Here is a 52,481-nt window from a genome sequence, read left to right as displayed (position 1 = left end):
AACCCCTCGGCCCACAACCCGGCACCAACTTCAGCTGGGAAGACGGCAACGGCATCCAGAAAGGCTGGGCCGGCCGCTGGCGACCATGACACGCCCGAAGCCATACACACATTTCTGCCGCTAACCCGAAACGACGATGGCGCCGGTCCGAAGACCAGCGCCATCCATCACTTTGTAGCGGGGACAGGATTTGAACCTGTGACCTCTGGGTTATGAGCCCAGCGAGCTACCGAGCTGCTCCACCCCGCGTCGGTGAGAACTACATTACAGGGTGACGAACGAAAGGCAAAATCGAGCGGGTTGGGGCGCTCGAGGCCGGCTCAGACCCACCGCGAGTCACGCCGCCCCACCCAAGGGCCGCTGGGACTCCCGGAAGCCGGAGTCCGGGTGGCTCGCGACCCACCGTAGAGTCGTCCACGCCGCCCGTCTGGACGAATGGCATTGTTGGTGGGGAGTACTCACACCCCGTCGAGGAGAGGTCAGGGCAATGCGCTGGTTCGAGCACGCCATCTGGTGGCAGGTCTACCCGCTGGGTTTCACCGGGGCGCCGGTACGCCCGTCGAGCGAGGACGAACGCGCCCTGACCCACCGGCTGGGTCACCTGCACAACTGGCTGGACTACGCCCAGCGCCTGGGCACCAATGGCCTGCTGCTGGGGCCGGTCTTCACCTCGTCGACACACGGCTACGACACCACCGACCACTTCACGATCGACCCGCGGCTGGGTGACGACGCCGACTTCGACAAGCTCATCGACGCCTGTCGGGAGCGCGGGATCGTCGTGCTGCTCGACGGCGTGTTCAACCACGTCGGGGACCAGCACCCCCTCTACCTGGCCGCACTGGAGAAGGGCCCGGACAGCGACGAGGCGAAGCTCTTCCGGATCGACTGGAGCCAGCAGCCACCCCGCGCCGCCGTCTTCGAGGGCCACGGTTCGCTGGTCGCGCTCAATCACGACGAACCGGCCACCGCGGATCTGGTCGCCGACGTGATGAAGCACTGGCTGCGCAAGGGCATCCACGGCTGGCGGCTGGATGCCGCCTACGCCATCAAGCCGGAATTCTGGCAGGGCGTGCTGGACCGGGTGCGCCCCGAGTTCGCCGAGGCCTGGTTCGTCGGCGAGATGATCCACGGCGACTACGCCGACTACGTGCGCCGCTCAGGCCTGGACTCCATCACGCAGTACGAGTTGTGGAAGGCCACCTGGAGCTCGCTGAAGGACACCAACCTGTTCGAGCTGGACTGGACGCTGCAGCGCCACAACGGCTGGCTCGACGGCGGTCTGGTGCCTCAGACCTTCGTCGGCAACCACGACGTCACCCGGATCGCCACCCTGGTGGGCCACGAGCGGGTGGCCGCGGCGCTGGCGGTGCTGTTCACCATCGGGGGCATCCCCAGCCTCTACTACGGCGACGAGCAGGGCTTCACCGGCACCAAGTTCGAGCGCCTTGGCGGCGACGACGAGGTCCGCCCCACCTTCCCGGAGAACCCGGACCTGCTCTCCCCCTTGGGAGAACCGATCTTCCGCCTGCACCAGGACCTGATTGGCCTGCGCCGACGCAATCCGTGGCTGGTGCACGCCCGCACCGAGAAGCTGGAGCTGCGCAACGAGTTCTACCGCTATGCCGTCCACGGACCCGCCGGGGAACGGCTGGAGGTCGCCCTGGACCTGGCTGGCAACGGCATCCGGATCCAGGACGGCAACGGCGAGCCACTGCTGGTCAGTCCAGGTAGCTGAGACCAGACCAGTCCTCGCTGCGTCGCCACAGTTCCGCCGCCAGCTCCGGGTCCAGCGCCACGCGTGAGGGCTTGACCTTGGTGGCAGGGCCTCGCAGTTCGCCCGGCCCGTCGGGGCCGTAGTAGTCACCGGCCTGCACCGTCGGATCCGTCGCTGCACGCAGGGCCGGTTCGGCGCCGCGAGCCACGCCCTGGCCCACCAACCGGTCCACCAGGGCACGCAGACCCCGCTTGCCCCCGGGATTGGTGGCGCTCTGACCCGGATGGGCCGCGACGGACAATGTCTGGTGACCGTGGGCGGCAAGTCGTCGGGCCAGCTCCTGGCTGAACAGCAGGTTCGCCAGCTTGCTGCGGCCATAGGCGCGCATGGCCTTGTAGTCCACGCCGGAACGAACGTCGTCGAAGGACAGTCCGGGCATCTTGTGACCATTGCTGGCCATCGTCACCACCCGGCTGTGTGGGGTCTCGACGAGCAGGGGCAGCAGGCGCCCGGTCAGGGCGAAGTGCCCCAGGTGGTTGATACCGAAGTGACGTTCGAAGCCCTGCTCCGTGGTGGCGTAGGGCAGCATCATCACGCCAGCGTTGTTGACCAGCAGGTTGATGGGCCTCCCCTGCGCCACGAGCCGCGCACCGCAGGCCCCGACGGAGTCGAGGTCTGCCAGGTCCACGAACTCGACGTCGACCCACGCATGGGGATGCTGCGTCGCGAGGCTGGCTCGGGCTGCTCGTGCCCGCTCGGGCTGGTTGCCGAGCATCGTCACGGCGCAGCCGTGGGACACCAGCTGCGTCGCGATCTCGAGGCCGAGGCCGTGGTCGGCGCCGGTGACGACGGCATGGCGTCCGGCCATGGATGGGATCTGCGATGGCGCCCACTCGCTTTTTTCGGTCATGTGCATGATAATAGCAGGGTCGCTTGTCCAAGGAGGATGGATGCCCAAGATCGTGGACCATGAGGAACGTCGTCGCGTGCTGGCGCACGCCGTCGTCGAGGTGGCAGACCAGCGCGGGCTGGACAATGCCAGCCTGCGCACGGTGGCGCAGCACGTCGGGATGTCGATGGGCACCGTGCAGCACTACTTCGCCGACCGCGAGGCCATGTTGGACTTCGTCCTGGACTACGTCCAGCAACAGCGCACCGTCCGCATCGAACGCGCGGTCCAGGCCCTTGCCACCCCCACCCCGGCCGCCATCCTCGACGCCTTGGTCGACGAGATCCTCACCACCGACGAGACCAATCAGGTCTTCGAGCGGGTCAACGCGATGTTCCTCGACCGAGCGCGACGACACCCCGCCACCGCCGAACGGCTCGGCCAAGGCCGGGCCGAGGTGGTGCGCCTGTTCACCGGGCTGCTGGAGGGCCGCGGCCTGCGCGAGGGCGTCGACGCCGCCCACGCCGCGGAGGTGCTGTGGGCCCTGCTCGAGAGCCTCCCCACCGCCATCACCCTGGGCCAGCACACCAGCCTGAGCGCACGCGCCGTCGTGCACACCTACCTGCGCAGCATCACGAATGAGAGCCCCCGATGACACCCGAACCACCCGCCACGCAGGCCCCGGCGCGCACCCGGATCCACGGACTCGACGCCGTGCGCGGCGGCGCCCTCCTGCTGGGCATCGTGATCCACTCCCTGATGCCCTACGTGACGGGCATGCCCTGGCTGGTGCCCGACAGCCAACAGGCCGTATGGCCGTTCACCATCATCTCCGGCATCCACTTCTTCCGGATGACGCTCTTCCTGCTGATGGCCGGCTACTTCGGCCACATGATGCGCGAACGCCGCGGAAATTGGGGCTACCTGAAGGACCGTCTCAAGCGGATCACCCTGCCCCTGTTCGTCTTCTGGCCCGTCGCCGTCCTGCCCCTGGGCCTGTTGGCCGCCTGGCACGCCCAACGCGCCGGGCTGCCGCTGGAGCGTCCCGACGTGAGCGGCGCCAGCAAGTTCGACCTGGGCCACCTGTGGTTCCTGTGGGTGCTGACCCAGTGCATCCTGCTGGTGTTGGCCATCCGGTGGGTCGTCACCCGCGTCTCGCCGCGCGCCACTGCGGCCACTTCCCGGCACCTGGCCCGCTGGCTGGGTGCCCCCGGCGGCGTCCTGCTGGCGGCGCTCCCCTACGCGATCACCACCAACCTGCAGCGCGACCTGTCCGGGATCGTCGCCCCCACCACGCTGCTGCCGGGACCCGTCGCCCTGGTCGCCTACCTCGGCGCGGTCGGCGTCGGATGGGTGCTGTCGTGTGACCCGGACTCCCTGCCCCGGCTGGCACGACTGGCCTGGTGGCACACCGGGCTGGCGGTGGTCACCATGACCGGCGCGCTGATGGGCACCCACGTGCTGCCCGTCGACCCTGACCTTCCGGAGTGGGTGGCGCTCACGCTGATGGCGCTGGCCGGTTGGAGCAGCTGCTACGCACTGTTGGGGCTTGCCGTGCGGCACCTCACCACCGAGCGTCCGTGGGTGCGCTACCTGGCCGACGCCTCCTACTGGATGTACCTGATGCACCTGGTGCTGCTGACCTTCTTCCAGGTGCTGCTGGCGCCGCTCGGCTGGCCGATCCTGCTCAAGGTTGGGCTGAACATTGGTGCCACCACAGTGATCCTGCTGGTCAGCTACCAGCTGTTCGTCCGTTCGACGGCGCTGGGTGGCTGGCTCAACGGCCGACGAGCCCGGCCTGGTACCCCACCAGCGCGGCCTGCACCCGGTTCTGGACGCCCAGCTCGTCGAACAGGCCACGCAGGTACTGCTTGACGGTTCCCTCGCTCAGGTGGAGGGCGCGCGCAATCTCGGCATTGCTGGCGCCGGTGGCCAGCTGCGCCAACAGGTCCCGCTGCCGAGGGCTGAGTTGCTGTGCTCGCTGGGCGGCCTTGCGACGTTCCTGCAGTTCGCGCAGCCGGCCACCGGAGATCAGCCATGCTGCGACGCGCGGGGAGAAGACCGCACCACCATCGGCCAGGGCATGCACCTGGCGGATCAGGTCCTGGGGTGGGTCGGACTTCAGCAGGAAACCCTGGGCACCGGCATCGATGGCCTCCTCGAGAAGGTCCTCCTGCCGGAAGGTGGTCAGCATCGCCACGGGTGCCCGGTTGTGGATGCGGCCGAGCTCCCGCAGGGTCACCATGCCGTCCATCCCGGGCATCCGGATGTCGAGCAGCACCACGTCGACGGCATGGGCGGTGAGCTCGCGCACCAGGCTGCCCCCGTCGCCGCACGAGACGACGACCTCGAGCGACGGATCGTGACGCAGCAGGACAGCGATCCCCTCGCGCACCATGGCATCGTCGTCGGCCAGGGCGATGCGAATGCTCACCGCACCCCCACCTCGACCGGAACCTGGCGGGGCAGGATCAGCTCCAGCACGAACAGCTCATCCTCGGTGACCTCCAGACGACCACCCGCCATCTCCACCCGTTGGCGCGTGCGCCGAAGACCTGTCCCCGCGCCGGGCCTGCCTCCCGCGGTGATCCGGTTCGAGATGTGCAGGCCGAACTGCTCCGCTTCTTGTCGCACGACCACCCGCACCGGTTCTCCCGGAGCGTGTCGGCCGGCATTGGCCAGGGCCTCGGCCAGCACCCCGGCCACCAGGGCCCGCTGGCCGGGGCCGGCCTCCTCCAGCTGGTTGCCCTCCCAGTCCACCTGTGTCCCCGCGACCCGGGCGGACTGGAGCACCTGCTCGATCGCCAGGGGCGGCCGGGACTCGTCGGGCTCGAGCAGGGTGACCAGGTCTCCCACGCTGTCGAGGATGGCGGCGAGGTCCGAGCGCACCCGGGAGACCTCGTCGGCGGTCTGCTCGTCGTCGAGTCGCATCCCCAGGGCGCCCAGGCGCAGGACGGCGTGGTTGAGCCGGTGGCCAATGCCGTCATGCAGCTCTTCGGCCAGCCTGACCCGCTGGTCCACCAACGCCTCCCTGATCTGGGCGGATCGTCGCTCCTGCTCCACACGCAACAGTTCCTGGGCGCGCCGTCCCTCCTCGCGTTGGTAGTGCAGCGCAGCGCGCCACCCGACCACGGACGCCCCGACCATCAGCAAGGCTGCCGCCACGAGTGTCGAGTTAATGGCACCCGCCGCGTGCTGCGGATAGGCCAGCGCCCCGAGCCCTGCCGCGACCGGGAGCCCCGCGACGGCCGCCGCCACGGTCCCACGGCGCCACCGTCGATGCTCGGTGGCCAGGACGAGCACCGCCAGCGCCACCGGGACCGCGAACCACCACAGCGAGCCCCGGCCAACGGCCATGGCGCTCGCGCAGCCCAGGGCAGTCCCAGCGAGCGAAGCGCGCACCATTCCCATGTCCATGACGACGATGCTAGGCAGCATCCCGGCCCTGGCACCCCTCACTTTGGTGAAGTCTTGCCCGACCCTTCGGCAATGACGTGTGCGACGCCGGCATCCGTAGCGTCGCGACCATGACACGACGCACCTCCTGCGGCCTCTTGGTCCTGCTCCTCCTGGCCCTTCCCCTCGGTCTGTGGTCGGCCCTGCCACACGACCAGGGCCAGCTCCCCACCACCGTCGAGCAGTACCTCGAGGCAACGACATCCTCGGGCGTGCCGGGCGTCTCCGTGACCGTCCTCCAGGACGGGAAGGTCCTGCACCAGGCCTCCAGCGGATCCCTGGCTCCGGGGACCATGGTCCCCGTGGCCTCCTTGACCAAGGCCTTCACCGCCACCGCGGTGCTCCAACTGGCAGAGCGTGGCAGGTTGCGGCTTGACGACCCGGTGCGCCAACACCTGCCCGGGTTCGAGCTCGACGACCCGCGTTCCGGGAGCATCACCATCCGTCAGGTGCTCAACCAGTCCAGCGGGTTGACCGATGCCACGCTGGGCTTCAACCAGTACTCGGCAGCCCCTGCAACGCCGCGCAAGGCCGTCGAACTGCTCGCCCAGAGTCGTCTGGCCTACCCACCCGGCACGTCGTGGGACTACTGCAATGTGAACTACTGGATCGCCGAGGTCCTGGTGGAGGAGGTGACGGGTACCCCCTTGCCCGAACACCTGCAGCGCGAGGTCCTCGAACCACTGGGCATGCACTCCACCGTCCTGTTGGACCACACGGGAGAAGTGCCCGAGACCGGTACACCGACGGCCCGGAACCACTCCTACCTGTTCGGGCGAGCCGTCCCGACCAGGACTCCACGGACCTTCGCCGGCGGGGCCGGTGGGCTGTGGACCACCCAGCAGGACTTGGCGCGGTGGGCCCTGTTCCAGCAGGGGCACGGCCCGGGAGTGGGACGGGTCCTCACTCGCGGCTCCCTGCGCGAGATGCACCGCCGCCAGAGCCCCCTGCACCAGTACTCGGTGGGCTACGCGCTGGGCTGGTGGCACGGGGAACCGGCCGACGGCGGTGTGGTACGCACCTCGCACAGTGGGACCGGAGCGGGACACAGCGCCTACATCGGCCTGTTCCCCGATGACGTCGCCATCACCGTCGTGGTCAATGCCACCGGCCCGAGGGCCGACGACATCGCCAACGACCTGTATGCGATCCACCGCGGCCAGCCCCGGCCGCCGCTGGGCGCGCCGTCGCCCGTGGTGGACAGCTGCATCGCCGCAGTCGCTGTCCTGGCCTGCACGGGATGCGTTGTGGCCATCCGTCGACGACTCAGGGGTGAGGTCCCACGCCAGTGGCGTGGGCATGCGGTGGCGTTGCTGTGCCTCACCACCTTCCTCCTCGTGGTGCTCACGCCCTCCCTGGGCACCAGGCTCGTTGGCCGGCAGTCCAACTGGCCCCTGCTGGCGACAATGGCGCCCGTCCCGGTGCTCGGCGCCTGGTTGACCGCACTCCCCTGTCTGGGAGTGGCCGTGTCGCACCTGCTGCGGGCAGCGGCTGGCCAGACGCGTTCAACCAACGGGCGTCGCGTTCCCGTTCACCGTGACTGAGGTCCCCGAGGGGACGGTCACCGTGTAGCTGCCTTCACACATGCCGACATAGCCCTTGCTGCAGGGTGAGCCGAGCTCCAGCTCCGCCCCGGACAGGGACCAAGCGGGGGTGGTGGCGTCCTTGCCGACGGACGTGGTCGTAACGCTGACCGAGACCTTGCCTTGCGGCCCGGAGACGACCTGCACCGGCATGTTCGCATTGGGGTTGTTCACCTGCAGGCTCCTGGCAGGGAAGTCGAAGGTGGTCTGCTCGGTGTGCTCGGTGCTGGAACAGCCGGTGAGCAGCCCTGTACCCAGCACGAGAAGGGTCAGGGCGAGGATGGGCTTTCGGATGACGGACATGGTCTACTCCTTGGTGATGAGGTCGTGAACGGGTGAGTTCGAGGTAGCGGCCCGGACTGCGACCCAGGTGGTGGCGCAGGCGAGGGCCGAGACGAGCAGCGCCATGCCTGCCAGAAGTGTCCAGGGGATGGCGATGACAGGGCTGCCGAAGGATCGCGCGCTGGATGTCCAGAGCCCGACGAGGGCGAGGACCGAGACGCCGCCGCCGAGGAACATGCCGATGGTGATGGTGGTCAGGGTTTCGAGGATGGTGGCGGCCGTGACCTGTGAGCGGGTCAGGCCCGTGAGCCGGTCGACGGCGAACTCGCTACGGCGTTGCACGGTGGCGATGGCGAGCGTGCTCAGCAGGCTGATCAGGGCGTAGAGCGATCCCACTCCCACCAGGGCGGTCATGACTGCCCGGTTCTCGCCGTCCTTGGTGGCGTCGTGTTCTGCCAGACGGTCGGAGTGCGCGCTGACGGCGCCCAGGCCCAGGGCTGAGATTGCCTTGCTGACCTGGGTTACGGGGACACCCTCTTCCACTGTGACAAGCACCGTGGAGGGAGCTTTCGCCAGCAGATCATCGGGAACGATGGCGAGCGGGATGTAGGCGGAATCGGTGGCCGCCAGCCCTTCCCCGGTGCGCGCGGCGACGGTGAGTTGCTGCCGGACCCCAGCCAAGCTGACCGCGACGGTGCCGCCGCCCGGTGCAGACGACGAGTTCTCGACCCCCGGACCGATGACGATGCTGCGCTCGTCAAAGGCGGCAAGGTCTCCTTGGACGGGACGGTATGGGTGCATGTGGGCAAAGCGCTCCGGGTCCAGCGCCCACACCGGCCCGGTCAGTTGTCTGCTCCCCTTGCCCTGACCAAGGGTGATGGAGGCCGGGACCTGCACCTGGACGTCCGCGGTGCCGACACCGTCCACTGCCGCGATGCGCCGGGAAGGGTCGCCGTGGGTCTCCACCAGCAGGTCTGCGCGCGTGGTGGTGACCAGTTCCCTGTTGCCGGTGGCGGTCTGGGTGTCGAGCAGGCCCTGGAGGCCCGCGACGAGACTGACCAGCACGATCAGTGGAGCCGCGATCTGCGCGGTGCGCCGGGCATCATCGCGCACCGTGGCGACGGCCAGCTGGCTGACCGGCCCTCTTGCGAACTTCTGGACGAGGACGGCCGTGGCGGGGACGAGCACCGGGGCGAACTGGCTCGCGGTGATGCTTCCGGTGACCACGATTCCCAGCCCCATGACCAGGGGGCCGAGGAAGCCACCCATGGCGAGCGACGCCGCCAACTGGGCAGCGGTGGCGATGGCAGCCAGCACGCCCCACACCCAGCGTGACCGGGACAGGAGCCTGGCCTCCTCGCCCCGTCCACCAAGGCCGTCCAGGGGCGTCACCTTCGTGGCGCGCCTGCTGGCCGCAGCCGCACCTCCGACAGCCACCCCGACGCCGACCAGTGCGTCGAACACGAGGTGGAGCGGCTGCCACCCTACGACCACATCGGCGGGCATGACCCCCATCCGAACGTAAAGTCCACGCTGGACCATCGCGAGCACCAGTCCCAGCACGGCGCCGATCAGGGTGCCCGCAAGACCCAGGATGACGGCCTCACCGAGCAGCATGCGCCGCAGCTGGCCGCGCTTGACCCCGACGAGCCGGAGCAGGGCGAGCTCTCGACGCCGCTGTGTCACGGCAAAGTCGATGGTGGAGCGCACGACGAAGACGGTGAGGAAGATCCCCAGCATGCTGGCTATCCCGTTGAGGGTGTTCGTGCCGTTGAGCCGGGTGAGGTAGGCGGCGCGCTCGGCCGCACCAAGATCTGCTGGTGGGCGGGCCGAGGCGATCGTGGTCGCGATAGCCAGGCCCGAATGGACCAGGCCGACGCCCAGTGCGATGACGCACAAGGTGCCGACCAACAGGTGCCACCGATCCCGCAGCACGCGCCACATCAGGTGCGTCATGCCACACTCTCCATCGCGGCAAGCTGGGTCGCGATCACGCTGGCATCGCCACCGGCGCGTTCGGAGACGACCAGGCCATCGCGCATGAAGACCACCCGATCGGCACGGGCTGCGGCCGACGGGTCGTGGGTGACCATCAGCACCGTCTGCCTGCGCTCGTCCACCAGCGTCCGCAGCAGGTCTAGGACGACGGCGGCCGAGACGCTGTCCAGGGCTCCGGTGGGTTCGTCGGCGAACAGCACCGCGGGCCGGGTCACCACCGCCCGGGCGATTGCGACACGCTGTTGCTGTCCGCCGGACAGTTCCCGAGGACGGTGCCTGGCCCGGTCGCCCAGACCCAGTTCCACCAAGGCCCGACCGGCTGCCGGGACATCACGTCCACCGGCCAAGGCCAACGGCAGGGCAACGTTCTGCTCGGCGGTCAATGCCTGCACCAGGTTGAAGCCCTGGAAGATGAAGCCGATGGTGGTGCGACGCAGCTCCGTGAGCTGGTTGTCCGTCAGGCCGGAGAGGTCTCTGCCGGCCAGCATCACCTGTCCGCTGGTGGGCGAGTCCAGGCCCGCCGCGCAGTTGAGCAGGGTCGACTTTCCTGACCCGGAGGGGCCCATGACGGCCGTCCACGAGCCAGCCATGCAGTCGATCGACACGTCCCGCAGGGCGTGGACGGGGTTGGCGGGCTTGCCGTAGGTGCGGCTCACGCCACGCAGGCTCAGGACGACGTCCGTAGGTGTCTGGTTCATGGCATCCAGTCCACTCGCTGGAACCCTGCCCGATCACTGGAGCCAGACACCCAGTTGTCGGTATGGCCAGCCATACCGACAACGCCTCAGGACCCGCCTAGCATGACGGACATGCGATCCCCCGGCGGGCACCATGCCCCACCCACGCGACGGGCCCTCGCTGACCTGGGCGCTGGAGCCCTTGCCTCGGTCCTCGCCTGGACTGGCTGTGGGTTGGGGCTGCTCCCCCTGGTGCTGGGCTTGAGCACCTTGGCACACGGGAAGGCGGCGGCTGGGGTGCTGCAGAGCACCCTCGGCATGGCCCTCTTCGGGGCGGTTGCCCTCCTCGTCGCCCGCCCACTGGCGACGGTGACCTTGCGCCGAACTGGACGCGCGCCATTGTTCACCGGCTGGTTGGACGCACGATCCCTGGCCTGGCTGGGAACCACCCTGACGATCCGTTCGTCCCTGTCCGCCGCAGTGATCATGACCGTGATCGGCTCGATCGTGGGCATGCTGTCCCCGGTCATCGTGGTCGGCGGGGACCGCGTCGACATCGGTCCCTGGCGCATCACGACCCTGCCGACCGCCGTCATCGCGGCATCCCTGGGGCTGGCCACCATCCTGCTCCTGACCCGTCTGGCACCGGCACTGGTCACAGCCGACAGCCGGCTGGTGGACGTCATCCTGGTGGGTGACCGGGACCGGCTGGAGGCTGAGCTCCAGCAGACCACCACGTCGCGCGCCCGTCTGGTCAACGGCTTCGACCTGGAACGGCGTCGCATCGAACGCGACCTGCACGACGGCATCCAACCCGAACTGCTCGGGATCTCAATGACACTCGGCATCGTGTTGGCAACCATGCATGACGACGATCCCGCCCGCCCTCTCGTCGCCACGGCGCAACAGCAGTCCCTCGACACCTTGGACCACCTGCGCCGCTTCGTCCGCGGCATCCACCCGCAGGTGCTCGATGACCACGGTCTGGCCGCAGCACTGGCAGAACTGGCAACAACCCTGCCCATCACCGTCCGCGTCGATGACCAGCTCCCCGGGCGTCTGGATGACGGCACCGAAACGGCCCTCTACTACGCCATCGCCGAACTGCTCACCAATGCCGCCAAGCACGCGCGGGCACACGAGTGCGTCGTCACCCTCCGCACCTGTGCGACGTCAGCCGCCACCACCGAGGAGCCATGGGTGGAGGCAACCGTCGTGGACGACGGGCAGGGCGGCGCGGACCCCCGAGGACGCGGCCTCACCGGAGTCCGCGACCGCATCGACGCACTCGGCGGCCGCGTGGACATCCACTCGCCCGCAGGCGGGCCCACGCGTGCCTCCATCACCATCCGGCCGGACGCTGCCCCGACCACTGTGATGCCATGACAAGTCTCCGTCGCATCATCCTGGCCGAGGACAACGCCCTGTTGAGGGAAGGGCTCAAGGCCGTCCTCTCGACCGGCGGGTGGCAGGTGATCCACGCCGTCGACAGCGCCGACGACATCGCTCCTGCCGTCGACGAGCACCTCCCGGACATGCTCATCACCGATGTGCGCATGCCACCACACCGCGGTGCTGACGGTCTCCGCGCGGCGGCCGCCGTACGCCAGGCCCATCCTCGCCTCCCAGTGCTGGTCCTCAGCCAGTACGTCGAACGCTCCTACGTCTCCCAACTGGTGGATGCCAGTTCACGAGCCGGGTTCGGCTACCTGCTCAAGGACCGCGTCGCCCACGTCCATGACTTCCTAGACTGCCTCGCCCGCGTCCACGCAGGCGGCAGCGCCATCGACCCCCTGGTCGTCTCCCAGCTCATCCAGCACGCCTCCAACCCCTTGGCCCGCCTCACCCCACGTGAACTGGACGTGCTAGCCCTCATCGCCGAGGGCCTGTCGAACCAGGCCATTGCCAGCCGACTGTTCGTCTCCGAACCCGCAGTCGTCAAGCACGTCGGCAACATCCTGACCAAGCTCGACCTACCGCCAGACGGGGCACAGAACCGCCGCGTCATGGCCGTGCTGGCCTACCTGGACCACGGCTCCTGAAATCCCGGCGAATCCCCGTCGGGGTCAGGGTGCTTCCTCAGCCATCTCCGCCAACCACTGCTCGACCCGGCGGGTGGATTCATCGTCGCTCAGATCCTCGACGCGGGTCATGACCGACCAGCGGACACCAAAGGGGTCCCGGATGCTGCCAAAGCGATCCCCCGACACGAAGGTGGAGACGGGTTCCCGCAGGGTCGCGCCGGCGGCCAGCGCGGCCTCGACCACCTCATCGACATTGGGCACGTACAGGCCGATCGAGAACTGGGAATCCTCGTCGTCGGGGTCGACGGCGCGCAGCCGATAGGCCTCCATCGCACTGCCCAACTGCAACCGCCCGGACGGGAACTCCATCTCCGCATGGACGATCTGGCCGTCCATGCTCGACGAGCTGATCAGCCGGGCGCCGAAGACGCTGGTGTAGAAGTCAATGGCCCCTTGCGGCTCCTGCAGCGCAACGAAGGGGGCCAGCGACGAGAAGCCACGCGGGCGGCCATTGCTGGTGTGCGGACCGTCGGCGGGCAGGACGTGATCATTGGTCATGACGGCCACGCTAGGCAGCAGCCGCACCCGCCGACTTGTAGATTCCTGCCATGACCGACGGTCTGGCACCCAACAGCCGAGGGACGCTGTTTCCGGCACGCCTGCCCACCGGATTCTGGCGGCTTCCGGCCTCGCCCGAGGTCAGCGAGCTGGTCTCCTGGTGGTGGATCAGCCAGTGGGCACTGACCGACGGAGAGGAATCCCATCAGGAACTCCTCGCCTTTCCCGCCAGCAATCTGGTTCTGGAAGACAGCCAGGTGCGGTTCTGGGGCCCCACCACCCGCCGTTCCACCAAGGTGCTGCGCGGCCATGGCTGGGCGCTCGGCGCCCTGCTGCGCCCGGCCGCAGTTCGCGGTTTCGTCCCCGATCCCGCGTCGCTGCGTGACGACTCGATGCCGGTGGACATGCCCGCGCTCCACACGGCCGTGGCCACCCACGCCGCCTGCGATCTGCGCGACGCGGTCGGCGACGTCGAACCCTGGCTGGTAGACCGGGTCGGGCCGATTGGAGACGAAGCCCGGCTGGCCAATCGGATGGCAGAGCTTGCCAACAACGATCCGAACATCTCCAGCGTGAGCGAGCTCGCCAGCGCCCTGGGCATCTCCGAGCGTTCGGTGCACCGCCTGGCCGCCAGCCATGTGGGCCTCTCCCCGTACAGCATCATTCGGCGACGCCGTCTTCAGGAGGCCGTCGCCGCCGCGCGCGAAGACCCGCAGGAAGCTCTGGCCAGCATTGCCGCGCGCTTCGGCTTCGTCGACCAGGCACACCTTGCCAGAGAGGCGCGCAAACTCCTGGGCTACCCCTTGCAGACCTACCGTCGGGAGCTGACAGAACATCGACAGTGACCCGAACGCCCAGACGCTTCGCCCCATCGTGGACGCAGCCTCTGCCCGTCACCTGATCGCCACCGACGAGACACTGCGCGCTACGAGGCGCCGCTGATCCTCCTGGCCTCGGCCCAGGCGGACAGGGCCAGGGTTGCGGGGCGACGGTCCTGACTGCGGCAGACGATCGCGACGGTGACGGCGGGGGCATCCGGGATGCGGTGGTACTGGATGCCGGGGTGTGGTGCCAGCTCCGCGGCCAAGGCGGGCACCACTCCAATGCCCCGGTCCGCCGCCACATAGGCCTGCCACTCGTCGAAGTTCGAACAACTGGCAGCCACCCGTGCTGGCGGCGTCCACAAGGAGGCCTGGGTGGTGCCCGTCGCCCGGTTGACCACCAGCGGTTGGGAGCCGAGCGCAGCCCAGGATGCCCCGATGGCCGCCTGATGGGCCGAATCATGGGCGATGGCCAGCATGCGCGCCTCGGTGGCGATCGGCGTGGCCACCAGACCCTCCCGCGACGAGGGTTCGCGCAGTACACAGCCATGCAGTCTGCCCGCCAGGACGTCGCTCACCGGTTGCTCCGTGCGCTGCAACCGCAAGCGAAAGCCCGGATCACCGCGCCTCAGGTCCTCGTCGAGTTCCCCCGGCAACCAGCTGGGCAGCAACCAGCTGAAACCCAGCATCGCCACCCCGTCGGAGCTGTCCAGACACCGGATGGCAGCGTCGAAGGCTGCCACCGCGGCCTGTGCCTCCGGCAACAGGCGACGTCCGGCCGCCGTCAGCGTCAGGCCGGCGCTGCCACGGCTGGCCAGCTCGACACCCACGATGCGTTCAAGCTGGGCCAAGGTGCGCGACAGCGCTGGCTGCCCGATCCCCAGGTGCCTGGCTGCCGCACTGATGGAGCCAGACTCCACGATCTCGACCAGGGCCCTCAGGTGCCGGATCTCTGCGTCCATGGTTTGAGGATAGAGCGGCCATGCCTGTGCGGCATGGGCCATGCCGTGATCTGGTCTACCGCAGTCAGTGGCCCGGTGCGTAGCGTCATGTTCAGCTCACCATCGCCCGCGGGAGGATCACCGTGTTCCAGCTGTCAGACCTCAAACGCCCCGTCATCGTCGCCCCGATGGCTGGGGGTGCCTCGACACCCGAACTGGTGTCGGCCGCTGCCGCAGCCGGGGGGATGGGCTTCCTGGCGGCGGGTTACAAGAGCGTCGACGCGCTCACGGACCAGATCTCCACGGTCCGTTCGCTGGGCGCCGACCCCTTCGGCGTGAACCTGTTCGTCCCGGATCCGCGGCCGGCCGACCTTGAGGCCGCCCGTCGCTACCGCCACCAGCTCGCGCCGTTGGCGGAGCACTACGGCATCGAGCTGCCCGAGCCGCGTCAGGACGACGACGGCTGGTCCCGGAAGGTGGAGGCGCTGCTGGATCTGGCGGTCCCCGCGGTCTCCTTCACCTTTGGTTGCCCGGACGCCGAGGTTGTGCGACGCTTCCGCGAGCGCGGCACCACCACCATCGCCACGGTCACCAACGCCGACGAGGCGACCCAGGCTGAGGGCGTCGGCGTTGATGTGCTCGCCCTGCAGGGCCCGGATGCCGGAGGACACCGTGCCACCTTCGACGCCCGGCAGGACCCGTCGGGGCAGCCCCTCACCGAGCTGTTCGATCAGGTGGCCACCCGGGCATCGCTCCCCACCATCGTGGCCGGCGGCATCACCACCCGGCAGGACGTCAGCGGCTGGCTTGAACGCGCGGCTGCGGTCCAACTCGGCACAGCCTTTCTCGACGCCGACGAGGCAGGCACCCAACCGGCCTACCGTCAGGCCCTCCACGAGACCAGCTACACCGAAACCGCGCTGACCCGCGCCTTCTCCGGACGCTGGGCCCGCGGGCTGCGCAATGAATTCATCGATCGCTACTCAGCCCTTGCCCCTGACGCCTACCCGGCCGTCAACCAGCTCACCGGCGCCCTGCGCGGGGCCGCGGGCAGGGCGGGCGACGCGCAGAACCTGTCCCTGTGGGCCGGCACCGGCTGGCGGTCCATGCCGTCGGGATCCACAGCGGCCATCATGGCCGGGCTCACCGACTGATGGCTCAGGCGCGCCCCGCAGTGGGCGCGGGTCGCAGGCTCATCCGCTCCCACGGCTCGATCTCACCGTCAACCACCCGGAAGAGCGGGTGCGCCGGCGCACGATCCAGGACGTCCAGCCACGTCGGCTGTCGAACTGCCACCTTGGCTCGCAGATGCCCCAGCTCCGCCGACAACTGCCCGCGCGTGACGGTCAGTGAGCCGGGCGGGCAGGGCAACGCCTCCAGCTTGGTTCGGTCGAAGCGATAGCCACGGCTGGTTGCCTCGTCGTGGAGCCCCGCCAGCCAGGCCGCGATCGCGGCGTGGGGGTCCGCCGTCGCCCTGAAACGGTCGAGTTGCGGGTGGTTGCGGTAACCGACGGTCCGACCCGCCAGGACCTTCTGCGCAAGCAAGCCCTCCCGCCAGCCGGCCACGAGTGCGGCCCGGTCCAGCAGGTGGGGGTGCAGACTCCACAGACGCATGCGCGGACGCTACTCGGATCCGGGGCTCATCGGCCCTGGTTGTTGCGCTTGGCCGCGCGACGTCCCAGGACCGTCAGCTTCTGCACGATCGCCGGAGTGGGCAGGTCCGCCCCGGGGACCGGCGTGTGGTTGCCGGTGGCCCCGGGCAGGACCCGGCCGGCCAGGCCCATCAGGCGCGTCACGGTGGCTGGAGCCAGACCACGCGCGCGGTAGGCGGCCCAACTCACCGGGGTGATCGTCACCAGGGGCCGGCCCGCCAGCACACCGTCGACCATCTGACGGGCCGCCCGCGTGGAGTCGGCCGACAGCACCGGCAGCGAAGCGGCGACGCTGAACCAGTTGTGCTCGGCGGCGGCGTTGCCGGTGAAGACCGCGTTGTCATGCGACCCAGTGCGCATCAGGCCCGGCACGATGGTGGTGGCGGTGACGCCCGAGCCCAGCAGCTCGGCGGCCAGCCCATCGCAGAAACCCACGGCGGCGAACTTCGCCGTCGAATAGGGCAGCATGTGCGGAGGCGACACGACGCCGCCCACCGACGCGACGACGCCGATGTGGCCGCTGCGCCGTTGCCGCATGCCGGGCAGCACGCTCCAGGCCAGGTTGATCGGGCCCTTGGCCATCACGTCCAAGGCCTGGTCGAAGTGCTCCAGCTGCATGTCCTCGGCCGGGCCAACCTGGATGATGCCCGCGACGTGGATCGCCACCTCCAGCGGCCCCAGCGCTGACACCTCGTCGACCACCTGGCGCATCCGGGCACGGTCCGTGACGTCCAGCTGGTGGGTCGAGACCCGTTCGCCGAACTCGGAGGCCGCCCGCGCGAGCCCATCGACGTCGCGCGCGGCCAGCGCGACATGGAATCCCCTGCCGTTCAGCACCCGCGCAATCTCCAGCCCCAGCCCTCGTGAGGCTCCGGCAACCAACGCGACGGGGACGTCCTGTGCTTGTGCATTCATGGAGCAACGGTAAGGGTTCCACGCTCCCCGACCAAGACGCCTGCACGGGCCAGGAGATGTATCCACGCCGCGCGGCAGTAGAGTCTCCCCCATGCTCGCCCTCACCCCCGACCAGATCCGCACCGGTTTCGTGAACTGCACCAAGGGTGAGGCCAAGCGGCACATGGTGCCGGGCAACCTGGACGCCGTCGACTGGGATCCCCTGGACTTCTTCGGCTGGCGGGATCCGGGCTCGGAACTGATCGGCGGGATGGCGCTGTGGCGCGGGGACGACGTCATCTCCATCGCGCTGCGGGCCACCCAACGCCCCCTGTCGGCCAAGCAGAGCATGTGCTCGCTGTGCTACACCTTCCACTCCAGTGGCGACGTGGTGTTGATGGGCGCCAAGCGTGCCGGGGCGCGGGGCCGCGACGGCAACACCGTCGGCGCCTCGATGTGCGCGGATCTGGCCTGCTCGCTCTACGCCCGCAAGCTGAAGCAGCCCCGACGGGTACAGCCCCAGGAGACCCTGGACGTCGACGCGAGGATCGCCCGGTTGCGGCTGAACCTGGACAAGTTCGTCGCCCGGGTGGTCGACGGGCTCTGAGGAGCACCAGCCCACCTGGCTGTGGCACGCTGGGAGGCATGTCACAAGCCCTGACGCTGCGCTACGAGATCATCGAACGAACCCTGCCCAATGGGCTGCGGGTGGTGGTCAACCCGGATCCGAGTTCACCGGCCGTCGCCGTGAACCTCTGGTACCACGTCGGATCCGCCAATGAGGTGAGTGGGCGAAGCGGCTTTGCGCACCTGTTCGAGCACCTGATGTTCCAGGGCTCGGCCCAGGTCACCAAGGGCGAGCACCTCTCCGAGCTGCAGGCCGTCGGTGGCAACGTGAACGCCACCACCAGCTTTGACCGGACCAACTACTTCGAGACCGTGCCGCCCGGCGCCGTCGAGCTGGCGCTGTGGCTTGAGGCCGACCGGCTGGCCAGCCTGGACGTCAGCCAAGAGAATCTGGACAACCAGCGCGAGGTGGTCAAGGAGGAGAAGCGGCAGCGCTACGACAATGTTCCCTATGGTGACCAGTTGCCGCTGCTGCTCTCGCTGAACTTCCCGCAGGAGCACCCCTACGGCCACACGACGATCGGCTCGATGGAGGACCTGGACGCCGCCAGCCTAGACGACGTGCGGGACTTCTTCGCCAGCTGGTACCGGGCCTCCAATCTGGTGCTCACCCTGGCCGGGGCGATCGACGCCGAACAGGCCTTCTTGCTTGCCGAACGCTACTTCGGTGAGCTCCCCACGCTGCCCGCCCCGGAGCGCAGCACGGCCGATCCGCTACCCCCGCACACCGGGATCCCGCGGGTGGAGGTGGTGCGCGAGGTGCCCCGTGCCGCGCTGCACCTGGGCTGGCGCACTCCCCCGCTGGGCCACGACGACCATCTTGCCGTCGAACAGGCGCTGGCCATCCTGGGCAGCGGGCCCGCCAGCCGGCTGCACAAGCTGATGGTCCGCCAGACCAGCACCGCGGAGGGCGTCGGAGGTTCGCAGTTCGACCTGGCGCAGGGCACCAGCCTGGCACTGGTCTCGGCCCGGGCCCGCGACGGCCACAGCCTGGAGGAGCTGGAGGCTCAGATCGTTGCCGAACTGACCCGACTTGTCGAGGGCGGGGTCACCGACGAGGAGGTGGACCGCGCCAATGCCTCCTATGAGCGGGAGTGGCTGGGTGAGCTGGCCCAGATCGACAGCCGCGCCGACCAGCTGGGCGCCTTCGCCACCCTGCAGGGCGACCCGTCGTTGCTGAACGAGCACCTGGCCCGGATGCGGGCCGTCACCCCCGACGACATCCGCCGGGCCGCCCGCAGCTGGCTGCAACCGGAGAACCGCAGTGTGCTGTACTACCTTCCGCAGAACGGCTCCGAGACCACCGAGGACCAGGCATGAACCAGCTCCCCCGCCCCGAAGCCAGCAGCGCCAACAGCTGGCGCTTCCCCACCCCCGACGTACGCGAACTGGCCAATGGCCTGACCGTGTGGCGTTTCAACCTGCCCGGCCAGCACGTGGTCACGGCGCAGCTGGTGCTGGATGTGCCGCTCACCCTGGAGGTGCCGGAGGTGGAGGGCATCGCCACCATCGCGCTGCGCACCAGCGACGAGGGCACGGTGCAGCACCTGGGTGAGCAGCTGGTCGACGCCCTGGAGTCCGCCGGCGCCGCCTTCGACGGGGGCGCCTCTGCCAGCGCCACCCTGTGCTCGATCGACGTGCCCAACACCCGGCTGGCCACCGCCCTGCCGCTGCTGGCCGAGATCGTGCAGAGCCCGCAGTACGACCCGGCCGACGTGGAACGGCATGTCGCCCTGCGGCTGGCCGAGCTGGAGCAGACCATGGTGAGCGCCCCCTCGCTGGCCTCACTGGCGGTTCGCCGGGTGGTCTTCGACGACAGTTCCCGTGAGGCCCGCCCGCAGGGTGGCCTGCCCGACACCGTCGCGGCAATCACCCCGGAGCTGGTGCGCGCCTTCCACGACCGGCACTGGCGCCCGGACGGCGCCACCCTGATCCTGGCCGGGGACCTAGACGATTCGGTCGATGCCCTGGTGGACCAGGCCTTCGGCGCCTGGGGCTCGGTCAGCGGCACCGCCCTGCACGTCATCCCCACCCCACGGGGCGCCCAGACCGTGCTCGACGGCAAGCGGGTGGTGCACCTGGTGGACCTTCCGGGCGCGGTGCAGACCGAGATCCGGGTGAGCGGGATCGGCGTCGATCGCACCAGCCTGGACTTCGCGCCGTTGCAGGTGGCCGCCAATGCGATGGGCGGCAGCTTCGGCAGCCGGCTGAACACGGTGCTGCGCGAAGAGAAGGGCTACACCTATGGCGTGCACTTCTCCGTCGCCCCGGCCCGGCTGTCAGGTAGCTGGGCGGTCAGCGCCAGCGTGCGCACCGAGGTGACCGTCGACGCCCTGGCCGAGACCCTGCGGATCATGGCCCTGGACGAGGACTTCACCGCCGACGAGGTCAGCGACGCGATCAACCAGCAGCTGGGGATCGCCCCGCTGCGCTACGACACCGCCGGCGCGATCGCCAACCAGGCGGCCACCCTGGCAGCGTCGGGCTGGGAGGCGGACTTCGTGAACCTGCACTTCACCCGGGTCGGACAGGTCACGCCCGGCAGCGCCAGCGCCGCCTACCGCAAGATCGTGCGGCCGGACAATTCCCACGTCGTGCTGGTGGGCGACGCCGGCACGCTGCGCCCCCAGCTGGAGGCCGCGGGTCACGAGGTGCGCCCCGTCGACCCCTTCGACGCCGGGGAGCTACTTCAGGGCGGTCTCGGCGGCTGACATCTTGGCCCTGGCCGCCGCCAGCTGCTTCTGGTAGGTGGCCAGATCACCCTTCTTGAGCGCCGCGTCAGCGGCCTCGAAGGCCTTGGCGGCCTCGTCCAGCAGCTTCAGCGCCGCCGCCTGGCCCTTGGCCGGGGTCGTGGTGGGCTTGGGAGTGGTGGTGGGGGTCTTGCCGTCGGTCCGCTCGCCCGTCGAGGCGCCCGCGTCGCCCTTGAAGACGCTGTCCAGCGCCTCCTGCAGGGTGGAGCCGATCCCGATCTGCTCACCGAAGCGCACCACCACGAAACGCAGCACCAGGTACCCGCCGCTGGTGGTGCTCTGCTGGGTGTAGACCGGCGTGACGTAGAGCAGGCCGCCGCCCACCGGCAGGGTGAGCAGGTTGCCGAAGTGCGCCTGCGCGGAACCCTGCATCATGAAGGGCCGCAGCTTGTTGGCCACCGTGGTGTCCGAGTTGATGGCATTGAAGGTCTGACCGGGACCGGCCACCTGCTTGCGATCGGACAGTTTCAGCACCCGCAGCGTGCCGTAGTCCTTGCTGGCGGCATCTGCGTTGACCGCCAGGTAGGCGCCCAGGGTTTCGCGACCCTTGGGCACCATCACCGACGTCTGGCTGAAGACCGGCGCCGGATCACCGGGCCAGCGGATGGACAGGTAGTTGGGCGCCTCCTTCTTGCCGGCGGCGGCCACCGGGTCATTGGGCACCTCCCAGAGGTCGGACTTCTGGAACCAGGTGTCCGGATTCTGCGAGTGGTAGCGGGTGAGCACTTCACGCTGCACCTTGAACAGGTCCGAGGGGTAGCGCATGTGCTGCAACAGGCTGTCCGGGATGGACTTCTTGGGCCGGATCTGGCCCGGGTAGACCTTCTGCCAGGTCCGCAGGATCGGGTCCTCCTCATCCCAGGCATAGAGCGTGACAGTGCCGTCGCCGGCGTCGATCACGGCCTTGACGGAATTGCGCAGGTAGTTCACCGGCCGGGGCTGCTGCAGGGTGGAGGTCTGCGCGTCCGACGTGGCACCCCGCAGGTCGACCTTGTTGGAGTTGGGGTACTTGTCACTGGTGGTGTACGCGTCGACGATCCACACCACCCGGCCATCCACCACCGCCGGGTAGGCGTCGGTGTCCGGCGTGAGCCAGGGGGCCACCTTCTGCAGCCGTTCGCGCGGGGTTCGGTCATACAGCAAACGGGAGGCGGAGTTCACCCGTCCGGTGGACAGCAGCAGGTTGGCGTCGCCGAAACGCAAGGCATAGAGCGCCCGGATGGCCGGATTGCCGATCCCCACCCCGCCCTTGCCGTCGTAGGTGTTGCGGGTCTCGTTGGCACCGGACTTCCCGCCGCCCGGTGTGTCCAGCTCCACCGGGGCGGCGCCCTCGGGGGCCCCGACCACCGCATAGGTATTGGTTCGTTCCCCGAAGTAGATCCGGGACTGCGTCTCCGCCAGCTTGCCGACGGTGGGGATGTCCCGGGAGATCCACTCCGGCTCCCCATTGCCCTGCCGACGGTTGCCGTAGGCCGCCACCACGCCATTGCCGTGGGTGTAGACGGTGTGCAGGTTGGTCCAGTTGCGGTCCGGGATCTCGTCGGCATTGATCTCCCGCGCCGCCACCACCGCGTCGGTGGCCTTGCCCTCGATGGTGTAGCGGTCCACGTCCAGCACGTCCGGGAAGGAATAGTAGCCGCGCACCTGCTGCAGCTGCTCGAAGGTCTCCCCGATCAGCGACGGGTCGATCAGCCGGATCCCGGGCAGCGCCTCCGCGTCGGCCTTGAGCTGCCCCGCCGACGCGGAGGTGGTGACGTCATAGTTCTCCGTCATCTCCACGTCGGTCAGGCCGTAGGCGGCACGGGTGGCCGCGATGCTTTGTTCGATGTAGGCGCGCTCACGCGCCGGGCCCTTGGGCATCACGTCGAAGCGCTGCACCATCGTCGGGTAGATCCCCTGCACGATGATGGTGCTCACCAGCATCAACACCACCGCGAGCATCGGGATGGACCAGCGGCGCAGCCGGGCATTGACGAAGAACAGCACGGCGCACAGCAGGGAGATCAGGGCCACGATGTTCTTGGCCATCACCCGGCCGTGCAGGTCGGTGTAGCCGACGCCGGTGAACAGCCAGTTGTTGGTGACGGCATAGCCGAAACGGTCCAGCCAGCTGCTGATGGCGAACAGCACCAGCAACAGGCCGACCAGCACCGAGAGCTGGGCCTGCGCGGGCCCGGACAGGCTGGCCGGGCGGCGGCTGACGATGGTCTGCCCGCCGGGCGTGGTGGTCACCTGGAAGGACTGCAGCGCACCGGTGGTGAGATGGGCGACGGTGACCAGCAGCGTGCTGGCGCCCAGGATCCAGAAGCCTTGGCCCAGCACGAAACGCCACCACGGATAGTCGAAGACATAGAAGGAGACGTCCTGGTGGAACCATCGGTCGGTGGTGCCGAAGGGGGTGGCATGACGCCAGGCCAGGAAGAGGTCACGCTGGGCGAAGGCGGCGGCCGCGCTGAGCGCGCCGAAGGCCAGCGCCAACCCGACGATGGCGCCGCGATGGCGGGCGTCGAAGATGGTGCGGGTCTGCCCCACCAGGCCGCCCCCCTGCCGGGTGCGCGGCCGCAGCCGGTGCGCCAGGTAGAGGTTCAGCCCGACGCTGGCTGCCATCAGGCCGCCGAAGACCACCGCCATCAGTACCCCGGTGACCAACCGGGTGCGGAAGACGTCGCCATAGGAGAGCTGCTTGAACCACAGCCAGTCGGTCCACACCCGCGCATAGCCCAGCAGGGCGACGCCGAGCAGGCCCAGCACGACGGCGATCCGGGCCAGCGGACTGGTCTGGGGGATCTGAGGGGCACGGCCCGAGGGATGCCGGGGATGCGCGCTGCTCAATCAACTCACCTCAGGGTCTGGGCCAGGGCCTGGGACAGGGCGGGCACCAGGTCATGCCCACCCAACAGCTCGTCGGGCTGGCTGACCAGCCGGGCCAGCCCATGGGTGCTGCCGTCGCGCAGGGCGCCCACCACCACCCGGATCTCCTGGTGCTGCGGATGGTTGGCGACGAAGCGATCGGCCTCGGCCGGGTCGGCGGGGATCTGGTCCTCCAGGCCGGCGGGCAGGAAGGTCCGCTCCAGGCTCATCGCGCAGCCGTGCACGCTGGGCGACCACTGGATCTGGGCCAGGGTCTCCAGCAGGCCCTCGCCGTCGCGGAAGTCCTCCTGCTCGATCGAACTGAGCGCGTCATCGCTGGTGACCTTCAGCTGGTCCGCCAACTGGGGTTCGGCGGCCAGCAGGTCGGCGGTGCGGACCAGGGCGAAGAGCCGGGCCGGCTGGTCCCAGCCGGACAGTCCGACGTGGTGCTCGATCTCCACCAGGGCGGCGATCAGCGCCTCCGGCACCTCCGGGGCCGGGGCGGCCTCATTCGCCACCTGGTCATTCGGCACGGGATCATTCAGCATCGGGGAAGGTCCTTCGTCTCGCCGGTCTCGCGAAGCGTGGTGAGCGCGTCGACCGCCTCGTTCATGGTGCCCACCTTCACCATCGTCATGTCGGTGTCCACGCCCTGCACGTCGGCGCAGTTGTCGCTGGGCACCAGGAAGACCTGGGCGCCGGCATTCTCGGCACCGGCCACCTTCTCCTGGATCCCACCGATCGGGCGGACCTGACCGTCGGCCGAGATCTGCCCGGTGACCGCCACCTTGCGGCCCCCCAGCAGGTCCCCGGGAGTGATCAGGTCATAGATTGCCAGGCTGAAGACCAGGCCGGCGCTGGGGCCCACCACCTCGGGATCGATCCCATAGTCGACCCGCGGTGCGAAGACATAGCCGTCCACCACGCTGATCCCGATCACCGCCACCTTCTTGTCCTGGTTGGAGGACACGGTGGTCACGGTGACGTCGAAGACCTTCTGGTCGCGCAGGACCGAGAGCACCACCGGGTCACCCACGGCGTGCTTCTGCACCAGGTTGCCCACGTCCTGGGGGGTCTGGACCTCGGTCTGGTCGACGCGCTCGATCAGGTCCCCGGGCTGCAGCTTGTTGAAGGACGGGCCGGCCAGCCCGACGGCCTTGACCATCGGCTTGGCGCGGACGGGCTGCTTGGCGGCGCGCAACGCGGCGACGACGGCCTCTGACTTGGAGTCGTCCATCATGGCGACTTCCTCGCTCTTGACCTGGTCGACGGTCTTGGTGTGCGGGTAGACCACCTCCCGCTCCAGCACGTCGCGCTTGGGCAGCCAGTGGGCGAACAGCGCCTCGGGCAGGCTGAGGCGGGAATCCACCTTGGTCACCGAGACCGTGGTCATCCGCAGCTCGCCGGTGGTGGGATGGGTCTTGAGCCCCTTCACCTGGATGGCCTGCTTGCCGTCGTCACCGGGGCCCAGCAGGTTCAGGGTCCGCCCGGGACCCCAGGCGACGAAGGGAACGGGCACCAGGGCAAGCATCAGGGCCAGGGCCACGAAGCACACGGCCGAGACCACGGCGGTCCACGTCTGGCGTGTCACCGCACCACACCCCACTCGATCATGAGCGCCACCCTACCGGCTGGGCCCAACTTGTGCCGTGCGGTTGAATGGTGCCATGAGTGAGTCCACCGGAGCGCACGGCGACGACCAGCCCAAGGACCCGATGGCGGAGATGCTGCGCCAACTCGGGATCAACCTGGGACCCAATGGCCAGATCGACCTGAACCAGCTGATGGCCCGGCTGCAGCAGCAGATGGGCGCCTTCACCCAGACCAGCGCCAGCGGCTCGGGCGTGAACTGGGAACAGACCCGGCATGCCGCCCGCCAGGTGGCCGCGGGCCTGGGCCCGGACCCGAGCATCACCAGCCAGCAGCAGCGGGAGGTGGCCGATGCCGAGCGGCTGGCCAACCTGTGGCTGGACGAGGCCTGTGACTTCGGCCAGGTTTCCACGTCCGCCGTCGCCTGGAGCCGTGCCGAGTGGATCGAGCAGACCATGCCCGCCTGGGAACAGGTGACCGAGCCGATCGTCGCCGCGATCGCCCGGGCGATGGGCGAGATGATGGGCGGCCAGGCACCGCAGCTGCCGCCCGAGCTGGGCGCCTTCGGCGCGATGATGCAGCCGATGCTGCGCCAGGCGGCCGGCGCCATGTACTCCATGCAGCTGGCCCAGGCCATCGCCAAGGTTTCCAGCGAGGTGGTCACCGGCTCGGAGATCGGCTTCCAGTTGCTCAAGACTCCGCGGGCGGCGCTGCTGCCCACCAACATCGACGCCTTCTCCGAGGGCCTGGAGGTCACCGGCCAGGATGTGCTGCTCTACCTGATGCTGCGCGAATCCGCCCGGCAACGGCTCTTCCAGCAGGTCGGCTGGCTGGCGCCGCAGATCCTGGCGCTGGTGGAGCACTACGCCCGGGAGATCCGGATCGACGCCGACGCGCTGGAGGGCGCGATCGACCTGGAGGACATGAGCCAGCTCACCCCGGAGAAGATGGCCGAGATCTCCGAGGACCTGCAGGGCAAGCTGTTCGAGCCCACCCAGACCGCCGAGCAGGTGGAGATCCTGGGCCGGCTGGAGACCCTGCTGGCCCTGGTGGAGGGCTGGGTGGACGAGGTGGTGGCCCAGGCCACGGCCCGGTGGATGCCCAATTCCTCCCAGCTGGCCGAGACCCTGCGGCGCCGCCGGGCCGCCGGTGGCCCCGCCGAGGACGTGCTGAAGTCCCTGGTGGGGCTCGAGCTGCGCCCCCGCCGGGTGCGCGACGCCGCCAACCTGTGGGCCGCGCTGAGCGCCGACCGGGGCGTGGGTGGCCGCGACGCCGTGTGGAACCACCCGGACCTGGTGCCCACGGCGGCGGACCTGGACGACCCGCTGGGCTATGTCAGCGGCGAGAACACCACCCCGGCCGAGGCCGACGACCTGGATGCCGAACTGGCCAAGCTGCTGGACGAGGAAGGTCGCACCGAGGACTGATCAGTCCACTTCCTCTTCCTCGTCGTCCGGCGCCGACGAGTCGGGCGCCGGTTGGCCGGGCCCGGTCTGGGCCCGGGAGGCGGTGGACCAGCCAAGCAGGAATCCCTTGGCCCGTTCCGCCCGGGGATGGGCATCCACCAACGCGTGGAAACGCGCGGTGTGGTGCGGCTCCACCAGGTGCGCCAGCTCATGCAGCAGGACATAGTCCACCACCCAGTCCGGCATCTCCTGCAGGCGGGAGGAGAGCCGGATCACCCCGCTGTCCGGGCTGCAGGATCCCCACCGCTTGTGCTGGTTGCCCACCCAGCGGATCTCGCTGGCCCGCACCGGGCGTCGGGCATGCGGGTCCAGGAACTGGGTGGCCAGCGCCTCGGCCCGCACCTGCAGCGCATCGGGCCCGCTGGGGGGCCGGCGTCGGGATTCCTGCGCCAGCACCCGTCGGGACATGGTGCGGGCCCAGCGCAGCTCGTCAGCGGCCGGCATTCCCGCGGGCACCAGCAGCACGATCCGCTCGCCTTCGCGTCGAGCGGAGATGGTCTTGCGGCGACGGGTGCTGCGACGTACCTCCACCGTGGCATCGTCCACCTGGATCAGCTGCTTGGTCACGCCCTCCACTGTGACAGACGGCACCGACAATTCCCGGGCTGACTGGTGTTGACGGTTGCGGGCGTGGGGCACTAGGTTCATTCCCGAGGCCCTTGGCGGGTCGATCGTTTGCAGGGGAAGGCAGACGATCTTGATCGCCGAGGGCCTCTCTTTTTTGCCAATCCCGCGGCGCGCCGCGCGCTTTTCCGCGCAAACCGCTTGTCGGCATGGCTACAGTGAACGGCGAGCCCGGTGGCCGCCTGATTCTTGGCTGCCGGCCGGACAACATCAATCAGGAGGAAATCGTGGCCGAAGAGACCTACAGCGGTGAGTTCTACTGCGTCAAGTGCAAGGCCAAGCGCGAGGCCTCGGGCAATGTCGTCGTGAACGACAAGGGAACCCGCATGGCGAAGGCCAAGTGCCCCGAGTGTGGCACCAACCTGAACCGGATCCTCGGCAAGGCCAAGTGATCTGATTCGGTAGCAGGACATCAGGGGGCGGGTCTTCGGACCCGCCCCTTTGTCATGCCCAGCCGGTGTCATGCCCAGCCGGCCGAGGCCACGGTGTTGTCCGGTTGTTGTCCGATTGTTGTCCGGCCTTCCCCCCGCGGGCGCGCTCGGCAAGGCTGGCAGGCATGAATCAGGTTTGCCTCAATCCCCGGGTGCGCGGTGAGCGGGTGCTCACCGGCGACGGGGTGCGCTACTGGCTGGACGAGACCTGCTGGGCGGAGCTGCCCGCGGTGGACCGGGAGCTGGACCAGCGCCTGGCCCATGCCGACGGGTGGACCACCACGGGTCGCCTGCACCGGGGGCTGGCGCCCACGCAACAGCAGCGGCTGGACAGCGTCCTGACGCTGTTCACCACCCACGGACTGGCCGTGGCCGGGGCGGGAACCAGCCCGGTGCAGGGCCTGCGGGTGGCCCTGGTGGGCTCCGGCAGCCTGGCCCGCGCGGTGGCCCGGACCCTGCTGCGGGCCGGGATCCGCCGGCTGGACTGTCTGGACGGGGCCCGGCCGGACCCGGTGGTCTGGCCCAAGAACAGCCAGGCCACCGGCGCAGAAGCCCTGGTCCACTCGCTGCGGCCGCGGCAGAGTGTGGTGCTGCGCACCGTGGGCCAGGTGTCGGAACTGGCCGAGGCCGGCACCGATCTGGTGGTGGTGGCCGCGGCCCGGGCGGAACCGGACCGGTGGCTGCTGGAGGAGCTGGTGCGGCACGACCTGACCCACCTGGTGGTCGGTTGCCACCGGGACGTGGGCCGGGTGGGGCCGCTGGTCATGCCCGGCCGCTCCCCCTGCATGCAGTGCCTGGACCTCTCCCGACGCCAGGCCGACCCGGCCTGGCCGCAGGTGCTGGCCCAGCTGAGCGCGCTGCCCGCCCGGCCGGAGCCCACCCTGACCCAGACGGTGGCCGGCCGGGCGGTCCTGGAGGTCGGTTGGTTGGCGCGCGGCCTGGGGGCAGCCCACCGGTTGCACGGCCGGATCGAGCTGCATGACCTGCACTACCCCGCCGTCCGGGAGGTGCTGTTCAGCACCCACCCGGACTGCGGGTGTGGCTGGCGGCCCTGACCGGGTGGCCAGGGACCGGGCGCGGATCAGGCGGCGCGGGCCTCGGCGTCGGCGTCGGGGGTCTCCACCAGCGGATGCTTGCGGGGCCTGCCCCTCGGCCGTTTGCGCGCGATCACCCGCCCACCGTCGAACAGCTCACCGCCCCACACACCGTGCGGTTCGGCCCGCTCCAGCGCGCCGTTGAGGCAGAGCCCGCGGACCGGGCAGGTGGCGCAGATCTGCTTGGCCTGCTCGACGGTGGCCATGTCGTCGGCGAAGAACAGGTTGGGGTCGGCATCCGAGCACGCCGCGGGGCTGCTGGGCGCGCTGATCACGACGTCGATGCTCGTCATGGTCATGGTCATGTCTGGAACTCCTGGAGGCCGTTGGGTGGATGTTCCCCGGAGCACGAAGAAGGCCGTGACTCCGGGTTTCCCCGATGTCACGGCCTGCCAGACAGGGTGGCTCAGACCATGGTGCTCGGAGAGGGGTTGTCGGGGTGCGTGGTGGCGCCATAGGCGTCGCCGAAGGCAGAGAGCTGCTCTGCGTGGTTGATCGCTGCGCGCTCGATGCTTGGGCGCTTGATGCCACAGCCGACGAAATTTGTGTTCATCCCGACAGCCCTCCTCTCCTTGTTCACCCCACCCGGCCGCTCCGCGTGAGTTCGTGCTGACAAATCTACGGCCCGTGCGAAGATCCGCGCAAGCCATTTTTGACTACGGGTTTTGTTCCGGTTCCTCGCCCGCCACCAAGGCCAGCAATGGTCCGCCGTAGCGCTCCAGCTTGGTCCGTCCGACGCCCGGAACCTTGAGCAGGTCGGCCTCGGTGCGGGGTTCGGCCTCCGCGACGGCAATCAGGGTGGCGTCGGTGAAGATCACGAAGGCGGGCATGCTGGCCTCCTGCGCCACCTGCTTGCGCCAGTCCTTCAACCGGGCCAGCAGGTGCTCGTCGTAGCTCGACGGGCAGCCGGCGTGCCGGCCCAGCTTGCGCTCGGCCCCACTGGTCAGGCCCTTCCCGCAGACCCGGCAGGTCTGGGACTGGGCGGACCGGCTTGCTCGCCTCATCGGTGCCTGCGTCTGCGCCTGCTGCGCCAGGGCGGCGGGGGTCAGGCCGTCCAGGAAGCGCGAGGGCCCGCGGTTGCCGCGGCCGCCGCTGCGGGAACGGCTCCAGGAGATCCGCAGGTGCCGTCGGGCCCGGGTGATGCCGACGTAGAGCAGCCGTTTCTCCTCCGCCAGCTGCTCGTCGGTGGTGGCCAGCAGGAAGGGCAGGGTGCCCTCCTGCATCCCGAACAGGCAGACCGCCTCCCATTCCAGGCCCTTCGACGCGTGCAGGGTGCCCAACGTCACGCCCTGGCTCACTGGGGCCTGCTGCAGGCTGGCCCGCTCCCCCAGCGCGGTGACCAGCTCGGTCAGGCCATGTTCCGGGTTCTCGACGGCGATGTCATGCGCCAGGTCCACCAGCGCATTCAACGACTCCCACTTCTCCCGCACCGATCCGGACCCCTCCGGCGGATCGGCCGACCAGCCCACCGAGGCCAGCACATCCTTGAGCAATGGCAGGCCTGGGCCCTCCGTCTCGGCCCGGACCGCGGCCCGCAGCTGGGCCAGGGCCTGCTTGATCTCGGGCCGCTCGTAGAACTTCTCGCTGCCGCGCACCAGGTAGGGGATGTTCTTCTCGCTCAGCGCGGCCTCCAGCACCGGTGACTGGGCATTGATCCGGAAGAGCACCGCCATCTGGCGCCAGTCGGTTCCCTCGTCGTGCCGGGAGGCCAACCAGCCGGCGATCGCCCGGGCCTCGTCGGTCTCCTCCGGGTGCGAGCCGAACTCCACCCCCGGTCCGCTGGGTTGCTGCGCCACCAGCTGCACGCCTCCCAGGCTCCCGGGCTGGGGCCGTTGCGCCCCCCGCCCCCGGGGAGTCATCACCTTGTTGGCCAGGTCGACCACCTGGGGAGTGGAGCGGTAGTCCCGGACCAGCCGGACCACCGTCGTGCCCGGATGCTGGGCGGCGAAGCCGGTCAGGAAGTCCGCCCGGGCCCCGGCGAAGGCGTGGATGGACTGGTGCGGGTCCCCCACCACGCACAGGTCCCGACGATCGCCCAACCAGAGGTTGAGCACGGTCTGTTGCAGCGGGGAGACGTCCTGGTACTCGTCCACCACGAAGTGCCGGTACTGGCCGCGGACCTGGGCGGCCACCTGTTCGTGCTCGCTGAGCAGGGCGGCGGTGCACAGCAGGATGTCGTCGAAGTCGATCTGGCCGCGGTTGCGCTTGGCCGCCTCATATCCCGTGAAGACCTTGGCGACGGTCTCCGGGTCCGCCCCCGCCAGGGTGCGGTTGGCGGCCCGGGCGATGGCCGGGTACTCCCCCACCGTGACATTGGAGACCTTGGCCCAGCTGATCTCGCCCAACAGGTCCCGCAGCAATCCGGTGTCCACCTTCAGGCCGTGCCGGGAGGCGGCCTCGGCCACCAGTGCCATCCGACGGTCGGTCACCTGCGGCAGCTCGACGCCATAGGCCCTGGGCCAGAAGAACTGGATCTGGCGCAGCGCCGCGGAGTGGAAGGTGCGGGCCTGGACATTGCCCACCCCCAGCTGGTGCAGCCGGCCGCGCATCTCCCCCGCGGCCCGGGTGGTGAAGGTCACCGCCAGCACCCCGCGCGGATCCAGTGCCCCGGTCAGCGACCCGTAGGCGATCCGGTGGGTGATGGCCCGGGTCTTGCCGGTGCCGGCCCCGGCGATCACCGCGACCGGCGCGTCGAAGGTGGTGGCCACCTGACGCTGTTCCGCGTCCAACGCGGCCAGGATCTGTTCGGGGTCTGGGCTTGGCACGTCGGCCACCTTAGCCGCGTCCACCGACGAAAAACTGTCGGTGCCGGGCCCTAGGCTGGGAAGCATCATGAACCAGCACGCGAATCCCCTGACCACCGGCGCTTCGGCCGGTCTGGAGCTGGTGCTGTGCCCGGACTGGGAGAGCCTGTGCACCGGCCTGGCGGACCAGCTGGGCCAGCCCCTGCCGGATCCCTTTGCCAGCCAGCTCGTGGTGGTGGACTCCCCGGCCACCCGTCGGGGCCTGTCCCAGGCACTGGCCAGCGGTCCGGCGGGGATCAGCGCCGGCGTCACCTTCCTGGGACTGCGGGGGCTGCGTCGTCGGCTGGAGGAGGTGCTGCTCGGGGTCCAGGCGGCCAACGACCCGTGGCGTTCGCGGGGCCTGACGCTGGCCCTGCTGGACGTGATGGCGCAGGTGGCCGACGAGCCCTGGTTCGCTCCCTTGCAGCACCACCTGGGTGGCGCCCAGGATGAGGCCGCCGACCGTCCGGGCCGACGGCTGGCCACCGCGGACCGGATCGCCAGGCTCTTCCTGCGCTACTGCCGCACCGCCCCCACACTGGTGCGGGCCTGGAGCGAGGGGCTCGACGTCGATCCGCTGGGCGCACCCCTGACGCCGCGGGCCAGCTGGCAACCGCACCTGTGGCGCCGGGTGGGCGAGCTGCTGGGCCCCGCGGACCCGGTTCGTCGGCATGCCCAGCTGAGTGCAGCCATCGCCCACCAGGACGGCCCGCTGCTCCCGGACCCGGTGCTGCGGCTGGTCAACCCCACCCCCTGCCCACCCCTGGACCGGGAACTGGTCACGGCGCTGGCCACCCGGATGCCGGTCAGCCTGTGGCAGCAGGCGTCGGAGCGGGAGTCCGCCCTAGACGGCCGGTGGGGGGCCACGGGTCGGGTGGGTCTGGGCCGCTGGCGGGAAGCCGCCGACACGGTCCGACGACAGCCCGGACAAGCCCGCCCGGGGCTGCCGGCCGATGTCCAGGTGCACGCCTCCCACGGCCCCGACCGGCAGGTGGAGGTGCTGCGGGAGGTGCTGTGCGCCCTGCTGGCCGACGACCCGACGCTGGAGCCCCGCGACATCGTCGTCGCCTGCCCGGACCTGGACCTGTACGCGCCGCTGGTGCGGGCCAGCTTCTGCCTGGACCCGGCCGTGGTGGGCGAACACCTGCATCCCGGCCACCAGCTGCGGGTGCAGCTGGCCGACGCCTCCCTGGACCAGCCGAACCAGGTGCTGGAGACCCTGCGGCTGGTCCTGCGGCTGGCCGGCCAACGCGCCACCGCCCAGGACCTGGTTGACCTGTGCGGCAGTGCCCCGGTGGCCCGGCGCTTCGGGCTGGGCAGCGACGAGCTGGAGCGGATCAGCCGCCTGGTCCAGCAGGCCGACATCCGCTGGGGCCTGGATCGCACCCACCGCTCGGACTTCGGGCTGGGTCAGGTGGCGCAGTCCACCTGGCTGGCCGGGGTGGACCGGGTGCTCACCGGGATCGCGGTGGGGCCCACCCCGCTGCGCTGGCTGGGCACCGCGTTGCCGGTGGAACAGGTGGATTCCACCGACGTGCTGGCGGCCGGCAGCCTGGCCGAGATCGTCTCCCGCACCCGCAAGCTGGTGGCGGACTGGCGCCAACCGGCGGGTATCGGGGAGTGGATCGGCCGGCTGCACGGGGCGTTGGACCTGCTGACCGCGGCGGAGGGCGACGACGCCTGGCAGCTCACCCAGGCCAGGGGCGAGCTGGCGGACCTGGCCGACCTCACCGCGGATCGGGTGGCCCCGCTGCGGTTGGGCGACGTCCAGGCCCTGTTCGACCGCTTGCTGCGCACCGGACGCGGCCGCCCCAATTTCGGCAATGGGTCGCTGCTGGTGTGCGGCCTGGATGACCTGGGGGGTGTGGCCCACCGGGTGGTTGCGGTGCTAGGCCTGGATGACCAGCGTTTCCCCGCCCGGCCCCCGCTGGACGGGGACGACCTGGTGGCTGGGCCCACCGCCGATCCGGAGACCGACCCCCGAGCCCGGGACCGGGAGTTGCTGCTGCAGGCCGTCGAGTCCGCCCGCGACCACCTCGTCGTGGTGCACCAGGGCTTCACCCCGCGCACCAATGAGCCGGTGCCCCGGCCGGTCTCGGTGATCGACCTGCGGGAGGCCGCGGCCGCCGCCGACGTGCTGCGGGAGTTCCGGCACAGCCTGCAGCCGCAGGCCGGCACCAATTTCCAGCAGGGTCAGGCGGAGCGCCCGTTCAGCTTCGACCGGGCCGCGCTGGCCGGGGCCCAGGCCCGGGAGCTCCAGGTGGGCCAGCCCGAGGCCGGGCCGGAGCCGCTGTGGCAGACCTCCTTCGGGCCGCTGCCCGGCCCCGACGAATCGCTGGACCTGGCCACGCTGACCGATTTCTACCGCCACCCCGCGCGCGAACTGCTGCGCCGCCGGCTGGGGGTGAGCATGACCGAGTGGGGCGAGGAGCTGGACGACGAACTGCCGATCGAACCCAATGGGCTGCAGGAATGGGCCATCGGGGACCGGATGGTTCGGCTGGCGTTGGATGGGCTGGACCCCGGCCAGATCATGGCCGCCGAGCGCTTGCGGGGCCAGATCCCGCCCGGCCACCTGGGCAGCCGCACCCTGAACAAGATCGGCCCGGTGGTGGGAAAGGTGGTCAACGCCGCCGCCCGGGAGCGCTCGGCCGCCGCCACCGACGTCGACTGCGAACTGGACCTGCCCGGAGCTGGCCAGCTGCTCACCGGCCGGGTCCGCGTGCACGACGCCAGCATCGTCAGCCTGGCCTTCTCCCGCACCAGCGCCACCCACCTGCTGCAGGCGTGGCTGGAACTCCTGCTACTGGCCGGGAGCCAGCCCGCCCCGGAGCTGGGTTGGCGGGCGGTGCACATCGGGCGGGACGCGGTGGCCACCCTCAGCGCGCCCCCGCCCCAGCGCTGCCGCGAGCTGTTGACCGAGCTGGCCGCCCTGCGCCAGGCCGGGCTGGTCCGGCTGGTGCCGTTGCCGGTCAAGGCGGCCGCCACCTTCCAACGGGCCACCCCGCTGCGCCCCTTCCGGGACCACGACCCGGACACCCAGGCCGCCCGGGAATTCCGCTACGAACACGACGCGGACTGGGCGCGCTTCCTGCCCCAGGACTTCGACGCGCTGCGGCGGATCCCGCCGGAGCCCGGCGACCCCGGGGTCCCCGGACCCTCCCGGTTCGAGAATCTGTCCGACTGGCTGTTCGCGCCGCTGCGGGAGCACCTGAGCGTGGGGAACCTGCGATGACCACGGCCGATCCCACCCCCTTCGACCTGTGTGGACCGCTGCCGACGGGCACCTGCGTCCTGGAGGCCTCCGCCGGCACCGGCAAGACCTACGCCATCACCGCCCTGGCGGTGCGCTACCTGGCGGAGGGACTGTTCAGCCTGGACCAGATCATGATGGTCACCTTCTCCCGCGCCGCCACCTCGGAGCTGCGCCACCGGGTCTACAGCCGGCTGCGCGACAGCCTGGCCGCCCTCGAGGCCTGGCTGGACACCGGCGAGCAGCCCGCGGACCAGATCGACCGGCACCTCGTCGACGCCCCCCGCGCCGAGGTGGGCGCCCGTCGTGACCGGATCCGCGCCGCACTGGCCGAGATCGATGCCGCCACCATCGCCACCACGCATGAGTTCTGCGCCCGGATGCTCACCGGGCTGGGCCTGCTGGTGGACCACGACCACACCACGCGCTTCGCCGAGTCCGTCGACGACCTGGCCGAGCAGGTGGTGCACGACGTGTACCTGGGCCGGGAGGTGAACGGATCGGAGCAGGTGCCCGGCAAGCTGGCCACCTTCGCCCGTTATGCCGAGGTGGGCCGGGCCGCGCTGCGCGAACCCGATGCCCAGCTGGTGCCCGTCGACGCCCAGGGGCTGTCTGCCGACCGGGTGGGTTTTGCGGCCGAGGTGCGTCGCCAGTTCGAACGTCGCAAGCGCCGCGCCGGGCTCTACACCTTCGACGACATGGTTCGTCGGCTGCGGGATGCCCTGGCCGACCCGCTGACCGGGGAGCTGGCGGTCCGGGCGTTGAGCCAGCGCTACCGCTTGGTCCTGATCGACGAGTTCCAGGACACCGACCCCACCCAGTGGGAGATCGTGCAACGCGCCTTCGTGGGCCACAGCGTGGTGGTGCTGATCGGGGACCCGAAACAGGCCATCTATGCCTTCCGGGGCGCCGACGTCCACGCCTACCTGGACGCCGTGCGGCATGCCGACCGGCTCTACACCCTGCAGGTGAACCACCGCAGCGACGAGCCCGTGGTCCGCGGGGTGCTGGAGGTCTTCGGCCAGGCGGCGATGGGCTCGCAGCAGATCATCGCCCGGCCCGTCCTGGCCGCCCATCGGGGTGCCCGGATCACCGGCCCGGGGGCGACGCCCGCCGTGCAGGTGCGCTGCCTGGCCGGGCCCCCGCGCGGCGAGTACGGGGCCACGGCCGCCGCTCGCGCGGTGGACCAGGACCTCGCCGGGCAGGTGCTGGCCCTGTTGAACGACGGCTGGCAGGTCTCGGGCAGGCCCGTCGCCCCGCGCGACATCGCGGTGCTGGTGCGCTCCAACTGGCGCGGGGAGCAGGTCAAGGCCGCGCTGGAGGGCGTGGGCGTGCGCGCCGTCTTCGGCGGGGCGGCGACGGTGATGTCCAGCGAGGCGGCCCAGGCCTGGCTGCACCTGCTCAGGGCCCTGGTGGAGCCGTCAGCGCAGGCGATGAAGCGGGCGGCGCTGAGTTGTCTGGTCGGCTGGACCGAGACCGAGCTGGCGGCCGCCGTCGCGGATGACGGCCTGGCCGCGCCGGGGCGCACCATGTCCGAGCTGGCGGTGCAGGTCAAGACCCTCAGCCGGATCCTGGCGGCCCAGGGGGTGGCCGCGGTCTTCGAGGCGCTGTGTGACCAGACCCAGCTCTACCGACGGCTGCTCGGACGGCCGGACGGGGAGCGGGTGATGACCGATGTCCGGCACGTCTCCCAGCTGTTGAACGACGCCGCCGTGCGGCACCAGCTCGGCCCGCTGGCCCTGGCGGAATGGCTGGCCGACCGGATCGCAGAGGCCCGTCGTTCCCAGGACGACGACCGCACCCGACGCCTGGAGACCGACTCCTCCTGCGTGCAGATCATGACCATCCACGGGGCCAAGGGCCTGGAGTTCCCGATTGTCCTGCTGCCCGAGGCCGCCAATGAGGCCCCCCGGGAGCCACGCCCGGGTGAACCCAGCGTGCTGCACCTGGCCGGCCAACGGGCACTGGACGTGGGCGTCGATGCCGGCTGGCAGCAGCGCCAGCAGGTGCGCACGGCCCAGGAACGCGCCGAGAGCCTGCGCACCCTGTACGTCGCCATGACCCGGGCCAAGTCCCGGTTGGTGATGTGGTGGGCCCCCACCAAGGCCAACACCCAGACCTCGGCCCTGCACCGGCTGCTGCACGGCGCCCGGGTGCCGGGGCAGGAACCCGATCTGGTCTGCGAGCTGCCCGCTGATCCCTGCCAGGTCCCCGGGCTGGACCCGGCACTGGTGGAGCTGGTGCGGGTCCACCCCGAGCCGGTCTCCGGCCGCCCGCCGGTGCCCACCCGCAACCCGCCACTGAGCGCCCGGGCCTTCACCCGCGCCATCGACCACACCTGGCGCCGCACCTCCTATTCCGGCCTGACCCACGAGGTGCACGCGCTGCGGCCCGGCCCAACCCCGCCGCTGGAGGCCGACGAACCGGACACCGAGGCCATGCTGGCCGAGCCGGTGGAGCCGGACACCGCCGCGACGCAGGCCACCGGTTCCCTGACCTCCGCCCTGGCCCCGCTGCCGGGTGGCACCCAGTTCGGCAGCCTGGTGCACGGCGTGCTGGAACTGACCGACCCCACCGCCCCCGACCTGCGGGCCGAGCTGGAGCGCCACATCGGTCCACTCTCGGCCCGGCTGCCGGTGGACGGACTGGACGGCACCCGGTTGGCCGACGGTCTGCTGCAGGTGCTGCAGACCCCGCTGGGGCCGGTGGCCGAGGGGCTGCGGCTGTGCGACATCCCGCCGAGCGACCGGCTCGCGGAGCTGGACTTCGAGCTGCCGATGGGATCGGCGGGACGAGCGGCCACCCTGCGGGACCTCGCCGCCGCCCTGCAGGACGTCGAACTGACCGGTGAGGATGGCTTCGCCGCCCGCTACGGTGCCCACCTGGCCGCGAGCGGGGTGGCGGACAAGACCCTCCACGGATTCCTGACCGGCTCGATCGACGCGGTGCTGCGCACCGGCAAGCCCTCGAGCGACGGGCAGCGGTTCTGGGTGGTGGACTACAAGACCAACCGGATCCCGGTGCCCGAGGGTGAACAGCTCGGCTGCCGGCACTACACCCCCGAGCCGATGCGGATCGCGATGGTGGAGGCGCACTACCCCCTGCAGGCGCTGCTGTACTGCGTCGCCCTGCACCGTTTCTTGGCCTGGCGGCTGCCCGGCTACCTGCCGGATCGGCACCTGGGCGGGGTGGGCTACCTGTTCCTCCGCGGCATGGCGGGGCCGCAGACGCCCGTCGTCGACGGCATGCCGTGCGGAGTCTTCGCCTGGCAGCCGTCGCCCGCCCTGGTGGTGCACTGCTCGGAACTGATCGGAGGTCTGCGATGACCCGGCCCCATCCGGCTCCCACCGCCAACACCGTGGTCTCGGCCACCGGCCTGCTGGCGGAGTTCAACCGCGCCGGGGTGCTGGTACCCCCCGACGTGCACGTCGCCCAGACCCTGGGCCGGCTGTGCGGCGAGGGCAACCAGCAGGTGCTGCTGGCGGTGGCGCTGGCCGTGCGGGCGCTGCGGCTGGGCTCGGTCTGCCTGCAACTGACCGGGCTGCGGGAGCGGGTGGTGGCCGAGATGCTGGACCCGGCGCTGGACCTGGCCGCCGACCCGGAGACCGACGTGGACGCGCTGCCCTGGCCGGAGCCCGAACAGTGGCTGACCACACTGCGTGCCTCCGGCCTGGTGGCCCAGGGCTTCGACGTGCCGCTCAACCACCGGCCCGTGCGGCTGGCCGAGGACCTGCTCTACCTGGAGCGCTACTGGGCCGAGGAGTCCACCGTCCGGCACGCCCTGGACCAGCGCGCCGCCCGGCCGGCGCCGCCGGTGGACCAGACCGCCCTGGCCGAGGTGCTGGATGCCCTGTTCGACGGCCGGGGCCTGAGCGCCGGTGAGGTGGACCAGCAGCGGGAGGCCGCTCGTCGGGCGGCCTTCAACTGGACCTCCGTGGTGGCGGGCGGGCCGGGCACCGGCAAGACCACCACCGTGGCCAGGCTGCTGGCGGTGCTGCAGGCCACCACGGACCAGCCGCTGCGGATCGCCCTGGCCGCGCCCTCCGGCAAGGCGGCCGCCCGGCTGCAACAGGCCGTCGCGGAGGCCCTGGCCCAACTGCCGCCGCAGGTGAGCGCCCCGCAGATCACGTCGGCCGCCACGCTGCACAAATTGCTGGACGCCCGCGGGGCCGGCCGCGGCTTCGGCCGGGGGCCCGGCAATCCCCTGCCCCACCAGGTGGTGGTGGTGGATGAGATGTCCATGGTGGCCCTGCCCCTGATGGCCCGGCTGCTGGAGTCGCTGCGGCCCCAGACGCGGCTGGTGTTGGTGGGAGACCCCAACCAGCTCACCTCCGTGGATGCCGGGGCCGTGCTGGCGGACCTGGTCCGGGCCGCCGAGCTGCCGGCCGCGGCGGAGCGTCCGCCCCGGGGCAGCGTCACGGTGCTCACCCACACCTGGCGTTTCGGCCGTGGCATCGCGGACCTGGCCGAGGCGATCCGCACCGGCAACGCCGAGCTGGCCCTGGAACTGCTGGCCGGTGGGGGCGACGTGGAGCTGGTCCCCACCAATGCCGGCGCCCTGCAACTGGAGGACCTGCCGCAGGTCCGCCAGCAGGTGCTGGCCAGCGGAGCCGCCGTGCACGCCGCGGCCCGGGAGGGAGACGTCGCCACCGCGTTGACGGCGCTGGACCAGCACCGGCTGCTGTGCGCCCACCGCGAAGGACGGTGGGGCGTCTCCCGTTGGGGCCGGATGGTGGAGGAGGCGCTACGTTCCCACGTCGACGGGTATGCCGCCGACGGGGAGTGGTACCTGGGCCGGCCATTGCTCGTGACCCAGAACCTGCGGGACCTGGAGCTGTCCAATGGGGATTCCGGGGTGGTGGTGGCCACCGCTTCCGGGAACCGGGCGGCGATCGGTACCGGGCAGCAGGCCCGGTTGTTCTCGCCCTTCCTGCTGGACGCAGTCACCAGTTTGCACGCCATGACGGTGCACAAGGCGCAGGGCAGCCAGTTCCAGCGGGTCACCGTCGTGCTGCCGCCGGCCGAGTCCTCACTGCTGACCCGGGAGCTGCTCTACACCGCCGTCACCCGGGCCAGTTCCGGGGTGCGGTTGATCGGCCAGACCGACGCCGTGACCAAGACCATCCAGAACCCGGCCACCCGCGCCTCCGGGCTGGGCCGCGGCTGGTGACCCGACCCCGGACGGGGTCAGATGCGCAGCGCCCCCTCCGGCGGGGGCAGCTCGCCGGCCCGCCACGCGGCGATGATCCGGCCCGCGATCGATCCCGGACCGGGAAGGCTCAACCCGTCGGCCAGCGCCGCGGTCAGCTCGTCGCGGGAGTACCACCGGGCCCAGGCAATCTCCGTCTGGTCGACGCGGATCTCGCCCTGCGCGCGGGCCACGAAGCCCAGCATCAACGAGCGCGGGTAGGGCCAGGGCTGGCTGGACAGGAAGCGCGCCTGCGTCACCTCCAGCCCGGACTCCTCCCGTACCTCCCGCACCACGGCATGTTCACCGCTCTCCCCCGCCTCCAGGAATCCGGCCAGGATGGAGACCCGGCCGGGCGCCCAGGCCGCCTGGTGTCCCAGCAGCAGCCGATCCTTCTCATCCAGCACGGCGACGATCATCGCCGGATCCGTGCGCGGGAAGATCTCCCGCCCACAGCCGGTGCACCGACGCTGGAAGCCGCCGGCGGCCATCTCGGTGGGCGCGCCGCAGCGTTCGCAGAAGCGGCAGGCGTCGTGCCAGGCCAGGACGGCGGTCGCGGCGGTCACCAGCTCCAGCCGGGCCCCTTCGAAGGACCCGTCGCGCAGGCTGTGGCCGGCTGCCACCTCACCGCGTCGGGCAAACCACACCTCGTCGTTACCTTCCCGCCGGACGCTGCCCAGCAGCACATCGCGCTGGGCGTCGTGGCCCGGCCGGCCGGGTGCCTCGGCGGTGGGGCAGCCGAAGGGGTCGCTGGACACCCGGCCCGCGGAATCCACCACCAGCAAGCGCGCCCGGGGGTCGCGCCACCACCTCGCCGGCGCGGCGGGATCATGCCGGGCGGCGCCCATCCGGTCCAGCAGTGGGGTCAGGCTCCAGGGTCCGTTCACGTCTGTGAGGCTACTCCCCGCCCGCAGCCAGGCCGCGGCTCATCCGGCGCAACTGCCGTTCATCGGCCAGCGGCTCGGGCCGTTCCACCTCACCACTGAGCACGTGGTAGAAGACCGCGTCCACCCGCTCCGGGTCAATCCCCTTGGCCTGTGCCCAGGCCAGCCGGTAGATCGCCAGCTGGGTGGGGTCGCTGGGCTGGTTGGCCGTCTTCCAGTCCACCACCTGGTAGTCGTGGCCACCCCCGGTGCCGGTAGGGACGGCGTAGACGGCGTCGATCCGGCCGCGCAGCAGGCTCTCCCCCAGGGCCAGCACGAAGGGCACCTCCACCGCCAGCGGCTGCCGGTGGGCATAGGGCCCCTGTTCGAAGGCCCGCACCAAGCGGTGCAAGGCCAGCTCGGACTCGGTCAGCTCCGTCGTGGGCCAGTCGTCGGGATCCATCAGGGTGGCCACCCCGAAGCGTCGTTCCACCCATTCATGGAAGCGGGTGCCCAGGCTCGCGGCCGCGGACACGGGCCGGGGCATCGGCCGGACCAGGGAGGCGGCGAAGGCCCGCGGGTCCCGCTGGGAGGCCATCAGCGCCGACGCGGACATCGAGTCCGGCATCGGCACCGGCACTTCGGCCAGGTCCCGGGCGTGGGCCTCGCCCAGCAACTGCTCGATCTCGGCATCCCACTGCGCCACCAGGGCCTCGTGGTCCAGGGTGAGGGGGCCCTCCGGCGCCTCGTAGTGCCCGCTCTGGGCGAAGCGCTCCCGGGCCCGTTCCACCAGCTCGGCCGCCAGCAGGCGTCGTTGGTGCGCCTCCGGGTCCGGTTCCGGCGGCCACGGCACCACGGCTGCCGGCGGGGCCGACGGGTTCTGCTCCGCCACCGGGGGCGCCTCCGCCAGCACCCGACCCTGCCGCTCGGCCTCGGACATCACCTGCAGCAGGTAGGGCGCGGGCTTTCGGGGCTTCGACTGCCCCGGCCGCCAGCTGTGCCCGGTGGCGGTCAGCCGGTGCCGGGCGCGGGTGACCGCCACATAGGCCAACCGGTCCTCGGCGCGACGCTGGGCCTGTTTCAGTTCCTTGGCATAGTCGGTGAAGGCCGCATTGCTGACGTCCGCCAGTTGCGGGATGGAGTCGGCGTCGCCCCGCAGCTCGGCCGGCAGCACCGCCGCGGTCCTGGTCCAGTTGTCGGTCACCCGGTCCGACGGGAAGACCCCCTCCACCAGCGAGGGAAGGTAGACCACGTCCCATTCCAGCCCCTTGGAGCGGTGCACCGTCAGCAACTTGACCGAATTGCGTTCGCTCGGGGTGGCCTGCTCCAGGCCTGCGCCGTGTTCCAGCTCGGCCGCCAGCCAGGCCAGCAGACCGGACAGCGAGGCATCACCGTCGACGTCGGTGTACTCGGCCACCGCGTCCACGAAGGTGGCCAGCTGGCTGCGGCGGAAACTGGCCTCCAGCTCCTGCGTGGCGGCCAGCTCCACGTCCAGCCCGAGGGTGTGCACCACCCGTCGGACCAGCTCCGTGACCGGCTCGTCGGCATGCCGCCGCAGGCCCGCCAGTTCCCGGCTGAAGGCGGCCAGCCGGTGCCTGGCCTCGTCGCTGAACGGGGCCTCGCCCGGGCTGTCCACCGCGTCCAGCAGGCAGACCACCTCCGACGGATCCACCTCCGCGATGGCGTCCGCCAGATCGGAATACAGGTCGGGCTGGTCGGGCCGCTGCGTGCGCGACTCCCGGGAGAGCTCCACCGCCCGTCGCCCCAGCAGCGCCAGGTCCCGCTCCCCGATCCGCCACCGTGGCCCGGTCAGCAGCCGGACCGTCTCCGGGTTGGCGGTCACGTCGTTGAGGAGCGTCAGGGTGGCCACCACGTCGGCCACCTCGGGGAGCCGCAGCAGGCCGCCCAGGCCGACGATCTCCACCGGGACGTCCCGTTCGGTCAGTGCCCGGAAGATCGGGGCAATGTCGGCATTGCGCCGCACCAGCACGGCGATCCGGGCCCAGTCGCCCTCCCGCCCGTCGGCCACCACCTGGTCGGCCAGCCAGGCCACCTCCTGCGGCCAGGTCTCGAAGGTGGCCGCCCGCACCTGGCCACCGGGCTTGTCCGGCGGGGCCACCAGCTGCACCGCCTCGTGCCCGTCGCGCACCAGCAGGGGATCCTCCCGCAGGGTGGCGGCGATGTCATTGGCGACGTCCAGGATCTTCTGACCGCTGCGCCGGTTCACCGTCAGCGGGTAGGAATCGGCCGGGCTGCCATCGGCCTTGGGGAACTCCGTGGCGAACTGCAGGATGTTGCTGGCCGCGGCACCTCGCCAGCCGTAGATCGCTTGGAAGGGGTCCCCAACGGCCGTGACCGGATGGCCACCACCGAACAGGCCGCGCAGCAACTGGGCCTGGGCCGACGAGGTGTCCTGGTACTCGTCCAGCAGCACCACCGCAAAGCGCTGTCGCAGGGCCGCCGAGACCGAGGGCACCCGCTGCACCAGCCGGGCTGCCACCGCCATCTGGTCGGCAAACTCCACCAGGCCGAGCTCGCGCTTGAGCCGCTGGTAACCCGCCACCAGCTCCAGCAGCTCCGATCGTTCCCGGGTGCTGGCCTCCGCATCACGCACGGCGGCATAGGGGTTGCCCCGGTTGTTCAGCGGGGCCTGGGCCAGGTGGGCCAGGAAGTCCGCCGCGTGCTCCCGGATCTGCTGCTCGGTGGCCAGGTGGGAGGACATGTCGGCGTCCAGCCGCAGCACCCGTTCGGTCACGCTGGCCGGGCGCAGCCGGGAGATGTGCTCGAACGGTCCGGGCGCGCTGGCCACCACCCGCGAGGCCAGCCGGTAGCGAGAGGCCCCGGTGAGCATCAGGGGATCGGTCTCGACGCCGATCCGCAGCCCGTGCTCGTTGACCAGGCGCGCGGCGAAGGAGTCATAGGTCATGATCACCTCTTCGCCGTCGGCGTCCTCACCGTCGGCGGCCAGCACGCCGGCCTTGACCAGGGCGGTGCGGACCCGAAGCCCCAGTTCGGCGGCGGCCTTGCGGGTGAAGGTCAGCCCCAGCACCTGCTGTGGCGCCACCTGGCCGGTGCCCACCAGCCACACCACCCGGGCCGCCATCACGGTGGTCTTGCCGGATCCGGCGCCGGCGATGATCACGGCGGGCTCCAGGGGGGCGGTGATGGTGGCCAGCTGCTCCGCGGAGAAGGGGATCTCCAGCGCGGCGCACAACTCGTCGGTGCTGCGCAGCATCCGACGGGGCGCGGTGATCGGGGTGATGCTCACTGCACGACCTCCTCGGCGGCGCGCATCGCCGGGCAGCTCAGCGCGAAGGGACAGAACTGGCAGCGGTCGCACCGGGTGGCGGGGAAGCTCTCGCTGCGGATGGTGCGGGCCGCCCGGGAGAGGTGCTCGTGCACCCAGGTGGGATGCTCCTCGGCGGGTGGTGCCTCGTCCAGCGGCGCCTGGCTGAGCACCTTCGGCCAGGGCAGCTGGCCGTCCTGTTTGCGCAGGTAGACCAGCTCCGCGCCGCCCACCCGTCGCTCACCGGGGGCCAGGTGCTCGAAGGCGCCCTGCTGGGCGGCCAGCTGGTAGAGCCCCAGCTGGTCCATCTGGTCCACCCGGGCCTGGGTGGGCACCCGTCGGCCGGTCTTGAAGTCGACGATCCGCAGCCGCCCCTGGGAGTCGCGTTCCAACCGGTCGACGCTGCCGCGCACCTCCACCAGTTCGCCGTCCACCTCCACCCGGGTGGTGAAGTCCACCTCCACCCCCAGTACCTCGCGGGACTCCGCCGCCTCTGCCCAACTGCTGAACCGTTCCAGCGCGGCCTCGGCCTCGGCCCTTTCGGAGGAGGACAGCCAGGAGGCATCGAAGCGCAGCTGGTCCCACACCTCGTCCAGGTGCTCGGCCAACTGCTCCGCGGCCAGGTCATCGCTCATGGCGTGCTGCGCCAGCACGTGCACCACGGAACCCAGCGAGGCGGCGCTGCCGCGTTGTGCCTCCGCCCGCGCCTGCCGCGCCAGGAACCACTGCCGGGGACAGTCCAGCAGGGCCTCCACCTGGGATCCGGACAGGCTGATGGGGGCCCCGGGCCGGGCCACCGGCTCCTCGGCCCGGGAGTAGTCGCTGATCCCCCACCAGCTGGCCGGGTTGGCGCTGGGCACCAGTGGACGGCCCGCGGCGTCACGCTCGTCCGCCAACCGGGCCAGCCGGGCCGCCGCTGCCTCCCGCATCGCCGGCGCCTGTCCGGGATCGGTGCTGACCCGGCGCAGCTCGGCCACCAGGGCCGGCAGCGTCATGGCCCGGCGCGATCGGCCCACCACGTGGTCCACCGGCACGCCCAGCTCGGACAGGAAACGTGACGGCTGGTCACCCTCACCCTCCACCCCCTCCACGGCGCAGACCACCAGCTGCTCACTCGCGCGGCTGCAGGCCAGGTGGAAGAGCCGGCGTTCCTCGGCCAGGACACCGCTGGTGGGGGCCGGGGGCAGCACCCCGTCGGGGGTGAGCCGATCGGGCTCCAACAGGGTTCCGCGCCGGGTCAGGTTGGGCCAGGTACCCTCCTGCACGCCCACCACCGCCACCAGCGGCCACTGCTCGCCCTTGGCCCGGTGGGCGGTGACCAGCCGGACCCCACGCTCACCCAGGTCCGATTCCCGGGAGGTGTCCGCCGGGATCTGCTGGCCGGAGACCTCCGCCACCAGGGCCCGGATCCCCTTGTCACCTACCAGCTGGGAGTCGCGGGCCGCCAGGTCGAAGAGGGCACAGACCGCGTCCATGTCCCGGTGTGCCCGGGCCGACGAGTCATCGGCGGCCAGCGCCTGGTCCCGCAGCAGCCGCGGCCAGCGGGTGCCGCTCCACAGCTGCCACAGGGCCACCTGCGCCGTCCCCCCACGCACGATCACGCCGCCCACCTGGGCCAGCAGTTCTCCCATGGCCACCGCCGCCCGCACCTCGGACGGCAGGCGCCCCTCCTCGTCGGTCAGCCCCTCGGCCCGTCCTGGTTCGGCCACCAGCTCGGCAACCAGCTGCCCGGACGGGCGGCTCTCCAGCCCGGTCTCCTGGGCGCACAGCAGCCGCCCCAGGCGGCGCATCCCCAGACTGTCCAGACCACCCAGGGGGGAGCGCAACAAGCGGTCCACGTCGTCCGGTTCCAGTGGCTCGCCGGCCGCCAGCCGGGAGGCCAGCTCCAGGCCCAGCAGGAGCGGGCGGACCGCGAGCTCCTCCGCCAGGGCAATCTCGTCGCCGGCCACCTCCACCGGCACCCCCGCGGCCGCCAGCCCCCGGGTCAGGGCCGGCAGGTCCCCCCGGCCGGAGCGGGTCATCACGGCCATCTGGTGCCAGCCCAGGCCGCGCTCCAGATGGGCCTGGCGCAGCACCTCGGCGACGTGCTCCACCATGGCGCCGAAGCTCTCATAGACGCGGGCCCGCACCTCCCCCTTCACGGCGGTGGCCCGCGGGTCGGCACTGGGGGCGGCGCCATTGTGGGGCAGCCGGGCTGCCACCAGGGCACAGGCCCTGGCCACCTGGTGGGCATTGCGATGGTTGGTCACCAGCTCGATCCGGTGGGTGGGCGCCCCGCGCCGGGCGAAGATCTGCTCGAAGTCCACCACCCCGCGCAGGTCCGCGCCGCGGAAGGCGAAGACCACGGTGCTGGGGTCGGCGAAGGCCGTCAACCGCAGCCCCAGCCCCACTAGGTCCGCCAGCAGCGCAATCTGGGAGGGGTCACACTCCGCGTACTCGTCGACGTGCACCGTCGCGAGCTCGGCGGCCAGGGTCTCGCGGACCTGTCGGTCCAGCAACAGCAGCCGGCACCGGTGCACCAGTTCCGAATAGTCCAGGCTGCCCTCGGCGTCCAGCACGTCCAGATAGGCGTCGTAGAAGCCACCCACCGCCACCCATTCCGGCCGCCCGGCGGCCCGGCCGGCGGCCGCCACCTGGGCCGGATCCAGGCCCAGCTGTCGGGTACGGGCCAGCACCGCCCGCACCTCGGTGGCAAAACCCCGCGTGCCGGCCGCGGCCAGCAGGTCATCCGGCCAGCCGGTGAGATCGTGTCCGGCCAGCAGCTCCCGCACCCGGAATTCCTGCTCCGGCGCCGTCAGCAGCTTCACCGGGCCGGCCGCCCCCGGCTCCCCGAAACGACGCAGCAGGGCGTGACAGAAGCCGTGGATGGTCATCACCTTGGGGGCCACCTGGCTGCGTCCAACCCGGCGCACCAGCCGGGCCCGAAGCTCCTGGGCGGCGGGCCGTGACCAGGTCAGCACCAGGTGCCGGGTCAGGTCACCGTCGGCGGCGCAGGCGGCGACCGACTCCACCAGGGTGCAGGTCTTGCCCGTGCCGGGGCCGCCGGCCACCAATAACGCCCCGGGGCCGGACCCCCCGGCCCACTCCACGACGCGCCGCTGCTCGCCGTCCAGCACGACTGCATCCCCGTGCTGCTGCACGGGGGGAACCAGGATGAAGCTGCGATCTGCCACGGGACCAATGCAATCAGAGCCCACTGACAGTTTTGCCAACCTCGTCGCCACCGGGTGTGCCCGGCGGGGAAATGTGACAGGGTGTAAGGGTCACACCGCCAACCAGGAGAACAGCATGGCTACCGGAACCGTCAAGTGGTTCAACGCGGAAAAGGGCTTCGGCTTCATCGCCGTCGACGGCGCCAATGAGGACGTCTTCGTGCACTACAGCGCCATCGAGTCGTCGGGCTTCCGCTCGCTCGACGAGGGTCAGGCCGTGGAATTCGACGTCGTGCAGGGGCCCAAGGGCCAGCAGGCCGACCACGTCCGCGCGCTCTGAGCCGGAAGTCCCCTGACTTCCCTCACCACCGAGGTTGACGGGCGCCCCGTCAACCTCACCAATCTTGACCGGCAGCTGTTCGACTCCGGCTTCACCAAGGCCGAGGTGATCGACTACCAGCTCCGGATTGCGCCGGTGATGCTGCCCCACCTGCTGGGGCGATGCCTCACCCGCAAGCGTTTCCCGCAGGGTGCCTCGGCGGACTCCTTCTACGAGAAGAACCTGCCCGCCGGGGCCCCCGAGTGGGTTGTCACCCAGCAGGTGGATGCCTCGGACGTGCCGATCACCTATCCCCTGGCGGACAGCTCGGCGACCCTGGTCTGGCTGGCCAACCTGGCCGCCCTGGAACTGCACACCCCCCAGTGGCGGATCGACGACCTGGCCGGCGGCCCGGTGGCCGCGGAGCACCCGATCCGCCTGGACTCCACGGGCCTGGTGCGCAGCAATCGCCTGGTGGTTGACCTGGACCCCGGCCCCGGCACCAGCATCGTGGACTCCTGCCGGGCCGCGATGGTGGTGGCCACCGAGCTGGCCGGCGACGGCCTGATCCCCTTCGTCAAGACCTCCGGCAACAAGGGGCTGCAGGTCTTCGCGCCAATCCAGCCCACCGACTGGCGGCTGGTGGTTGAGCATGTCCGACGGCTGGCCGTTCGGCTGGCCCGACGCCATCCCGACACCTTCGTCGCGGTGATGGCCAAGGACCAGCGGCCCGGCCGGGTCTTCGTCGACTACCTGCAGAACCAGGCCGCTCGCAACACCATCGCCCCCTATTCGTTGCGGGCCCGCCCCTTCGAGTCGGTCTCCACTCCCCTCACCTGGGAGGAGGTGGCGGCCGTGGATGCGGTGGATGCGCTGCAGTTCCGGGCCGACGACGTGCTGGCCCGGGTGGCGCACCACGGGGATCTGTGGGCGGACCTGCTGGACCCGGCCAATGCCGCCCCGCTACCCAGTCCGCCATCAGCGGATTCGGTCAACTGAGTGATTACGGGACTGGCACCCTGAGGCTGGACGTGGTGGACTGCACCCATGACTGAGCAGCCCGGAAACCCCCAGCGGGACCACTACACCCTGGCCCCGTTGAGTTGGCTCGCCGGCTGCAGTGACCGGGGACAACGGCACGAGACCAATCAGGATGCCCTGGCGCTGGGTGGCCGGGAGACCGAGGACGGCCCCCTGGCCGTGATGGTGATCAGCGACGGGGTGTCCACCTCCCTGGGCTCCGAGCTGTCCGCGGCGCTGGCCGCGGAGGAGGCCTCCGCCAGCCTGGTCGACCTGCTGCGGACAGACCCGCACGCCTCCCCCGAGGCGGCCCAGCGCGGGCTCGCGACGGCCTTCGACACCGCCAATCGTGCCGTCCTGGCCAGCGAGGGCCCGGGCGAGCAGCCCGGTTCCTGCACCCTGATTGCCGCGGTGGTCAACGATGGCCGGATCACCGTCAGCAATGTCGGTGACTGCCGCGGCTACTGGATCGGGGACGACGGCCAGGCGCAGATCCTGAGTGTCGACGATTCCCTGGCCCAGGCCCGGATCGAGCTGGGGATGAGCCGGGAGGAGGCCGAACGCAGCTTCCAGGCGCACGCCATCACCCGCTGGCTCGGGCCGGACAGCGCCGACGTCACGCCTCGTCAGGCCACCATCGACGTGCCCGGGGCGGGGTGGCTGGTGGTCTGCAGTGATGGCCTGTGGAATTACCGCTCGACCCCCGAGGAGATGAGCGAGCTGGTGTTGCGCACCGCCGAGGCGGCGCAGCAGTCCCCGGCCCGCACCGCCGAACTGCTGGTGGACTGGGCCAACGGGCAGGGCGGGCGCGACAACATCACCGTCGCCCTGACCCGGCTGGACGGGTCGGGCCCTTCCCCGATGGGCTAGGTTGGGCGTCGTGGACATCAAGATTGGCATCAACAACATCCCGCGCGAGGTCACCATCGACGCCCAGGCCACGGCCGACGAGGTGGAGCAGGCCCTGCGCACCGCCCTGGACGAGGGTGGCCTGCTGAAGCTCTCGGACCAGAAGGGCCGCAAGATCCTGGTCCCGGCCAGCCAGATCGGCTACGTCGACCTGGGGCAGGAGCACAGTCGGCCGGTCGGCTTCGGCACCGTCTGAGCCGGGCCCCGAGCCTCAGGCCAGACCGAGCGACGCCATCCGTTCGCCATGGGCGGCGGCCAGGCGGGACATCAGTGCGCTGATGGCCGCCAGGTCGTCGCCCGAATTCTCCCCGGCCCCGGTCAGCAGTCGGGTCAGGTCATCCTGGCTGGACGCCACCCGCTGGGCCTGGCTCAGGGCCTCGGCCAGCAGCCGTCGGCCGAACAGGGCCAGACGTCCCTGCTGGTCCGGGTCGACGGTGATCGCCTCGGCCAGCATCCGGCCGGGCTCGTGCGCCAGGACGCCGTCGTCGATGGAACCGGTGAGGATCTCCCGCAGTTCCGGGCCGAGATTGCCCAGCACTCCGTCGGCGAAATCGGCCACCAGCCCGCCGATGATGCACAGCTTCACCAGGCTCTCGCCCCACGTCCTGGGCTCCGTGTGGGAGTTGAAGGCGTCGACGGGCATCACGAAGGGGTGCATCGCGGAGCGCAGCGTGCTGCCCCGGGCCACCAACTCGGCCTCGAGCCGCCCCAGGTGACTGAAGCGCTGCGCCGCAATCCGGGCCAGCACCAGCTTGTCGTCGAGCCCCGGGGCCTGGGTGGCCGCCGCGGCGGTCCGCTCGAAGGCAGCCAACGAGCCATAGGCCACCAGGCCCAACAGGTGCACCTCGGCCTGGTCCCCCGACAGATTCTTCGCGTTCACGAGGCACAGGTTAGCCCCCTCCCGCGCGCCCGTGTGACCTGACCGCGGCCCGAGCGGGTAACCTTGGCGTGTTGCACGTTCCCGTGCAACCGGCAGGTCGTGCCCCGCACAGCGGATGTGGCCACCTGCGGCAACCCGTGCCGGTCTGACGATCGGTGGATGAGAAAGACCAGAACGGTGACCGAGAACCTCAATGTTGACGCCGAGCGCGTCGACGGCCTTGCCGGCAGCGACGTGACCTCCGAGCTGCCCGAGCCCGACGTGCAGACCACCTGGGATGACCTGGGCGTGATCCCAGAGATCCAGCAGGCGCTGGAGACGCAGGGCATCACCCATCCCTTCCCGATCCAGACCCTGGCCATCCCGATCGCCGTGATCGGCACCGACCTGATGGGTCAGGCCCGCACCGGCACCGGCAAGACACTGGCCTTCGGCATCTCCATCCTGCAGCGGGTGCTGCTGGAGGGCGACGAGGGCTACGACGAGCTGGAGATGCCCCCGGGCAAGCCCCAGGCCCTGGTGATGTGCCCCACCCGTGAGCTGGCGCTGCAGGTCAGCAAGGACCTGCAGACGGCCTCCACCATCCGCAAGGCCCGGGTGCTGACCGTCTATGGCGGCGTCGGCTATGACCCGCAGGTGGACGCCCTGAATGCCGGTGTCGACGTGGTGGTCGGCACCCCCGGCCGACTGCTGGACCTGGCCAACCGCGGCACACTGGACCTGAGCTGGCTGCGGATGCTGGTGCTCGACGAGGCCGACGAGATGCTGGACCTGGGCTTCCTGCCCGACGTCGAGCGGCTGATCGGGATGGCCCCCGAGGACCGGCAGATGCTGATGTTCTCCGCCACCATGCCCAGCGCCATCATCGGGCTGGCCCGGGCGCACATGCACCAGCCCATCAATGTCCGGGCGGAGGGCCACGACGCCCAGGCCACCGTGCCCGACACCACCCAGTACGTCTACCAGTCGCACAACCTGGACAAGCCGGAGATCATCGCCCGGGTGCTGCAGAGCACCGATGTGGACAAGGTGATGGTCTTCACCAAGACCAAGCGCGCCGCCCAGCGGCTGTCCGATGACCTGGAGGACCGCGGCTTCAATGCCGCCAGCATCCACGGTGACCTGAACCAGGCCATGCGGGAGAAGGCGCTCAAGCGCTTCCGCGCCGGTGAGGTGAAGGTGCTGGTGGCCACCGACGTCGCGGCCCGCGGCATCGACGTCACGGGCGTGAGCCACGTGATCAACCACGAGTGCCCCGAGGACGCCAAGACCTATGTCCACCGGATCGGCCGCACTGGCCGCGCCGGGCACAAGGGCATTGCGATCACCCTGGTGGACTGGGCAGACCTGGTGCGGTGGAAGGTGATCAACAAGGCGCTGGAGCTGGACTTCGACGAGCCCGCGGAGACCTACTCCACCAGTCCGCACCTGTACACCGACCTGGACATTCCCGAAGGCACCAAGGGCAAGCTGCCGGGCGCGGAGCCGAAGGACCGTCCCAAGCGCGACGACGACCGGCGCGGTGGTGGCCGGGGTGGTCGTGACGGCGGCCGTGGCCGCGGCCGGGCGGGCGACGACGAGGGCACCGAGCGTCCCCGCGGTGAGCGCAAGGAGCGGCCGAAGCGCAACCGTCGTCGGCTGAAGAATGGCGAGCCCGTCGAGGGTGCCGAGCAGAACGAGTCCCCCACCTCCTCCGAGGCGCCGGCTGCCGAGGCCCCGGCCCTGGCCGAGGGCGAGAAGAAGCCCCGCCGCCGTCGTCGCAGCCGCGGCAAGGGCCGTGGCGAGGGCGAGGGTGCCACCCAGACCCCCGAGACCACTCCCGAGGCCTGACAGCCCACCCGACGCGGGGGAACAAACAAACCAGGGGGGTGTAACAGCCGTGTGGGGTGGGAGGGTCGCCCCTG

General features: G+C 70.7%; 43 protein-coding genes and 1 tRNA gene. 22 read left to right on the top strand and 22 right to left on the bottom strand.

Annotated features, from left to right (window positions below; genetic code table 11):
• Positions 1-175: 175 nt before the first annotated feature.
• A tRNA-Met gene (locus tag AAEX60_RS06810) sits at positions 176-249 on the bottom strand.
• A gap of 238 nt (positions 250-487) precedes the next feature.
• On the opposite strand from AAEX60_RS06810, the gene AAEX60_RS06805 reads away from it, so the two are divergent.
• Positions 488-1,738 (top strand): alpha-amylase family protein, encoded by a 1,251-nt coding sequence (locus AAEX60_RS06805; RefSeq protein ID WP_342102131.1) that lies wholly within the window; start codon positions 488-490, stop codon positions 1,736-1,738.
• Here the strand turns inward: AAEX60_RS06805 and AAEX60_RS06800 are convergent.
• On the bottom strand, positions 1,722-2,627 hold the full coding sequence (locus AAEX60_RS06800; protein ID WP_342102129.1) for an oxidoreductase: 906 nt from the start codon (positions 2,625-2,627) through the stop codon (positions 1,722-1,724). The two genes, AAEX60_RS06805 and AAEX60_RS06800, sit on opposite strands and share 17 nt — an antisense overlap.
• A 40-nt stretch (positions 2,628-2,667) precedes the next feature.
• Here AAEX60_RS06800 and AAEX60_RS06795 point away from each other — a divergent pair, with 40 nt between their 5' ends.
• Both AAEX60_RS06795 and AAEX60_RS06790 read left to right on the top strand, forming a co-directional pair.
• Positions 2,668-3,261 (top strand): TetR/AcrR family transcriptional regulator, encoded by a 594-nt coding sequence (locus tag AAEX60_RS06795; RefSeq protein WP_342102128.1) that lies wholly within the window; start codon positions 2,668-2,670, stop codon positions 3,259-3,261.
• Entirely contained in the window at positions 3,258-4,481 is a 1,224-nt protein-coding gene (locus tag AAEX60_RS06790; RefSeq protein ID WP_342102125.1) for an acyltransferase family protein, read from the top strand. The genes AAEX60_RS06795 and AAEX60_RS06790 overlap by 4 nt, the downstream gene beginning before the upstream one ends.
• Here AAEX60_RS06790 and AAEX60_RS06785 read toward each other — a convergent pair.
• Positions 4,384-5,040: a response regulator transcription factor gene (locus tag AAEX60_RS06785; RefSeq protein ID WP_342102124.1), complete on the bottom strand. Its 657-nt coding sequence runs from the start codon at positions 5,038-5,040 to the stop codon at positions 4,384-4,386. The genes AAEX60_RS06790 and AAEX60_RS06785 overlap by 98 nt on opposite strands.
• A complete protein-coding gene (locus AAEX60_RS06780; RefSeq protein WP_342102123.1) occupies positions 5,037-6,023 on the bottom strand; it encodes a sensor histidine kinase in 987 nt (328 codons plus the stop codon). The genes AAEX60_RS06785 and AAEX60_RS06780 overlap by 4 nt, the downstream gene beginning before the upstream one ends.
• Before the next feature lie 110 nt (positions 6,024-6,133).
• Between AAEX60_RS06780 and AAEX60_RS06775 the strand changes: the two genes are divergently transcribed.
• Complete coding sequence (locus tag AAEX60_RS06775) at positions 6,134-7,606, top strand: serine hydrolase domain-containing protein (protein WP_342102122.1); 1,473 nt, start codon at positions 6,134-6,136, stop codon at positions 7,604-7,606.
• Here the strand turns inward: AAEX60_RS06775 and AAEX60_RS06770 are convergent.
• The 3 genes from AAEX60_RS06770 to AAEX60_RS06760 are packed head-to-tail and all read right to left on the bottom strand — an operon-like array spanning position 7,568 to position 10,623.
• Positions 7,568-7,948 (bottom strand): hypothetical protein, encoded by a 381-nt coding sequence (locus AAEX60_RS06770; protein ID WP_342102121.1) that lies wholly within the window; start codon positions 7,946-7,948, stop codon positions 7,568-7,570. The genes AAEX60_RS06775 and AAEX60_RS06770 overlap by 39 nt on opposite strands.
• 3 nt (positions 7,949-7,951) lie before the next feature.
• The gene (locus tag AAEX60_RS06765; RefSeq protein ID WP_342102120.1) at positions 7,952-9,883 is read right to left on the bottom strand and encodes an FtsX-like permease family protein; all 1,932 of its coding nucleotides are present in this window, start codon (positions 9,881-9,883) and stop codon (positions 7,952-7,954) included.
• Positions 9,880-10,623 carry an ABC transporter ATP-binding protein gene (locus AAEX60_RS06760; RefSeq protein ID WP_342102118.1) on the bottom strand — a complete coding sequence of 248 codons (744 nt, stop codon included), beginning with the start codon at positions 10,621-10,623 and terminating at the stop codon, positions 9,880-9,882. The genes AAEX60_RS06765 and AAEX60_RS06760 overlap by 4 nt, the downstream gene beginning before the upstream one ends.
• A 111-nt stretch (positions 10,624-10,734) precedes the next feature.
• Here AAEX60_RS06760 and AAEX60_RS06755 point away from each other — a divergent pair, with 111 nt between their 5' ends.
• Entirely contained in the window at positions 10,735-11,988 is a 1,254-nt protein-coding gene (locus tag AAEX60_RS06755) for a sensor histidine kinase (RefSeq protein ID WP_342102116.1), read from the top strand.
• Positions 11,985-12,644: a response regulator transcription factor gene (locus AAEX60_RS06750; protein ID WP_342102114.1), complete on the top strand. Its 660-nt coding sequence runs from the start codon at positions 11,985-11,987 to the stop codon at positions 12,642-12,644. The genes AAEX60_RS06755 and AAEX60_RS06750 overlap by 4 nt, the downstream gene beginning before the upstream one ends.
• Positions 12,645-12,668: 24 nt before the next feature.
• Here AAEX60_RS06750 and AAEX60_RS06745 read toward each other — a convergent pair whose 3' ends face one another.
• Positions 12,669-13,184, bottom strand: coding sequence for a VOC family protein (locus tag AAEX60_RS06745; RefSeq protein WP_342102113.1), 516 nt, complete (start codon positions 13,182-13,184; stop codon positions 12,669-12,671).
• Between the two features lie 50 nt (positions 13,185-13,234).
• Here AAEX60_RS06745 and AAEX60_RS06740 point away from each other — a divergent pair, with 50 nt between their 5' ends.
• Complete coding sequence (locus tag AAEX60_RS06740) at positions 13,235-14,029, top strand: helix-turn-helix domain-containing protein (protein WP_342102111.1); 795 nt, start codon at positions 13,235-13,237, stop codon at positions 14,027-14,029.
• A gap of 80 nt (positions 14,030-14,109) precedes the next feature.
• On the opposite strand, the gene AAEX60_RS06735 is transcribed toward AAEX60_RS06740, so the two are convergent.
• Positions 14,110-14,967 (bottom strand): LysR family transcriptional regulator, encoded by an 858-nt coding sequence (locus AAEX60_RS06735; protein ID WP_342102110.1) that lies wholly within the window; start codon positions 14,965-14,967, stop codon positions 14,110-14,112.
• A 122-nt stretch (positions 14,968-15,089) separates the two neighbouring features.
• On the opposite strand from AAEX60_RS06735, the gene AAEX60_RS06730 reads away from it, so the two are divergent.
• Positions 15,090-16,100, top strand: a complete 1,011-nt coding sequence (locus AAEX60_RS06730; RefSeq protein ID WP_342102109.1) for a nitronate monooxygenase — start codon at positions 15,090-15,092, stop codon at positions 16,098-16,100.
• Between the two features lie 4 nt (positions 16,101-16,104).
• Here AAEX60_RS06730 and AAEX60_RS06725 read toward each other — a convergent pair whose 3' ends face one another.
• Positions 16,105-16,560, bottom strand: coding sequence for a pyrimidine dimer DNA glycosylase/endonuclease V (locus AAEX60_RS06725; RefSeq protein WP_342102108.1), 456 nt, complete (start codon positions 16,558-16,560; stop codon positions 16,105-16,107).
• Between the two features lie 26 nt (positions 16,561-16,586).
• Positions 16,587-17,513, bottom strand: coding sequence for an SDR family NAD(P)-dependent oxidoreductase (locus tag AAEX60_RS06720; protein ID WP_342102106.1), 927 nt, complete (start codon positions 17,511-17,513; stop codon positions 16,587-16,589).
• Positions 17,514-17,604: 91 nt separating this feature from the next.
• Here AAEX60_RS06720 and AAEX60_RS06715 point away from each other — a divergent pair, with 91 nt between their 5' ends.
• The 3 genes from AAEX60_RS06715 to AAEX60_RS06705 are packed head-to-tail and all read left to right on the top strand — an operon-like array spanning position 17,605 to position 20,830.
• Positions 17,605-18,099: an FBP domain-containing protein gene (locus tag AAEX60_RS06715; RefSeq protein WP_342102103.1), complete on the top strand. Its 495-nt coding sequence runs from the start codon at positions 17,605-17,607 to the stop codon at positions 18,097-18,099.
• A 38-nt stretch (positions 18,100-18,137) separates the two neighbouring features.
• A complete protein-coding gene (locus AAEX60_RS06710) occupies positions 18,138-19,439 on the top strand; it encodes a M16 family metallopeptidase (RefSeq protein ID WP_342102102.1) in 1,302 nt (433 codons plus the stop codon).
• Positions 19,436-20,830, top strand: coding sequence for a M16 family metallopeptidase (locus AAEX60_RS06705; RefSeq protein WP_342102100.1), 1,395 nt, complete (start codon positions 19,436-19,438; stop codon positions 20,828-20,830). Before AAEX60_RS06710 ends, AAEX60_RS06705 begins: the two co-directional genes overlap by 4 nt.
• Here the strand turns inward: AAEX60_RS06705 and AAEX60_RS06700 are convergent.
• From AAEX60_RS06700 to AAEX60_RS06690, 3 genes are read right to left on the bottom strand one after another with little or no spacing between them, the layout of a single operon-like run.
• Complete coding sequence (locus AAEX60_RS06700; protein ID WP_342102098.1) at positions 20,804-23,701, bottom strand: UPF0182 family membrane protein; 2,898 nt, start codon at positions 23,699-23,701, stop codon at positions 20,804-20,806. The genes AAEX60_RS06705 and AAEX60_RS06700 overlap by 27 nt on opposite strands.
• A 5-nt stretch (positions 23,702-23,706) precedes the next feature.
• Positions 23,707-24,267, bottom strand: a complete 561-nt coding sequence (locus AAEX60_RS06695) for a PPA1309 family protein (RefSeq protein ID WP_342102095.1) — start codon at positions 24,265-24,267, stop codon at positions 23,707-23,709.
• A complete protein-coding gene (locus tag AAEX60_RS06690; RefSeq protein ID WP_342102093.1) occupies positions 24,261-25,310 on the bottom strand; it encodes a YlbL family protein in 1,050 nt (349 codons plus the stop codon). The genes AAEX60_RS06695 and AAEX60_RS06690 overlap by 7 nt, the downstream gene beginning before the upstream one ends.
• 76 nt (positions 25,311-25,386) lie before the next feature.
• Between AAEX60_RS06690 and AAEX60_RS06685 the strand changes: the two genes are divergently transcribed.
• Entirely contained in the window at positions 25,387-26,736 is a 1,350-nt protein-coding gene (locus AAEX60_RS06685) for a zinc-dependent metalloprotease (protein WP_342102092.1), read from the top strand.
• Here the strand turns inward: AAEX60_RS06685 and AAEX60_RS06680 are convergent, their stop codons facing one another.
• Positions 26,737-27,342, bottom strand: a complete 606-nt coding sequence (locus tag AAEX60_RS06680; protein ID WP_342102091.1) for a M48 metallopeptidase family protein — start codon at positions 27,340-27,342, stop codon at positions 26,737-26,739.
• A 284-nt stretch (positions 27,343-27,626) separates the two neighbouring features.
• On the opposite strand from AAEX60_RS06680, the gene AAEX60_RS06675 reads away from it, so the two are divergent.
• Positions 27,627-27,791, top strand: a complete 165-nt coding sequence (locus tag AAEX60_RS06675) for a DUF5679 domain-containing protein (RefSeq protein ID WP_094765022.1) — start codon at positions 27,627-27,629, stop codon at positions 27,789-27,791.
• 164 nt (positions 27,792-27,955) lie between these two features.
• On the top strand, positions 27,956-28,885 hold the full coding sequence (locus AAEX60_RS06670) for a hypothetical protein (RefSeq protein WP_342102090.1): 930 nt from the start codon (positions 27,956-27,958) through the stop codon (positions 28,883-28,885).
• A gap of 26 nt (positions 28,886-28,911) precedes the next feature.
• On the opposite strand, the gene AAEX60_RS06665 is transcribed toward AAEX60_RS06670, so the two are convergent.
• From AAEX60_RS06665 to AAEX60_RS06655, 3 genes are all read right to left on the bottom strand, one after another.
• Positions 28,912-29,229, bottom strand: coding sequence for a WhiB family transcriptional regulator (locus AAEX60_RS06665; protein ID WP_446721287.1), 318 nt, complete (start codon positions 29,227-29,229; stop codon positions 28,912-28,914).
• 101 nt (positions 29,230-29,330) lie between these two features.
• On the bottom strand, positions 29,331-29,477 hold the full coding sequence (locus AAEX60_RS06660) for a hypothetical protein (RefSeq protein ID WP_342102088.1): 147 nt from the start codon (positions 29,475-29,477) through the stop codon (positions 29,331-29,333).
• 103 nt (positions 29,478-29,580) lie between these two features.
• Entirely contained in the window at positions 29,581-31,755 is a 2,175-nt protein-coding gene (locus tag AAEX60_RS06655) for an ATP-dependent helicase (protein ID WP_446721288.1), read from the bottom strand.
• 1 nt (position 31,756) lies between these two features.
• Between AAEX60_RS06655 and AAEX60_RS06650 the strand changes: the two genes are divergently transcribed.
• From AAEX60_RS06650 to recD, 3 genes are read left to right on the top strand one after another with little or no spacing between them, the layout of a single operon-like run.
• Positions 31,757-34,942 carry an exodeoxyribonuclease V subunit gamma gene (locus AAEX60_RS06650; protein WP_342102084.1) on the top strand — a complete coding sequence of 1,062 codons (3,186 nt, stop codon included), beginning with the start codon at positions 31,757-31,759 and terminating at the stop codon, positions 34,940-34,942.
• A complete protein-coding gene (locus tag AAEX60_RS06645; RefSeq protein ID WP_342102083.1) occupies positions 34,939-38,286 on the top strand; it encodes a UvrD-helicase domain-containing protein in 3,348 nt (1,115 codons plus the stop codon). Before AAEX60_RS06650 ends, AAEX60_RS06645 begins: the two co-directional genes overlap by 4 nt.
• Positions 38,283-40,130 carry an exodeoxyribonuclease V subunit alpha gene (gene recD / locus AAEX60_RS06640; RefSeq protein WP_342102082.1) on the top strand — a complete coding sequence of 616 codons (1,848 nt, stop codon included), beginning with the start codon at positions 38,283-38,285 and terminating at the stop codon, positions 40,128-40,130. Before AAEX60_RS06645 ends, recD begins: the two co-directional genes overlap by 4 nt.
• Before the next feature lie 17 nt (positions 40,131-40,147).
• On the opposite strand, the gene nudC is transcribed toward recD, so the two are convergent.
• The 3 genes from nudC to AAEX60_RS06625 are packed head-to-tail and all read right to left on the bottom strand — an operon-like array spanning position 40,148 to position 47,470.
• A complete protein-coding gene (gene nudC / locus AAEX60_RS06635) occupies positions 40,148-41,035 on the bottom strand; it encodes an NAD(+) diphosphatase (RefSeq protein ID WP_342102080.1) in 888 nt (295 codons plus the stop codon).
• Between the two features lie 10 nt (positions 41,036-41,045).
• Positions 41,046-44,279 (bottom strand): ATP-dependent DNA helicase, encoded by a 3,234-nt coding sequence (locus tag AAEX60_RS06630; protein ID WP_342102079.1) that lies wholly within the window; start codon positions 44,277-44,279, stop codon positions 41,046-41,048.
• The gene (locus tag AAEX60_RS06625; protein ID WP_342102078.1) at positions 44,276-47,470 is read right to left on the bottom strand and encodes an ATP-dependent helicase; all 3,195 of its coding nucleotides are present in this window, start codon (positions 47,468-47,470) and stop codon (positions 44,276-44,278) included. Before AAEX60_RS06625 ends, AAEX60_RS06630 begins: the two co-directional genes overlap by 4 nt.
• A 115-nt stretch (positions 47,471-47,585) precedes the next feature.
• Between AAEX60_RS06625 and AAEX60_RS06620 the strand changes: the two genes are divergently transcribed.
• Genes AAEX60_RS06620 through AAEX60_RS06605 form a run of 4 tightly spaced genes read left to right on the top strand, consistent with a single transcriptional unit; the run spans position 47,586 to position 49,893 of the window.
• A complete protein-coding gene (locus tag AAEX60_RS06620) occupies positions 47,586-47,789 on the top strand; it encodes a cold-shock protein (protein ID WP_342102077.1) in 204 nt (67 codons plus the stop codon).
• A gap of 12 nt (positions 47,790-47,801) precedes the next feature.
• Complete coding sequence (gene ligD, locus AAEX60_RS06615; RefSeq protein WP_342102132.1) at positions 47,802-48,767, top strand: non-homologous end-joining DNA ligase; 966 nt, start codon at positions 47,802-47,804, stop codon at positions 48,765-48,767.
• Positions 48,768-48,815: 48 nt separating this feature from the next.
• A complete protein-coding gene (locus AAEX60_RS06610; RefSeq protein ID WP_342102075.1) occupies positions 48,816-49,658 on the top strand; it encodes a PP2C family protein-serine/threonine phosphatase in 843 nt (280 codons plus the stop codon).
• A 10-nt stretch (positions 49,659-49,668) separates the two neighbouring features.
• Positions 49,669-49,893: a DUF3107 domain-containing protein gene (locus tag AAEX60_RS06605; RefSeq protein ID WP_342102073.1), complete on the top strand. Its 225-nt coding sequence runs from the start codon at positions 49,669-49,671 to the stop codon at positions 49,891-49,893.
• Positions 49,894-49,908: 15 nt separating this feature from the next.
• Here the strand turns inward: AAEX60_RS06605 and AAEX60_RS06600 are convergent, their stop codons facing one another.
• Complete coding sequence (locus AAEX60_RS06600; RefSeq protein WP_342102071.1) at positions 49,909-50,577, bottom strand: ferritin-like fold-containing protein; 669 nt, start codon at positions 50,575-50,577, stop codon at positions 49,909-49,911.
• A 159-nt stretch (positions 50,578-50,736) separates the two neighbouring features.
• Here AAEX60_RS06600 and AAEX60_RS06595 point away from each other — a divergent pair, with 159 nt between their 5' ends.
• On the top strand, positions 50,737-52,407 hold the full coding sequence (locus AAEX60_RS06595; RefSeq protein WP_342102068.1) for a DEAD/DEAH box helicase: 1,671 nt from the start codon (positions 50,737-50,739) through the stop codon (positions 52,405-52,407).
• Positions 52,408-52,481 lie beyond the last annotated feature (74 nt).

The sequence above is a fragment of the Luteococcus sp. H101 genome, from assembly GCF_038433155.1.
GTDB lineage: Bacteria > Actinomycetota > Actinomycetes > Propionibacteriales > Propionibacteriaceae > Luteococcus.
The sequence above is the reverse complement of the archived record's forward strand: the minus strand, read 5'-3'. Positions and strand labels throughout refer to the sequence as shown.

What these genes read in the sequence shown, in the direction of transcription:
- AAEX60_RS06720 (WP_342102106.1), bottom strand. Translation starts at nt 17,513, where the DNA reads ATGAATGCACAAGCACAGGACGTCCCCGTCGCGTTGGTTGCCGGAGCC.
- AAEX60_RS06685 (WP_342102092.1), top strand. Translation starts at nt 25,387, where the DNA reads ATGAGTGAGTCCACCGGAGCGCACGGCGACGACCAGCCCAAGGACCCG.
- AAEX60_RS06790 (WP_342102125.1), top strand. Translation starts at nt 3,258, where the DNA reads ATGACACCCGAACCACCCGCCACGCAGGCCCCGGCGCGCACCCGGATC.
- AAEX60_RS06665 (WP_446721287.1), bottom strand. Translation starts at nt 29,229, where the DNA reads ATGACCATGACCATGACGAGCATCGACGTCGTGATCAGCGCGCCCAGC.
- AAEX60_RS06765 (WP_342102120.1), bottom strand. Translation starts at nt 9,883, where the DNA reads ATGACGCACCTGATGTGGCGCGTGCTGCGGGATCGGTGGCACCTGTTG.
- AAEX60_RS06715 (WP_342102103.1), top strand. Translation starts at nt 17,605, where the DNA reads ATGCTCGCCCTCACCCCCGACCAGATCCGCACCGGTTTCGTGAACTGC.
- recD (WP_342102082.1), top strand. Translation starts at nt 38,283, where the DNA reads ATGACCCGGCCCCATCCGGCTCCCACCGCCAACACCGTGGTCTCGGCC.
- AAEX60_RS06620 (WP_342102077.1), top strand. Translation starts at nt 47,586, where the DNA reads ATGGCTACCGGAACCGTCAAGTGGTTCAACGCGGAAAAGGGCTTCGGC.
- AAEX60_RS06760 (WP_342102118.1), bottom strand. Translation starts at nt 10,623, where the DNA reads ATGAACCAGACACCTACGGACGTCGTCCTGAGCCTGCGTGGCGTGAGC.
- AAEX60_RS06705 (WP_342102100.1), top strand. Translation starts at nt 19,436, where the DNA reads ATGAACCAGCTCCCCCGCCCCGAAGCCAGCAGCGCCAACAGCTGGCGC.
- AAEX60_RS06805 (WP_342102131.1), top strand. Translation starts at nt 488, where the DNA reads ATGCGCTGGTTCGAGCACGCCATCTGGTGGCAGGTCTACCCGCTGGGT.
- AAEX60_RS06770 (WP_342102121.1), bottom strand. Translation starts at nt 7,948, where the DNA reads ATGTCCGTCATCCGAAAGCCCATCCTCGCCCTGACCCTTCTCGTGCTG.
- AAEX60_RS06725 (WP_342102108.1), bottom strand. Translation starts at nt 16,560, where the DNA reads ATGCGTCTGTGGAGTCTGCACCCCCACCTGCTGGACCGGGCCGCACTC.
- AAEX60_RS06670 (WP_342102090.1), top strand. Translation starts at nt 27,956, where the DNA reads ATGAATCAGGTTTGCCTCAATCCCCGGGTGCGCGGTGAGCGGGTGCTC.
- AAEX60_RS06695 (WP_342102095.1), bottom strand. Translation starts at nt 24,267, where the DNA reads ATGCTGAATGATCCCGTGCCGAATGACCAGGTGGCGAATGAGGCCGCC.
- AAEX60_RS06660 (WP_342102088.1), bottom strand. Translation starts at nt 29,477, where the DNA reads ATGAACACAAATTTCGTCGGCTGTGGCATCAAGCGCCCAAGCATCGAG.
- AAEX60_RS06800 (WP_342102129.1), bottom strand. Translation starts at nt 2,627, where the DNA reads ATGACCGAAAAAAGCGAGTGGGCGCCATCGCAGATCCCATCCATGGCC.
- AAEX60_RS06650 (WP_342102084.1), top strand. Translation starts at nt 31,757, where the DNA reads ATGAACCAGCACGCGAATCCCCTGACCACCGGCGCTTCGGCCGGTCTG.
- AAEX60_RS06610 (WP_342102075.1), top strand. Translation starts at nt 48,816, where the DNA reads ATGACTGAGCAGCCCGGAAACCCCCAGCGGGACCACTACACCCTGGCC.
- AAEX60_RS06655 (WP_446721288.1), bottom strand. Translation starts at nt 31,755, where the DNA reads ATGCTTCCCAGCCTAGGGCCCGGCACCGACAGTTTTTCGTCGGTGGAC.
- AAEX60_RS06740 (WP_342102111.1), top strand. Translation starts at nt 13,235, where the DNA reads ATGACCGACGGTCTGGCACCCAACAGCCGAGGGACGCTGTTTCCGGCA.
- AAEX60_RS06795 (WP_342102128.1), top strand. Translation starts at nt 2,668, where the DNA reads ATGCCCAAGATCGTGGACCATGAGGAACGTCGTCGCGTGCTGGCGCAC.
- AAEX60_RS06755 (WP_342102116.1), top strand. Translation starts at nt 10,735, where the DNA reads ATGCGATCCCCCGGCGGGCACCATGCCCCACCCACGCGACGGGCCCTC.
- AAEX60_RS06745 (WP_342102113.1), bottom strand. Translation starts at nt 13,184, where the DNA reads ATGACCAATGATCACGTCCTGCCCGCCGACGGTCCGCACACCAGCAAT.
- AAEX60_RS06735 (WP_342102110.1), bottom strand. Translation starts at nt 14,967, where the DNA reads ATGGACGCAGAGATCCGGCACCTGAGGGCCCTGGTCGAGATCGTGGAG.
- AAEX60_RS06710 (WP_342102102.1), top strand. Translation starts at nt 18,138, where the DNA reads ATGTCACAAGCCCTGACGCTGCGCTACGAGATCATCGAACGAACCCTG.
- AAEX60_RS06780 (WP_342102123.1), bottom strand. Translation starts at nt 6,023, where the DNA reads ATGGACATGGGAATGGTGCGCGCTTCGCTCGCTGGGACTGCCCTGGGC.
- AAEX60_RS06645 (WP_342102083.1), top strand. Translation starts at nt 34,939, where the DNA reads ATGACCACGGCCGATCCCACCCCCTTCGACCTGTGTGGACCGCTGCCG.
- AAEX60_RS06750 (WP_342102114.1), top strand. Translation starts at nt 11,985, where the DNA reads ATGACAAGTCTCCGTCGCATCATCCTGGCCGAGGACAACGCCCTGTTG.
- AAEX60_RS06775 (WP_342102122.1), top strand. Translation starts at nt 6,134, where the DNA reads ATGACACGACGCACCTCCTGCGGCCTCTTGGTCCTGCTCCTCCTGGCC.
- AAEX60_RS06595 (WP_342102068.1), top strand. Translation starts at nt 50,737, where the DNA reads ATGAGAAAGACCAGAACGGTGACCGAGAACCTCAATGTTGACGCCGAG.